We start from the raw sequence: 50,717 nt of genomic DNA, 5'->3' as shown, positions 1-50,717 counted from the left end.
AACATGCCCTCCTTCGCCCATCTGAAGGAGGACGAGCGCCGCGCCATCGCCGCCTATGTGCTCGCCACATACCGCTAGGCGGATTAGACTTGAGCCCGGCTTGGGCATGCTCTTGAGCGAGGTCCGGCGCCTTTGTCGCACATCGAAACGCATATCGAAGAGCTGCCCTGGGCTCTGCCGCATGAGCTGTTTCAGGCTTTCGCGGACGAGCCCTTCGCGCTGCTGCTCGACAGCGCGACGGCGGCGCCGGGGCGCGATCCGGCGCTTCATGGCCGCTGGAGCTTCATCGCGCGCGACCCTTACGACACGCTCGTCCTTCGCGCGGGCGAGAAGGACGACCCCTTCGGAGCGCTGAAGGAGCGCCTCGCGCAGGCGCAACCGGCCCAATCGCCGTCGCTGCCGCCCTTCGCGGGCGGCGCGGCCGGCTTCTTCGGCTACGACCTCGCCCACGCGCTCGAAAACCTGCCGCCGCGCGACAGGCCCTTTGCCATCGACGACCGGAAGCTCCCCGACATGGCGGTGGGCTTCTACGACACGGTTCTCGCCTTCGATCATCTGGAAGGCCGCGCGCTCATCGTCTCGACGGGCCTTCCCGAAGAAGGCACCCGGACGCGCATGGCGCGGGCGGCAAGCCGCGCCGCGGAGTGGCGCGAAAGGATCAGCGCGGCGCGGAACGAAATGCTATCCGAAGCGGCACCGGGCGCGACCGCGATTGCCGCGAATTTCACACGCGATGAATATGGACGCGCCGTCGCCCGCGTCATCGACCTGATCCGCGCCGGCGACATCTTCCAGGCCAATCTCGCCCAGCGTTTCGATGCGCCGCTCGCCGAAGGCGATACGCCCTACGCGCTCTATCTCCGCCTGCGCCGACGGAGCCCGGCGCCTTTCGCATCTTTCTTCAACTTCGGCGGCGGCGCGCTCGTCTCGTCATCGCCCGAGCGCTTTCTCGCCTGCCGGGAAGGCGCGGTCGAAACGAAACCGATCAAGGGCACGCGGCCGCGCGGGTCGACGCCTGCGGAAGATGCACGGCTCGCCGCCGAACTTCTCGCCTCGGCGAAGGACCGCGCGGAAAATGTGATGATCGTCGATCTTCTCCGCAACGACATCTCGCGCGTCTGCGCCGATGGCACGGTGACGGTGGAAAAGCTCTGCGCGCTCGAAAGCTTCTCGCATGTCCACCATCTCGTCTCGACCGTGAAGGGACGCCTCGCGCCGGGCAAGACGAGCGTCGACCTCCTCACCGCCGCCTTTCCCGGCGGCTCGATCACGGGCGCGCCGAAGATCCGCGCCATGGAGATCATCGCCGAACTAGAACCGACGACGCGCGGCCCCTATTGCGGCGCCATCGGATATATCGGCTTCGACGGCGGCATGGACACCTCGATCGCCATCCGCACCATGATCGTGGAGGGCGGGCGCGTGAGCTTTCAGGCCGGAGGCGGCATCACCGCCGACAGCGACCCGGCGGCGGAATATGACGAAACGCTCGCCAAGGCGCGCGCCATGATGGACGCGCTCGGCGCCGCTTGCGAAAGCGCGGACGCCACCGACGCAGAGCGGCCGCGCCTTGCGGAGGCAGGCGCATGATCCTCCTCATCGACAATTACGACAGCTTCGTTCACAACCTCGCGCGCTATGTCGGCGAGCTTGGATTTGCCCGCCGCGTCATCCGCAACGACGCGATCTCCGTCGCGGAAGCGCTGGCGCTCCGCCCGCAGGCGATCATCCTCTCGCCGGGCCCCTGCGGACCGGACGAGGCGGGAATCTCGGTTCCGCTGGTGAAGGCGGCGGCCGGGACGCGCGTGCCGCTCCTCGGCGTCTGCCTCGGCCATCAGGCGATCGCGGCGGCCTTTGGCGGCCGCATCCACCGCACGGCGCCCGTTCACGGAAAGCCCGCGCTCATCGCGCATGACGGCACGGGGATCTTCGCCGATGTGCCGAGCCCATTTACCGCCGCGCGCTATCACTCGCTCGCAGCAGAGCTTGCCGAGGGCGGCCCCTTGCGCGCGACGGCGCAGAGCGAGGACGGCGTGCTGATGGCGCTCGCCCATGAAAGCCTGCCGATCTTCGGCGTGCAGTTTCATCCCGAATCCGTGCTGACCGAACACGGCCATTTGCTGCTTTCGAATTTTCTGGCGCTTGGCGGCGCCTCGAAGCTGAAGGAGAGCGCATGATCGTCTGGCTCAACGGCGAACTCATGGACGAGCGCGCGGCGCGCATCGACCCGCGCGACCGCGGCTTTCTTCTGGGCGACGCGCTCTTTGAAACGCTGCTGGCGCGGAACGGCAACATCGCCTTTCTCGAAGAGCATCTGGTGAGGCTCTGGGCGGGCGCGAACATTCTCGGCATACCGCTGCCCGTCTCGACCGGCCATCTCGCCGTCGCCTGCGAAATGGTGCTGGAGGCGAACGGCCTCATCGACGCGCCGCGCGTGGCGCTTCGCGTGACGCTCACCCGGGGACCGGGCCCGCGCGGCCTCGTGCCGCCCGAAAATCCCGCGCCGACACTCCTCATCTCCGCCGCCGAAAGCGCAAGCCCCCCCGCCTCGCAAAGCGCCATCATCGCCACGCCGCGGCGAAACGCGCTCTCGCCCACATCGCGCCTCAAGGCGGCCCCCTATCTCGACAACCTCCTCGCCCGCGAGGAGGCGCGCGCCCGCGGCGCGGACGAGGCGCTGATGCTCGACACATCGGGCTATGTCGCCTGCGCGAGCGTCGCCAATGTGTTTCTCTGGGAGGGCGAAAGGCTCGTCACCCCGGCCGAGGAATGCGGCATTCTGCCGGGGATCACGCGCGCCGCCGTGCTGGAGCTTGCCGGGCGGCTCGGCATCGACGCCGCCGAGGAAATGATCATGCCGCAGCGCCTGCCGCGCGCCGACGGCGTGTTCCTGACGAACAGCCTCATCGGCATCGTGCCGCTCTCGCGCATCGAGACGCACGAGTTCGAGCCCCATCGCATGACGGCGCGGCTCAAGGCGGCTTACGAACTTCTGCTCGAGGCCGACGAGGACGAGGAAGGCCGGAGCTAGTGCACTTCCGTCGAAAGTGGCGACGCTCTAATTGTCCGAGACGCTGAAGTCGCGCCGTGCCGAGGTGATTGTCACCGTGAAGCCCGCGATGACATCGAGAATGCAGAGCAGCACGAGCAGGAAGAAGATCGACGTGCCGAACTGCGGCAGCACGATGAACTGGACGAGCGCGACGAGCATCACGAGAAGCGAGAGCGCGTGATTGATGATGGTGGGCGCGCCGGTCCTGGTCGAATTGACGAGCTCGAGGAACAGCAGCAGCAGGCCGAGAACGAGGAGCGTGTCGCCGACGGTGAGCGTCCAGATCGTGCCCGATACGAGAGAGATGGGCACCAGAGCCGTTTCCATCGTGGCGCCGGTCAGAAAGACGATGATGTTGTAGGCGATGACGACGAGCGCCAGAAGCGGCAGCGAACCAAGCATGTCTGTTTCCCCCGTTTATACGCCGGACGCCCCCGAAGCCCGGCTCCCGGCTGCCGGACCGAAGACCCGACAAGCAGGCCCTTGGGCAGCCTGAATGTGTCAATATAGCACGGATATGCGCCGCTGCGCCTCGCCATAATCTGGCGGCGCGGAAGGTCCCATGCTTGGATGGGACCAAGGCCACTCATGAAAGGAAAACTGCGGATATGAAGGACGCGGCACGACATTTCTCGGCCAGTTACGCGGAGGCCCGCGGGCGCTTTCTCGCCGCCGCGACCGAGGCGGGCGCCGCCCTGAGCGCGCACCAGCACCCGCTCAAGGGGCCGGAAGGCGAGCCCCTCGCAGTCGATGTCGCGCGGATAGGCCCGGCCGAGGCCGGCCGGGTGATCGGGCTCGGCTCCGGCACTCATGGCGTCGAGGGCTATTGCGGCTCGGGCATCCAGACGGCGCTTCTTGCCTCGGGGCTCGCCCGCGCGCTCCCGGCCGATACGGCCATCGTCTTCATTCACGCGATCAACCCCTGGGGCTTTGCCTGGGGGCGGCGGGTCAACGAGGACAATGTCGACCTCAACCGCAACTTTCTCGACCATGAGCGCCCCTACCCGGAAAATCCGGGCTATGAGGAAATCTATGCGGCGCTGAACCCGCCCGATCTCGCCGCGGCCACGCTCGACGCGGGCCGCGCGCTTCTCAAGGCCTATGCGGAGAAGAACGGCGCGGCGGCGCTGCAACATGCGCTGAGCGGCGGGCAATATGCCCACCCGGAGGGCGTGCAGTTCGGCGGACGCGGGCCGGTCTGGTCGAACCGCACGCTGCGCGCGATCATCCGCGCCGAATTCGCGGCCGCCCGGCGCATCGTCTATATCGACCTCCATTCGGGCCTCGGGCCGAGGGCGAAGGGCGAGGTCATTTCGACGGCGCCGGAGACGAGTGACGAATTCCGCCGCATGAAGGACTGGTGGGGCGGGATTGTCCATTCGACGCAAGGGCCGGGATCGGTATCGGCCAATGTGCCAGGGTCGATAACGGAAGTCTTCTCCGAGGAGCTTCAGGGGCGCGAGGTGAGCCCCTGCGGGCTCGAATTCGGCACCATCCCCATGAATGCGGTCGCATCCGCCCTCATCGCAGACAACTGGCTCCACCGGAGCGGCGGGCTCGACAATCCGCTCGCGCCCGCGATCAAGAAACAGATACGCGACGCCTTCTATGTCGATGAGGATGACTGGAAGGAAGCAGTCACGCGCCAGACGGACGACATGATCCGCCGCCTGCTCTGACACCAGCCAGCGAAAACGAAAACGCCGGCCCCCGCGCAAATGCAGGGACCGGCGTTCGGATATCTCGCCGTGATGCGAAGTCTCAGATCTCGGACTTCGGCTTCAGGATCTGACGGCCGCGATACATGCCGCTCTTCAGGTCAACATGGTGCGGACGATGAAGCTCGCCCGAATCCACATTCTCCACATAGGCCGGCTGCTTCAGCGCATCGGCCGAGCGGCGCATGCCACGCCTCGACGGGGAAGTCTTCCTCTTGGGGACGGCCATTTCTCTAAGGTCTCCGGTCTGGCAAAGCCTCGGGCCTCGGGGTCGCGACCCCTGAGGGACCGGCGCTGGGCAAAGGCTTCTGAAAATCCAATCGGGCCGGCACCCTGGCGGGGCGCAGCTCTTGGCGGGCCTTATACAGGCAAAACCCGCCTCAAGTCCACAGGCTTGCGGTCAGGAAACGCCGCTTATCGAACCTCGACGACGGGACAACGGGCGGGCGTGAGCCCCGCGCGGCGGCAGGCGGCCCTCGCCTCGCCGGTCGTGCCGAAATCGCCCATGCGGACACGATGGAAGCGGCCGCCATCGAGCGCGACGGTCTCGATCCTGAGTTTGCGGCCGTCCTCGATGCGGGGTTCGCGGTGAACGATGTCGAGATAGCGCCGGGTCGCATCCTCGATGGAATCATAGGAGCCGAGCGGCACGTAGTAGCGGGCCTTGCGGGCGCGCTTTGCGGGCTTCGAGATCGACCCGGTGATGAGATCGTCGTCGGGATGGGCCAACGGCGTCGCCATGGTCTGGCGCACGAGATCGTTGAGCCCGCTCCTGTCATAAGCCGCGACGGCCGGCCCCTGATGGGCGCGCTCGCGATGCGCGACGAAGAGCGCCACGCAGCCGCCGATAAGGATGAGCCAGATGAGTTCCTGGCGTCTGGTTCTGAACATGGCCCCGGCCCCTGCTTGCCGTGAAAAGCAGGCAGAGTCTGGGCCGGGATGGTTAATTTGTGTTTAATTCTGGCACACACGCGCCGGATACGAGGCCTCCACGGGCCTCAGGCCACGAGCACCCCGGCCGCCGGATGGTAGGCGACGCCAAGCGCATCGGCGACGGCCTGATGGGTGATGCGGCCCCGATAGACGTTGAGCCCCGCAAGCAGATGCGGATTGTCGCTGAGCGCCCGCGCATAGCCCTTGTCGGCAAGCGCCAGGATGAAGGGCAGCGTCGCATTGTTGAGCGCGAAGGTCGAGGTGCGCGCCACCGCCGCCGGCATGTTGGCGACGCAGTAATGAACGACGCCATGCTTGATATAGGTGGGCTCGGCATGGGTGGTCGTGCGCGAGGTGGCAAAGCAGCCGCCCTGATCGATGGCGATGTCGACGAGCACGGAGCCCTTCTTCATGCGCTTCACCATCTCCTCCGAAACGAGCTTCGGCGAGGCCCCGCCCGGAACGAGGACGGCGCCGATGACGAGATCGGCGCCGAGCACATGCTCCTCGATCGCATCGACCGTCGAATAGATGGTGTTGAGGCTCGCCCCGAACTGGAGATCGAGCTCATAGAGGCGGCGCAGATTGACGTCGATGACGGTCACATGCGCCTCGAGCCCCATCGCCATGCGCGCCGCATTGGTGCCCGAGACACCGCCGCCGAGAATGACGACCTTGGCGGCAGGCACGCCCGGCACGCCGCCAAGCAGCATGCCCCGCCCGCCTTGCGCGATTTCGAGGCAATGGGCGCCCGCCTGTATCGACATGCGCCCCGCGACCTCGGACATGGGCGCAAGAAGCGGCAGGCCGCCGCGCGCATCCGTCACCGTTTCATAGGCGATCGCGATGACGCCGGACTGGATGAGCGCGCGCGCCTGCTCGGGATCGGGCGCGAGATGCAGATAGGTGAAAAGCAACTGCCCCTCGCGCAGCATCTTCAATTCAGAAGGCTGCGGCTCCTTCACCTTCACGATCATCTCGGCCTGGGCGAAGATCTCTTCCGCCGTATCGACGACCCGCGCCCCGGCTGCCGCATACTGCTCGTCCAGAAGGCCGGTGGCGAAGCCCGCCCCCTTTTCCACCAGCACCTCATGGCCCTGATGCACCGCCTCGCGCACGCTCGAAGGCGTCATGCCGACGCGATATTCATGAACCTTGATTTCCTTCGGAACGCCGATGCGCATGAGCAACCTCTCGTCTTTGGCCGGATGGTTCGCGGCCGGCAGGGGAATGCTATTCCCCGGCGGCAAGCCTTCCAATAAGGGCGCGCGGAAAATGCCGGACGGTCTTTGACACGAGGCCCGCCCGGAGTCGATAGTGCCGTTATGCCCATGGCCAATGTCTTTGACGACGCGCTGCGACGCCTGCTTGCCGAACGGCTTTCCGCCTTCGAGCGCAGGCAGCTTGCCGATGCCGGGCTGAAGCGGGCCGCCGTCGCCATCACCGTCGTTCCGCAGGCCGGGGAGGCCGCCTTTCTGCTCACGCGCCGCGCGCCCCGTCTCAACGCCCACGGCGGACAATGGGCGCTTCCAGGCGGCAGGCTCGACGGCAACGAAAATGCGATGGAAGCGGCGCTGCGCGAGCTGGAGGAGGAAGTGTCGCTGCGGACAGGCGCATCCTCCGTCCTCGGCACCCTCGACGACTACCCGACGCGCTCGGGCTATCTCATCACCCCCGTCGTGGTCTGGGCCGAAAGCATCGACGGCATGAAGCCCAATCCGGGCGAGGTGGCCTCGATCCACCCCTTTCCTCTGGCGGAATTGCAGCGCCCTGATTCGCCCGTCCTCGTCACCATCGCCGAAAGCGAGCGGCCGGTGATCCGCCTGCCGCTTGGCGAAAGTCATGTTCACGCGCCGACTGCGGCCGTGCTCTACCAGTTCGGCGAGGTCGCGCTTCGGGGCCGCGCAACCCGCGTCGCCCATTTCGAGCAGCCCGTCTGGGCGTGGAAATAGTCTGCCTCAGGCCGCGAGAGGCCGCCCCCCGCCCGCATGCGCCTCGTGCCAGCGGTCGTGGAAATAATGGACGACGCCGCTCACCAGAGGCTCGACCAGCGCCACGCCGGCGGCGATGACGAACTGGCCGGTCAGCGCATAGGCAACCGCAAGCCCCACCAGGAAATGGATGAAGGTGAAGGAAACCGCCTTTTTCGCCGCACGCATGGTGAACCTCGTTCGCCTTAATTGCGAATGATTATCATTTAAATCTTTGCGGTTGCCGCGTCAAGGGCCGGAACGCGCGAAATCAGCCCGAAAGCCGCCTGCGCCAGAGCGGCTTGAGCAACTCGAGGACGATGAGGGTCAGAAGCCCTCCGGCGGCGCAAAGCGCGAGATCGTCCACATGAAGCGGCCCGAAGCGGAAGATCGCCCGCATGGCCGGAATGGCGAGCACGAGAGCGAGCAACAGGCTCGTCGCGCCGAGCACGGACCACAGCGCGAGATTGCGCGCGCCAAGCGCGGTCAGCAGCGAGGCGCTGAAGGACCGGTTGGCGAAGATGAGCGCCACATTCGTCAGCACCAGCGAAACGAAGGCGAGCGCCCGCACCTCGGGCTCGCTCATGCCGCGCGACATGGCAAGCCACGTCATGCCCGCCACGACGCCGAGCGAAAACGCGCCCTGAACCAGGCTCCAGGCGATGAGCGCGCCGGAAAAGAGCGGGCTTTCCGGATCGCGCGGCGGGCGGCGCATGATGTTGCCCTCCTCCTCCTCGGCCTCGAACACGATCGAGCAAACCGGGTCGATCACCATTTCGAGAAAGGCGATGTGAACGGGGGTGAGGATGAGCGGCCAGCCCGCGAGCAGCGGAATGATCGAGATGCCCGCGATCGGCACATGCACGGCGAGGATATAGCCCATCGCCTTGCGCAGATTGTCGTAGATGCGCCGCCCGAGCCGCACCGTCTTCACCATCGAGGCGAAATCATCGTCCAGCAACACGATCGAGGACGCCTCGCGCGCGACATCCGTGCCGCGCCCGCCCATGGCGATGCCTATATGCGCGGCCTTGAGCGCGGGCGCGTCGTTCACGCCATCGCCCGTCATGGCGACGATCTCGCCATCGGCCTTGAGCGCATCGACGATGCGGAGTTTCTGCTCCGGCAGGATGCGCGCGAAGACGGTGACGCGGCGCGCCTGCGCGCGAAGCGCCTCGTCGTCGAGCCTGTCGATCTCCGCCCCCGTCAGCACCTCTCCGACATCGAGCCCCGCCGCGAGCGCTATGGCGCGCGCCGTGGCCGGATAATCGCCGGTGATCATCGCGACGCGGATGCCCGCCGCCCGGCATTCGGCGACGGCGGCGGGCACGGCGGGGCGCAACGGATCGGCAATCCCCACAAGCCCCGCATAACGCAAGGTGAGATCGCCGAGAGACGCGGGCATCTCGCCTTCATGCGTTCCCTCGGCGATGCCGAGAACGCGCATGCCCCGCCCCGCCATGTCCTCCACCTGGCGGCGCATCGCGGCCGTCTCCGCCGGCCCGAGCTGCGCCAGCCGCGCGATCGCTTCGGGCGCACCCTTGGCCGCGACGATGCGATCCTTCCGCTCCGGCGCGCTCCATATCTGCGTGACGGCGAGAAGCTCGGGTTTCAGACCGAAGCCATGCACAAGCTCCATCCCGTCATCTATCCGCGCCAGCGCGTGAAAAGCCTTCTCCATCGGGTCGAACGGGTCGGGCGCGCTCGCAAGCACGCCGAGCTCGACAATCGCGCGCATGGGCTCGGGGATCGGCCCCGCCGGCGCCTCGTCGAACCGATAGGCGAAATCGCCGACCCGCAGCTCGACGATCGACATGCGGTTCTGCGTCAGCGTTCCGGTCTTATCCGTACACAGAACGGTTGTCGCGCCGAGGGTTTCGATGGCCGCCGAACGCCGCGTGAGTACGCGGGCGCGCGAGATGCGCCAGGACCCCATCACCATGAAGACGGTCAGCACGAGCGGAATTTCTTCCGGCAGCATCGACATGCTGACGGCGATGCCTGCAAGGAGGCCGCCAAGCCAGTCATGCCGCGTCAGCGCGTAGAGAATGACGACGAGCGCCGCCGTGACGCCGCCAAACGCCGCGAAGCCGCGCACGAGCCGCCGCGTCTGCCGGCGCAGCGGCGGCGGCTCCGTGTCTATGCCGCCAAGCGCCGCGCCGATCCTGCCGATCTCGCTGCGCGCGCCGGTCGCCATGACTTCCGCAAGCCCCTGCCCGCGCACGACGAGCGTACCCGAAAAGACGAAGGGAAGATCCTCGCCGCCCGGGCGCGAGGCCGCGGGAGCCGCCACCAGAGCCGCCGCCCCGCCGGCAGCCTTCCTCACCGGCGCCGCTTCGCCCGTCAGCAGGGATTCATCCACCTGGAGTTCATGCGCGGTGAGGAGGCGCGCATCGGCTGGCACGCGATCGCCTTCGGCAAGAAGCAGGAGATCGCCGCGCACGACTTCGCGCCCCGCGATGCGCTTGCGGACACCCTCGCGGATGACGAGCGCGCGCGGGCTCGTCAGATCGCGCAGCGCATCGAGCACGCGCTCGCTTCGCGTCTCCTGAACGACGGCGATGGAAACCGAGAAGGTGGCGAAGGCAAGGAGGATGAGCGCTTCCTCGTGATCGCCGAGAAACAGATAGATGAGCCCCGCCCCGATGAGCAGCGCGAACATCGGCTCGCGCATGACATCGGCCAGGATGCGAAACGCGCTTCGGCGCTCCGCCGCCGGCAGGAGATTGGGCCCCTCCGCCCGCAGGCGCGCGGCCGCTTCCTCTTCGCTCAATCCTTGAGGGGCCGCCACATCCGGATTCTGCATCGGCGCTCCTGACGGGATCACGTGATGCGACTGGCTCTCGGCGCCGGATCGCTATCGGCGCCGTCATGCGCGTGTGCCCACGCGCCGGGCGGACGCCACCTCGCGCCCCCGGCCGCACCGGAGAATCGCGATTTCCCGTCATGCGTCATCGAAGCGCCATGGAGATCGGTCATGTCCTCGCGCGCCCGCTTTTACCTTGATCGAGTATATCCTCCCCGGCGCGGATCGGCAGGGGAACCATTCTTCGGCAGGCGCCACCTTGCCATCATTCAAAAAGACATGAACACTGTGCGCCCCTGAACGCGCAGGCTCCTTCGCGCGGTAACCTGAAACTGGACCGCATAGCGGCAGACTGGCATGAGCACGCAGGAACAAACCCGGGCCGCCCCGGCCGGAGAAACGAAGACCGGACAGGAAAGCCCGATCATCGAGATCAGGAACGTCACCAAGATCTATGGCAGCTCGGTCAAGGCCGTCGACAATGTGAACCTGACGGTGGGCCGGGGCGAATTCTTCGCGCTTCTCGGGCCGTCCGGCTGCGGCAAGACGACGCTTCTGCGCATGCTCGCGGGCTTCGAGACGCCGACTTCGGGCGAGGTCGTCATTGACGGGCACAATATGGCGACCGTCGCGCCGAACAAGCGGCCGGTGAACATGGTGTTCCAGTCCTATGCCGTGTTTCCGCACATGTCGGTCGAGAAGAATGTCGGCTATGGCCTGCGCATGGACGGACGGCCGCGCAGCGAAATCAGGACGCGCACCGAGGAAGCGCTCGAACTGGTGAAGCTCGGCGGCTATGGCAAGCGGATGCCGAACGAACTTTCGGGCGGCCAGCGCCAGCGCGTCGCGCTCGCCCGCGCGCTCGTCAAGCGTCCCTCGGTGCTGCTTCTCGACGAGCCGCTCTCCGCGCTCGACGCCAAGCTCCGCGAGGCGATGCAGCTCGAGCTCGTGCGCCTTCAGCAGACCGTCGGCATCACCTTCGTGATCGTGACCCACGATCAGTCCGAAGCGCTCTCCATGGCCAATCGCATCGCGGTGATGAACCAGGGCCAGGTGCGGCAGATCGCGACGCCGGCTGAACTCTACGAATATCCGAATTGCCGCTTCGTCGCCGACTTCATCGGCAAGATCAATCTCATCGGCGCGAAATCCGTGCGCACGGGCGAAGGCAAGGTGAACGTCACCGTGCCCGTGCTCGGCGACATCGAGCTTCAGGGACAGGCGACGGGCGACGTCGCCCTTGCTGTGAGGCCCGAAAAGATCTTCGTGTCGGAAACGAAGCCGAACGATCCCGACATCATCACGGCGAAGGGCCGTGTCGGCGAAGTCGCCTATTACGGCAGCTTCAGCAACGTCTTCTTCGACATCGGCGTCGGCTCGCCCATTCTCGCCGACATTGGAAACGTCTCGCGCGACATCGAGGCGTTCACCTTCAAGAAGGGCGAGGAATACTGGCTCTATTGGCGCAAGGGCGACACGCTAGTCCTCTCCGACTGAGAACGAAGACGCAGGCGCGTCCGCTTCAGTCGTCTTCGCTGTCGGGCGTGCCGCCGCGCACGCTCGCGCGTTCCATCTCGCCGATGATCTTTTCCGTCCGCAGCAGCGCCATGATCTCGTTGACGATCTGCACGCCACGCGCGGCAAGCCTCGCCGCGTCCTCCGAATTGATCCGGCGGCCGAGATTCCGGTAGAACTGCGTCACCTCGTGATGTGCGAGCACGCTCGCCATCTGGGCGTAGATGCGGAAATCCTCGATCGTGTAGCCGGCATCCTCCTCGGTGAAACCGGAGGCGCGCGATTCGCCGATCAGCTCGATGAGCCGCACATTGCGCGGGCTCAGCCATTCGCCATGGTCATTCTTCTCGATATGGACGAAGCCGAAGCTGGCGAACTGGCGAATGTCCTCGACGCTGACTTTCGTTTTCTCCGCGACGTCGGCGAGCCGCATGGGCTCGGGATTTCGCGGCTCCGACACGAGCGGCCCGAGCCGGCTTTCCAGACCGATGAACGCCTCGAAGCCCGCCGCCGGATCGCTCGCCTCCGCCTTCACGATCGTCTTGATGACGCTCAGCGGAAGGAACCGCTCCTGCTGCAGCCGCCTGATGAGCTTCAGCCGCGCGACATGCTGCGGCCCGTAATCCGCCACATTGCGCTTGGGACGGACGGGTTCCGGCAGCAGACCTTCGCGAATGTAGAATCGGATGGTCTCCCGCCCGATGCCCGTTTCGCGCTCAAGTTCCTTCATCTTCATGGCAGGGGAGACGCCTCGACTTTCACCGGTCCTCTTTCTATCCCCTTGTCCGGCCGACGGCTCGAAAAATCTTCGGCCGGCCATCAGCGATGCGCGCCATAGCCCTTGAGAAAGAGCCAAACCGCCCGCTCGATGACATGCGCGATGCGCTGCGGCGTGGCTGTCTCGATGACATTCACATTCCGCATCAGCACGAGATCGGCCTGACAGAGATTGAGAAATTGCGTTGCCGCGAGGGAAAGGTCGTCAATGTCGAGTTCGCCCGTCTCGACACGCCGTTTCAGAAATTCCTTCAGCCGGTTGGTAGCGACGCGCGGCCCTGCGTCGTAATAGGCGCGGCCAAGCTCGGGAAATTTTTTCGATTCGCCGATGACGAGACGGCGGACCGACTGCACGTGATCGCCGAGCAGGAACCTCAGAAATTCGTGTCCGAAGGCGCTCAGCACCCGATCTACCGGTTCCGGACGATTGAGAACCTCGAACGCCCTGCCCGACTGGAGCCTGCACGCCGATTCCATGAAGGCGGCGAAGAGCGCCTCCTTGTTGTCGAAATAGACATAGAGCGTGCCCTTGGAGACGCCCGCCTCACGCGCGATGAGCGACATGCTCGCCCCCTCATAGCCCCGGGCGAGAAACACCGCCTGCGCGCCCAGCAGGATCTGCTCCCTCTTGGCCGGGTTCAGGGAGGTTCCAGCCTCATCGATCGCAAGATTGCTCATGGCACTGACCGAACGGTTCGGTTAAAAACATCCTTGAATATGACCAAATATCGGCCATATTTCAACGCGATTGACCGTCCGGTTCGACGAGCGGGTGCAAGATGGCTCAGCGTCAAAGGCTTTTCCTCGGTATAGGCGGTGTGTTTCTGCTGGCCGGACTGGCCTATGCGTTCCTCTGGTTCACGCACTACCGCCACATCCAGACGACCGACAACGCCTATGTGCAGAGCGACATCTCGGTCATATCGCCCAAGGTTTCCGGCTATCTGGCCAGCGTGAGCGTCACCGACAACGCCTATGTGCGCAAGGGCGACCTGCTGGCGAGAATCGATCCGCGCGACCTCGAGATCGCGCGCGATCAGGCGCTGGCGAAACTCCGTACCCAGCGCGCCGCCATCGCGACATTCGGCGAGCAGATTGCCGCCGCCGAGGCCCAGGCCGACAGTGCGCGGGCGAACATCTCATCCGCCGAGGCGCAGGCGTCGCGCGCACGCGCCGACTATGCGCGCTATGCAGCGCTTGCCCGCTCCGAATTCGCAAGCCGGCAAAAGCTTGAAGCGGCCCGCGCCGACACGCAGTCGAGCGACGCGCGGCTCCATGCGATGAAGGCCACGCTCAATTCGGCGCTCGCCCGGATCGCAGTCCTCAAGGCGCAGAAGTCCGAACAGGAAGAAAGGCTGAGGCAATTCGAGGCCGATCTCGCACAGGCCGAGCAGAACCTTTCCTACACGGAAATTCGCGCGCCCATCGACGGTGTCGTCGGCAACCGGCACATGGATGTCGGCCAGCTCGTCCAGCCGGGCGCACAGCTCGCCTCGCTCGTCGCGCTTCCCCACGTCTATATCGAGGCCAATTTCAAGGAAACGCAGATCGAGAACATCCGCATCGGCCAGACGGCGAGGATCGTGAGCGATGCCTATCCCGGCGTCGAGATCGAAGGCCGGGTGGAAAGCTTCTCGCCTGCAAGCGGACAGATCTTCAGCCTCCTGCCCGCCGAGAACGCGACCGGCAATTTCACCAAGATCGTGCAGCGCGTGCCCGTGCGCATCGCGATCGCCGACGACAACGCGCTTCGCGGCCTGCTGCGGCCGGGGCTCTCCGTTACCGTATCCATCGATACGAGAAGCGCGGGCGCGGCCGACGCGCTCGCCTCCGGCGGCGTCTTCGGCGCGGCGCGGACGCAGAGCCACAGCATGGCGAGCGGCAACTAGCCTTCAGGGCGCGGAAGGGACGATGCGATGACGAGCCTCGATGCATCGGCCGCGGACATCACGCCCTCCTTCTCGGCGCGCCGCGTCGTCGGCTTCTTCTTCATGGTCGTCGGCATGTTCATGGCGATCCTCGACATCCAGATCGTGGCGAGTTCGATCACCAAGATTCAGGCCGGCCTCTCGGCGAGCGCCGACGAGATAAGCTGGGTCCAGACTTCCTATCTCATCGCCGAAGTCGTGATGATCCCGATGACGGGCTGGCTGTCTCGCGTCATGTCCACGCGCTATCTCTTCGTCGCATCATCCGCGGGCTTCACCATCATGAGCGCGATGTGCGCGACCGCGACCTCCATCGAGCAGATGATCGTCTATCGCGCGCTGCAGGGCTTCATCGGCGGCGCGATGATCCCCGCCGTCTTCGCCTCGGCCTATGGCAATGTCTTTCCGCCCGAGCGCCGCGCCACGATCTCCATGCTCATCGGCCTTGTCGTCACGCTCGCGCCGACCGTCGGCCCGACGCTTGGCGGCTATCTGACCGACACCTTCTCCTGGCACTGGCTCTTCCTCATCAACATCATTCCCGGCATCATCGTGACCGCCGCCGTGTGGCTGCTGATCGATCTCGACGAGCCGGACTGGTCGCTCCTTCGCGGCTTCGATGGCTGGGGCATCGCGCTCATGGCCGTCTTTCTCGGCACGCTCGAATATGTGCTCGAGGAAGGCCCGCGCAGCGGCTGGCTCGAGGACAACACGATCTGGTGGATGACGGCTACATGCGTCGTCTCCGGCGCCTTCTTCTTCGCCCGCGTGCTCACCTTCGAGGAGCCCATCGTCGAACTCAGGGCCTATCGCGACCGCAACTTCGCGATCGGCTCGCTGCTGAGCCTCTTCCTCGGCGTCGGCCTTTATGGCCTCACCTATCTCTACCCGCTCTTCCTCGCCCAGGTGCGGCAACTGAGCGCCGTGCAGATCGGCGAGATCATGGCAGTGACCGGCATCTTCCAGTTCCTGTCCGCGCCGCTCGCGGGCATCCTCTCCCAGAAGCTCGACGTGCGCTATCTCATCGCCTTCGGCTTCGGGATGCTCGGCATCTCGAACTACATGCTGCTCGGCCTCACCTGGGAATGGGATTTCGGCCAGTTCTTCCTGCCGCAGATCATGCGCGGCATCGGCCTCATGTTCTGCATCGTGCCGATCAACACACTCGCCCTCGGCACGATCCCGCCCGAGCAGCTCAAGAATGCGAGCGGCCTTTACAATCTGATGCGGAACCTCGGCGGCGCGCTCGGCCTTGCGATCATCAATACGGTGCTGATCCAGCGCCTCGACTTCCACAAGAGCACGTTGCGCGAATCGATTTCGGCAGGCCGGCCCGTCGTCGAACAGACCATGGCCGGACTTGGCGAGATGATCGCAAGAACGCCCGGCATCGAATCGGGGCATCTCGCGGCGGTGAAGACGATCTACGGCCTGATGCTGCGCGAGGCGACCGTGATGGCCTTTGCCGATGCCTTCTTCGTGCTGACGATCTGCTTCTTCGCCATGCTCCTCACCCTGCCAGTGGTGAACAAGCCGGAGCCGGTCGCGGCATCAGCCGACGCGCACTGACGGGCAAAAGAAAAGGGGCGGAGCATCACTGCTCCGCCCCCGATCCATGAACTTCGCCGAGCTCAGAGACGCTCGATGATCGTCACGTTGGCGAGGCCGCCGCCTTCGCACATGGTCTGGAGACCATAGCGCTTGCCGCGGGCATGCAGCGCATGAACGAGCGTCGCCATGAGCTTCGCGCCCGAGCCGCCGAGCGGGTGGCCGAGCGCGATCGCGCCGCCATTGACGTTGAGGCGCTCCGGATCGCCGCCCGTCTGCTGGAGCCAGGCGACCGGCACCGAGGCGAACGCCTCGTTGACCTCATAGATGTCGATGTCGTCGATCTTCATGCCGGCCTTCTTCAGCGCCTGCAGCGTGCCGGGGATCGGCGCTTCGAGCATGATGACCGGATCGCCGCCAACCACCGTCATGTGGTGGATGCGCGCGAGCGGCTTCACGCCGAGAGCCTTGAGGCCGTTCTCGTTGACGATCATGACGCCCGAGGCGCCGTCGCAGATCTGGCTCGAGGTCGCCGCCGTCAGCGCGCCGCCTTCGACGAGGAGCTTCACGCCCTTGATGGCGTCGAGGCTGGCGTCGAAACGGATACCTTCATCGACCTTGTGGATTTCCTTGTTGCCTTCGGCGGTCGTGATCTCCAGCGGCACGATTTCCGCGTCGAACGCGCCGGCCTGCGTGGCGGCGATTGCCTTCTGATGGCTGTTGAAGCCGAACTCGTCGAGCACGTCCTTGGTGAGGCCGTACTTCTTCGCCATCATTTCGGCGCCGGTGAACTGGCTGAACTGGATGCCCGGATACTTCTTCTGAAGCTCGGGGCTCATATAGGTGCCGAAACCGTTCTTCGCCGGAAGAGCGGCCGAAAGGCCCATGGGCACGCGCGTCATGCTCTCGACGCCGCCCGCGATGACGACGTCCATCGCGCCCGACATGACGGCCTGCGCGGCGAAGTGGATCGCCTGCTGCGAGGAACCGCACTGACGGTCGACCGACGTGCCCGGAACGCTTTCCGGCAGCTTCGATGCCATGACCGTGTTGCGCGCGACGTTGATGCCCTGCTCGCCAACCTGGCCGACGCAGCCCCAGATCGCGTCTTCGACGAGCTTCGGATCGGCGCCGGTGCGGTCGATGAGCGCGTTGACGACCTGCGCGCCGAGATCGACGGGGTGCCAATCCTTGAGCTTGCCGCCCTTGCGGCCGCCGGCGGTGCGAGCCGCCGCTACGATATAGGCCTCAGCCATGATGCATCTCCTTGCCTTGCGGCCCCTGGGCCCAGACGGGCGGGTGCCGGTTGCTCGATAAGAGGTTTCGTCCGGGCGTCATCTTGAGCATGGTGCGCCGCTTGTCCAGCGCCAGGCCACGTCTTTCTGCCCGTCCCTTCCACTCCCATATCGGGCGGAAATGCCCGATTTCCAAGGCTTTTTTGCATGCCGGCAAATTGACGTAGGGGAACGGCCAGCCGCATCGGCCACGCCGCGCCTCTTCCTCGACCGGGGGAACCGCTCCCCCGTCAGTCGCGCCTGAAGATGCGCGCCGCCATGGCGCGCACGCGCACGGTCTGCCCGGCCCTGATCTCGCCGACCTCGAAAAGCTCGCGCGGAATTTCCGCCTCGATCGGCTCAGCGCGGCCCTCGACGATGAGCTCGACCGAGACGGACGCGCCGAAGGGCCTGATCGCCCCGACCGTGGCGGGGACGCCTGCCTGCTGGTCGCGGCCGACGATCTCGATCTCATGCGAGCGCACATAGGCGACCGCCGGACCGTCAGGCACCTCCTCGCCTTCCGCGACCGGCAGGACGCTGCCGAGCACATGGGCCTCGCCGCCCGATACGACCGTATCGAAGCGCGTGACATTGCCGAGAAACTCGCACACGAAGGGCGTCGCCGGATCGTCATAGATTTCGCCCGGCGTTCCGATCTGCTCGATACTTCCGCCGCGCATGATGACGACGCGGTCGGCAAGCTCCAGCGCCTCTTCCTGATCATGCGTGACGAAGATCGTGGTCAGGCCGGTCTCGCGGTGAATCTCGCGCAGCCAGCGGCGGAGATCCTTGCGCACCTTCGCGTCGAGCGCGCCGAAGGGTTCGTCGAGCAGCAGAACCGTCGGCTCGATCGCAAGCGCGCGCGCAAGCGCGACGCGCTGACGCTGGCCGCCGGAGAGCTGGCTCGGAAACCGCTTCTCGAGCCCTTCGAGCTGCACGAGTTCGAGCAGCCGGTGCACGCGCCGCGCGATCTCGCGCTCGCGCGGACGCTCCGCACGCGGACGGACCCGCAAGCCGAAAGCGATGTTCTCGAACACCGTCTTGTGGCGGAAAAGCGCATATTGCTGAAACACGAAGCCGACGCGCCGCTCGCGCAGGCTCAGAGATGTCGCATCGACGCCCTGAAAGCGGATGAGGCCCTCATCGGGCGTCGAAAGCCCGGCAATGGCGCGCAGAAGCGTGGTCTTTCCCGATCCCGAGGGGCCGAGAAGCGCCAGCAGCTCACCAGGCTCGACGACGAGCGAAACGCCATTCAGCGCCGCGAAATCGCCGAAGCTCTTGCGCAGATCCTCGACATCGATGCGCACCGGCGTCTGGTTCGAGCGCGCGGCATCCCGGTCGCCGCCCCCTCCCACCACTCTCTCAGCGCCTTGCCGATGCGGCAAGCTCACCACCGTAGCGCCATTCGAGGAATGTCTTGAGGACGAGGGTGACAAGCGCGAGGAGAGCCAGAAGCGAGGCAACCGCGAAGGCTGCAACGAAATTGTACTCATTGTAGAGAATCTCCACATGAAGCGGCATGGTGTTGGTCAAACCGCGGATATGCCCGGAAACAACCGAGACCGCGCCGAATTCGCCCATCGCGCGGGCGTTGCACAATAGCACGCCGTAGAGGAGCGCCCATTTTACATTGGGAAGCGTGACGCTCCAAAAGGTGCGAAAACCACCCGCGCCAAGCGACAGCGCGGCTTCCTCGTCCTCATTTCCCTGCGCCTGCATGATCGGAATGAGCTGGCGCGCCACGAAAGGAAACGTGACGAAGATTGTCGCGAGCACGATCCCCGGCACCGCGAAGATGATCTGGAGGTTGTGCGCGGCAAGCCACGCGCCGAAGAACCCTTGCGCGCCGAAGAGCAGCACATAGACGAGACCGGAAATGACCGGCGAAACGGAGAAGGGAAGATCTATGAGCGTGATGAGAAAGCTCTTCGCCGGAAACTCGAATTTCGCGATCGCCCATGAGGCGGCAAGGCCGAAGACGACATTGGCCGGCACCGCTATGGCCGACACGAGAAGCGTGAGCCTGATCGCCGATCGCGCATCGGGGTCGATGAGCGCCGAAAGATAGGCACCGAGCCCCTGCCGCAACGCCTCGGCGAAGACGACGATGAGCGGCAGCACGAGAAACGCGCCGAGATAGGAAATGGCGAGCCCGATCAGCAGCCATTTGGTGAGCGGCTTTTCGCTGATGGGCGAGCCTTCTTCGCGTCTGGTCCATTTGCTCATGATGCGTCCTCAGCTCGCATAGCCGGTGCGCCGCCGGCTCCAGGCTTGCAGCAGATTGACGATGAGCAGAACGCCGAACGAGAGAAGAAGCATGATGGCCGCGATCGCCGTGGCGCCCGCATAGTTGAACTCTTCGAGGCGAATGATGATGAGGAGCGGCGCGATCTCGGATTTGTAGGGAAGATTTCCGGCGATGAAGATGATGGAGCCGTATTCGCCCACCGCGCGCGCGAAGGCGAGCGCGAAGCCGGTGAGAAGCGGCGGAAGAAGTGCTGGAAAGATCACCCGCGTCGCGATCTGAAGCCGCGTCGCGCCGAGCGTCGCGGCCGCCTCTTCAAGCTCGGGCTCGAGATCGGATAGCACGGGCTGGAGCGTGCGCACGACGAAGGGAAGCCCGATGAAGACGCAGGCGATGACGACGCCGAGCGGCGTGAAGGCGGCCTTGATGCCCGCCTCGCCAAGTATCGACCCGATCCAGCCGTTCGGCGCGTAGAGCGCGGCGAGAGCAAGTCCCGACACCGCCGTCGGCAAGGCGAAGGGAAGATCGATCGCGGCATCGACGATGCGCCGGCCGGGAAAATCGTAGCGCACGAGAATCCAGGCAACGAGGAGCCCCGCGCCCGCATTGACCGCCGCGCCTATCAGCGCCGCGCCGAAGCTGAGCTTCAATGCGGCAAGCGTTCGCCCATCGGTGGCGAGCGCGACGAACGCATCCCAGCCGAGCCCGGCCGAGCGGATGAAGACCCCGGCCAGCGGAATGAGAACGATGAGCCCGAGATAGGCCATCGAAAAGCCGAAGGTGATGCCGAAGCCCGGAAGCACGGACGGGCTCCGGCTCGGCAAACGATCGGTGAGGGCGGCAACGCTCATATTTCTATGGCTCTCCTGCAAGGCGGGCCCTCTGGAGCGCGACCCGGGAAAGTGTAAACAATTTCACGGCAAGAATCCGCATCGGATTTAAATGCGCACCATTAAATGTGAATTATGGAATGAGAAGCGCGGGCGCCCCGCTGGGTTCACGCGCTCAGGGTCTGTAGACCTGATCGAAGAGCCCGCCATCGGCGAAGAATTTCTTCTGCGCCTCGCGCCAGCCGCCGAACTTGCCGTCGATCGTCACAAGCTCGATCTGCGGAAAGCGCTCGAGATCCTTGGGGTCGGCCGCCTGCGGATCGCGCGGGCGATAGAAATTCGCGGCGATGATCTTCTGCGCCGCCGGCGTGTAGAGATATTCGAGATAAGCCTCCGCGACCTTGCGCGTTCCGTTCGCCTCGGCATTGGCGTCGATAACGGCCACGGGCGGCTCGGTCAGGATGGAGATCGTCGGATAGACGATTTCGAACTGGCCGGGAAACTGCTTCAGGATGAGATAGGACTCGTTTTCCCAGTTGATGAGCACATCGCCGAGCCCGCGCTGGGCGAAGGTCGTGGTCGAACCGCGGGCGCCGGTATCGAGCACGGGAACGTTCCTGTAGAGGGCGCCGACGAATTCGCGCGCCTTCGCCTCGTCGCCGGCGAATTTCTTGTCCGCATAGGCCCAGGCGGCAAGGAAGTTCCAGCGCGCGCCGCCCGAAGTCTTGGGGTTGGGCGTGATGACGGCGACACCCGGCTTCACGAGGTCGTCCCAATCCTTGATGCCCTTGGGATTGCCCTTGCGAACCACGAAATTGATCGTCGAGGTATAGGGCGCGCTGTTGTCCGGCAGACGCGTCTGCCAGTTGTCCGGCAGCTTGCCGGTCAGCGCCGCGATCTGGTCGATATCGGAGGCGAGCGCGAGCGTCACCACATCGGCGGCAAGCCCGTCCACGACCGAGCGCGCCTGCTTGCCCGAGCCGCCATGCGACTGGCGGATGGCGACCGTTTCGCCGGTCTTCGCCTTCCAGTCGGCGGCGAAGGACTTGTTGATCGCTTCGTAAAGCTCGCGCGTCGGATCGTAGGAAACATTGAGCAGCGTCGTATCGGCCCTGACTTCCAGGGTCGAGGCGATCAACAGCAGCAAGGCGCCGACAAGCAGCGTCGCGCGCGCGGTCAGACTTGCCAGTCTCATGGTCGGTTTCCTTCGGTCATACTCGATCAAATTACTAGTGATAAATGTCAAAATTTTTTCAGGACGCCGGCTCAGTCGGAAAGAACGGCCTGGGCCCGGGAGGCGCTGGCGCCGCAAGCCTCTTCCAGCGTCAGCCCGTCGAGGATCGCCGCCGCCGCGTCGCGCACCTCGCGCATGGCCCGGCGGATGGCGCATCCCTTCTCGTCCACGCAGTCCACGCAGCGGCGGTAGCCCGTGAGGCTCGCACAGGGGATCGGCGCGAGCGGCCCATCCATGATCCTGATGATCTCGCCGAAGGTGATCGCATCGGCGGGCTTTGCGAGCGCATAGCCGCCATGCTTGCCGCGCTGGCTCTGCACAAGGCCCTGCCGGCGCAGATCGAGGAGGATCAGTTCCAGAAACTTGCGCGGCACATTCTGCCCCTCGGCGATATCGCCTGCCTGAAGCAGTTCTCCGCTCTTCTGTTCAGCGAGTGCGAGCATGGCCTTGAGTGCGTATTTGGCTTTTTGCGAGAGCATGTTTGTCTATCTGTTTTGTAGGGTAGGTGCCGGAATATCTTCGCGTCAACTATTTTTACGAAAAAAGTTTCACTACGAATTTAATAACGACTTCTGTATGTATAATTAGGATCGCTGCTATAGCCAGTAATCCGATCGGAATTGGGGGCATTATGACAGAGAGGCCCCTGCACCGAAACGGGCTGAAGCCAGGGCGCGGGGGAAACCGGGCCGTGCTCAGGCCGAGGCCGAGCCTGTGGCGAGATAGCGCTGCCAGGCGGCGATGAGGGCCGCGGCGCTCCCCCGGCCGAACACATAGCGGTCAGGCCGGACGAGGACCGCCTCATGGCCATCTAGAAGCGCGGCGACGGTCCCTTCCGGGTCGAGAAGCGCCCCGCCTGCAAGAGAGGCGACATACCCCCCGCTTGCTTCGAAGACGGCGGCTTCGTCCGTTCGCGCGCCGCCAAGGATGAGCAACGGGACGAGGCCCGCTTCATCGTCGAGCCGCCTGCGGCCGTCGCCCGACCTCAGCCACGGCTCGGGGAAAACCGTGCCCGCCGCCTGGTCATGCTCGATCCCGCCGCTCGTCATCCGCGGCAGACCTGGCATGATCGCAAAACGCTCCGCCTCGGGCCTCGCCGTCATGTCGCGGTCGCGCGCCGCGGCAACCTCTTCGTTCTGTGTGCAGACGACCTTGCCCATGAAGACCGCCATTTCGGTGATCGCGCGGACATGCGGGTCGCGCTCGCGCTGATAACTATCGAGGAGAGCGTCCGACGCCCGGCCGTTGAGACAGGCCGCGAGCTTCCAGGCGAGATTGGCCGCGTCGCGCGTGCCCGAACAAAGCCCCTGCCCCATGAAAGGCGGCATCTGATGGGCGGCATCGCCCGCGAGCAGCACCCGCCCCTTGCGCCACATGCGGGCATGGACCGCATGGAAGCGATAGACCGCGCGCCGGTCGATCTCGACTGCGGACGGATCGACGACTTCCGAGACGAGCGCATTGAGGAAATTGTCCTCCGTGACCTCTTCGGGCTTCTCGCCGGGACGCAGCATGAATTCCCAGCGATGACGCCCCGGCGCCATCGGCATCGAGGTCACGGGCCGTTTCGGATCGCAATGCTGAAGGCCGATGGTGCCAAGCCGCTCGCGCCCGTCCTTGAGCCGCGCATCGATGACGAGCCAGGGCTCATCGAAGCCCATATCGTCGAGTTCGATGCCGAGACGGCGGCGGACGAGACTCTGCCCGCCATCGCAGCCGACGAGATAGCGCGCCCGAAGCTCATAGGCGCCATCGGGCCCCGCGACCTCGGCGCGAACGCCCTCGCCATCCGCATCGAAACCCGTGAGCGCATGGCCGAGCCGCGTCGAAACGGATGGAAGCGCCGCCAGGCCCTCCCTGAGCGCGTGTTCGAGCGTCGGCTGGTGAAACATCGAACTCATGGGAAAGCCGGTCGGGGCAAGCCCCGCGCCGGGCCTGAAGCCCATGAGCAACTCGCCGCCGCCGGTCCGAAACTCATAGGCCGAGAGAGGCTGGCTCGCACGCGACACGGCCTCGGCCGCGCCTGCGAGATGCAGAAGCCGCATCGTCTCGTGATCGAGATGCGCCGCGCGCGGCAGCGGATAGACCGCTGTGTCGCGGTCGATCGCGACGACCTCGACGCCGAGCCGGCCGAGATAGACCGCAAGCGCCGCGCCGACGGGCCCGAGCCCCGAAATCAGAACCTCTGTCTTCGCGCCCGGCATGCGTCCTCCCCGGATTTTTCAGCCGATGACGGTTTCGGCCTTTTCAGGCACGACACGATTTTCGATGGCGCCGAGCTTCTCGATCTCGACCTTCACGACATCGCCCGCCTTGAGGAAGACCGGCGGCTTCATGGCAACGCCGACGCCGCCCGACGTGCCGGTGAAGATGATGTCGCCCGCCTCCAGCGTGAAGGCTTGCGTCAGATGCGCGATCTCGTCGAAACAGTTGAAGATGAGATGCCGCGTGTTCGAGTTCTGCCGAAGCTCGCCATTGACCCAGCATCTGATGTCGAGCGCGTGCGGATCGCCGACCTCGTCCGGCGTCACGATCCACGGGCCGATTGGCCCATGCGTATCGAAGCTCTTGCCGATCTGCCAGGTGTTCGTCCTGAGCTGCCAGTCGCGCACGCTGACATCGTTGCCGACGAAATAGCCCGCGATCACCTCATGCGCGCGCTCCTTCGGCACATGCTTGCAGCGCTTGCCGATGACGAAGCACATCTCGGCCTCGTAATCGAGCATGGTCGAGACGAAGGGCAGATTGATCGTGCCGTAAGGATCCTGCACGCAGGTGCGCTGCTTGTTGAACCATGTCTGGTGCTCCGGCAGCGCCATGCCGCTTTCCTCGACATGGTCGCGATAGTTGAGACCGATGGCGAGGATCTTGCCGGGCCTGAGCACCGGCGCGCGAAGCTGAACCTCGCCGAGCGGGATCGCGGCGGCGCCGGCCGAAGCCTCGCGCGCCTGCGCCATCGCGCCATCGCCCGCCTCGAGAAAGCCGACCATGTCGCGCGGGAGCCCGGGCGCCGCGGCGGCGAGATCGACAATGCCGTCGCCGCGCACGACGCCGATGCGCGTTTCGCCATTATGGGTGAAGGTTGCAAGCTTCATCTTCTGTCCTTTTCGTATTCGTTGATGCGCGATCAGCTTCCCATGCTGGGCGGAGCAGGCGGGCCCCATTGATTGCCGACGAGATCGTCGAGGCCGACGACATTGGGCGGCGTTCCATTGTTGAAGAGATCGCCATCGGTCCAGTGCTCGACCGTATGGCCCCACGGGTCGCGCCAGTAATCGAAGATCTGGCTGCCGAGTATGTGCCGCCCGACGCCCCATTCATGCCGCCTTCCGGCCTTTTGCAGATGATCGTGCCCGGCCATCAGATCGTCGAGATTGGCGACCTCGAAAGCGGCGTGATTGAAACCGCGCGCGCCCGTACCGACGAGAAAGAGCGTGTGGTGATCGACATGGACGGAGCCGCGATCGCAGCGCAGGAAGGCGCCGAGCGGCGCGCCCGGCGCAAGCTCGATTTCATCGGAGGTCACGAGGCCGAGGCGGCTCTTGTACCAGCTCTCGCTCCTGCGGAAATCGGTGACATTGAGAACGCAATGGCCGAGGCGCTTGACCTGCGACGGCGAAACGCCGATGCGGAGCGCCGCGCCGACCCTGTTCTTCGTCTCGCCGTCATTGTGGCGGAGGCGGCGGAGAACCGGCAGCGCCTCGGGCGGCGTCTGGCCCGCGATCACATCGACGGGAACGCCGTCCGGATCGGTGAGACGAAGGATCTTGCCGCCGCCCGGCATCGGGCTGTCCTCGACGGTCGCGCCTTCGGACGAGGCGAGGCGCGCGAGATCGTCGGTCGTTTCGGCATGGAAGCCGATACCGGCAAATCCCGCCTCTCCCTTTTCCGTCACATGGCAGAAGGGCCTCGGATCGCTGCCGCGCATATAGAGCGTGTCGCCCTCCCGCGCCGCGCGGCTCAGGCCGAACTCGATGAGAAAAGCCTCCATCTGATCGAGATCGGGCGCACGAAAGCGCACATAGGCGATATCAGTCACACGGATCATCGGATGGTCCCTCCTTGTGCCATGGCCGGTGCGAGCCTCACTTCCAGACCGCGAGGTGATCGACATCGAACGGTCGCGCCAGAATGCGCGAAATATGCGCGGGCCTGACGCCGAGCCCCTGAAGCAGCACGGTCGCAAGCTCCTGCGCGTAGCCGCCTCCCGTCAGCACGTCCCTCGTCGCGCCGGTATCGAGCAGATGCCTCATCCCCGTCGTCGCGACGCCCAGAACGAGATGAAGCGCCGCCTCGATCGAGGGCACGCGCAGCACGCCCCTGGCGATCCCGTCAGCGAGGTCTTCCAGAAGATGCTGGTTCGCGTCCTTGAGGGCCTCCGCCCCGCCCTCATAGATGCGGGCAAGAATACGCGCATGGACCGGGTTGCGGACGGCGAAGGCGAGGTAGAGCTTCACGCCGCGCGACACGCGCTCGGCCGGATCCCCGATCCCTTCATTGATTTCCGCCACCGCCGCATTCATTTCGTGCCGCACGCTCGAGGCGACGGCGCGCGCGATCTCCGCCCGGTCGGTGAAGTAGTTGTAGAAGGTGCCCTTGGCGACGCCGGCGACATCGACGATCTCGTCGATGGTCGTGGCATCGACCCCCTGCCGCGCGAAAAGGCGCATCGCCGCCTCGATGAGGAGGCGGCGCATCCGCTCCCGGCGGCGCTGTCCGGCTTCCGTGAGCTTTTCCACCTGCATCGTCTTTCCGGCCATGAGGCTCCTCCTTTCCAATATGACTAAACGGTCATAAAATGACTGTACAGTCAAAAAATCAGCGAGGGGCGAAAATTGGAGTGGCGCGGTCCTGCAACACTCAGTTGCATGGCTCGCGCTTTCAAGCCGGGCGGCGGCGCATTATGTCAGCAGCGACGGGACCACCCCCTCGCCTGAAGGAGATGCCCATGCCGCGTATGCCGAGCCTTTTCATTTCTCATGGATCGCCCATGCTCGCCTTCGAGGACGGGCCCGCCCGGCGCTTCCTGCTCGGCCTTGCCCCGCTTCTCCCCGAGCCGCGGGCGATCCTCGTTATCTCGGCGCATTTTGAAACCGGCCTGCCGACCGTGACGACGAATCCGGCGCCGGACACGATCCACGATTTCTACGGCTTCCCGCAGGCGCTCTACCGGCTGCGCTACCCCGCCCCCGGCGCGCCCGAGCTTGGCCAGCGCATCGCGGATCTCCTCTCATCGCAAGGCTTCGAGACGGCGACGGACCCCGATCGCGGCTTCGATCATGGCGCCTGGGTGCCGATGATACTTATCAATCCCCATGCGGATATCCCCGTCATCCAGCTTTCGATCACCCCGCAGCACGATGCCGCCTGGCACTACCGCCTCGGCGAGGCGCTGCGTCCCTTGCGCGATGAGGGCGTGATGATCCTCGCCACGGGCTCGATCACGCATAATCTGCGCGACCTGACGCGCACCTCGCCCGATGCACCGCCGGCCGCCTGGGCCTCGGCCTTCACCGAATGGATCGACGAAAAGGTCGAGGCCCGCGCCATCGACGATCTTCTGCACTATCGCGAAAGGGCGCCGAATGCGGCGCATGCCCATCCGACGGAAGATCACATCCTGCCCTTCTTCGTGGCGCTCGGCGCGGGCGGCGAAGGCGAGCCCACAGCCCGGCTGCACCACAGCTTCACCTATGGCGCGCTCGGAATGGATGCCTACGCCTTCGGCGCCTTGCCCGGCTGAAGCCCCGGCCGCAGGGAGCTTCCCTCCGGCAGCAATCCGCCGAGCAGAATGCCGATCTGCGTCTCGATCAGCGCCTCGCGGGACCAGGGAAAATCCACATGCGTGATCATGAGCGAGACGAGCCCGTGGCCCGCCGCCCAGATGGCTTCCGCGACGAGTTCCGGGTCGCCCGGACGGATGTGCCCCCTCGCGATGAGGTCGCGCACCTGATCCTGAAGATAGCCGAAGGCGATGGCCCCCTTCGACGGCTGGATGGGCAGGGGCTGCCCCGGAACCTGACGATGCATGCCCCGCCGCTCGAAGCCCGGCACATTCGTCATGAACACGAGGCGGTATTCGTCGGGATGTGAAAGCCCGACTTCGACATAGCTCCGCATGGCGCGGGTGAGCCAGTCCACCGGATCGACGGCCTCGGCCGCCATTTTCTCGCTGTCGGCGATGAGGTCGGAGAAGAAATCCTCGGCGATCGCGAAAAGGATCGCCTCCTTGTCCTCGAAATGCTGGTAGATCGCCGCCTGCGTGATGCCGACCCGCCGGGCGATGTTGCGCATCGTCACCCGCTCGATCCCGCCCGCCGCGAAGAGCGCCTTGGCCGCTGCGATGATCTGGATGCGCCGTTCCGCCGGCGGGAGCCGCCGTCGCGGCGCGCGTTTGGGAAGACGTCGCGCTTTGGGCTTCGGCTGGGTTTTCGATGTCCGGGCGGCTGGAGACATTCTTTTAATTAACACCGTTCAGTTACTCTTGACCAGACCGCCGGACATACTAAATAAACACCGTTCGGTACTTGGCTCGAACCTGGGGCGCGCGCATGGCGGATTCACGCAAATCACTGGCGGCCATGGCCGTCCTTCTCGTGGCTCTTTCAGGCTGCGGCGAAGGCAGATCGGACGAAGCTGCCGAGGCGCCCTCCGCCACGCCCGTGCTCGTCGCGGCCGCCCGCCCCGCCTCCGGCAGCCATGATGTCGTCGCCTATGGCATGGTCCGCTCGGACAAGGAGGCCCTGCTCTCCTTCAAGATCGGCGGCCTCATCAAGTCGCTCAAGGTCGATACCGGCGACAAGGTCGCGAAAGGCCAGCTTCTCGCCGAGCTCGACCAGCGCGAAATCGATGCGCAGCTGAAACGCGCCGTCGCCGCCGCCGAAAAGGCCCGCCGCGATCTCGCCCGCATCGAGCCCCTCGTCAAGAAGGGCTTCGTCAGCATCCAGAAGGAGCAGGACGCAAGAAGCGCCCTCGACATGGCGCTTGCCGACCGTCAGGCCGTCGAATTCAACCGCAGCCTCGCCCGGATCGTGGCTCCCGCCGACGGCGTGGTGCTCTCCCGCCATGCGGACATCAACGAGATCGTCGGGATCGGCGCGCCGGTGCTCACCGTCAGCCAGGGCTCGGAAGGGTACATCCTCAAGGCCGGGCTCAGCGACCGCGATGTCGCCCGCCTCACCGTCGGCGACAGTGCGAAGGTGACGCTCGACGCCTTCCCCGGCACGGTGATCGACGGCATCGTCCGCCGCAAATCGGCGACGAGCGACGCCCGCACCGGCACGTTCGAAGTCGAGATCGCGCTCTCCTCCGCGCCGTCCGGCGTCGAAAGCGGCTTCATGGGCGAGGCGCGCATCACTCCGAAAGCGGACGAGAAGGCGCCGAGGCTCGCCATTCCTGCCTCCGCCATTCTCGAAGGCCATGGCTCGACCGCGACCGTCTATATGCTTGACCCCGCAACATCGACCGTCCGCCTGACGCGCATCGGCATCGCCGCCATCCGCGGCGATGAGGTCATCATCGCCGATGGCTTGCAGCCGGGAACGGAGGTGGTGAGCGCGGGCGCGCCCTATCTGCGCGACGGCGCGACAGTCAAGGTCGTGACCGACCTCGCCGATTTGCAGCCCAAGGCCGGGCCGCGCACATGATCCTCGGAAAAATCAGCGGCTTCTTCGTCCGCAACTGGCAGTTCACGCTCGTGCTGTTCGGCCTTCTGGTGATGATGGGCGTCAACTCCTTCAAGAGCATCCCGCGCGCCGAGGACCCCGATTTCCCGATCCCCTTCGCCGTCGTCACCGCCGTGATGCCGGGCGCCGATCCCGCCGACATGGAAAAGCTCGTCGTCCGCCCGATCGAGGATGCGGTGAACGGCCTCGACGATCTGGAGAACATCGCCAGCCGCGCGGAGGATGGCGTTGCGAGCATCTCCATCGAGTTCAGCTGGTCGACGCCCGATCCCGACAAGCGCTATGACGACGTGGTACGCGAGATCAACGCGCTGCGCGGCAGCCTGCCCTCCGGTCTTCAGGTGCTGCAGGTCGACAAGTTCCGCCCCTCCCTCACCAACATGGTGCAGGTGGCGCTGGTGAGCGAGACCGCGCCCGCCCGCGAACTCGAGGATGTGGCGAGGGACCTCCGCGACGAGATCGACCGCGCGCCGGGCGTGCATGAAACCAAGGTTTGGGGACTGCCGCCTTCGGAAGTGCGCGTGGCGGTCAATTTCGGCCGCCTGGCGAGCCTCGGCATCCCCGTCACCGCGGTGGCGAACGCCATCGGCGCCGAAAGCAGGGACATTCCCGGCGGCCCCATTCATTCCGGAACGCGCCGCTTCAACATCAAGACGACCGGCGGCTTCAAGGATCTCGACCAGATCCGCAACACCGTCATCGGTTCCTATCAGGGCCGCGTGGTGAAGGTCGGCGATGTCGCCGACGTCACCTGGTCGCAACCGGAAGCCGGCCACCTCGCCTGGTACAATGGCAAGCGCGCCGTCTTCATCACCGCCAACCAGAAGGCGGACCAGAACATCTTCGAGGTCCGAAACGGCATCTACAAGGCGCTCGACCGCTTCGAGAGCAGGCTGCCGAAGGATATCGAACTCGAGCGCGCCTTCGACCAGTCCGTCTCCGTGCATGAGCGGCTGAGCCATCTCTATCGTGACTTCGCCATCGCGCTCGGCCTCGTGCTCATCACCCTCCTGCCGCTCGGCCCGCGCGCCTCCGTCGTCGTCATGATGTCGATCCCGCTGTCGCTGGCGATTGGCCTCTCCATGATGCAGTTCGCGGGCTTCTCGCTCAATCAGCTCTCGATTGCGGGCTTCGTCATCGCTCTCGGTCTTCTCGTCGACGATTCGATCGTCGTGGTGGAGAACATCGAGCGGCATCTGCGCGAGGGCAAACGCCGGATCGAGGCCGCCATCGCCGCAACCTCTCAGATCTCGATCGCCGTGGTGGGATGCACCGCGGCGCTGCTCTTCGCGTTCCTGCCGCTGCTCTCGCTGCCCGAAGGCGCGGGCAAGTTCACCCGCTCGCTTCCCGTCGCCGTCACACTCACCATCATGGCCTCGCTGGTCGTCTCCCTGACCATCATCCCGTTCCTGTCGAGCAGGCTGCTGAGCAAGAACTCGCACCCCGAAGGCAATATCTTTCTGCGCGCGGTAATGAGCGGCATCCAGCGCGTCTATCGCCCGCTGCTGCATCATGCCCTGACGCGCCCGCGCCAGACGGTCATCGGCGCGCTCGCCGTCTGCTTCGCGAGCCTCGCCCTCATTCCGGTCATCGGCTTCAGCCTGTTCCCGCCCGCCGACAGCAAGCAGTTCCTCGTTCACATCGAGACGCCGCAGGGCACCGGACAGCAGGAAACGAAACGCGCGCTCGAATTCGTGGAGCACACGCTCGCGAAGTATCCCGAGATCGTCTGGCGCATGTCCAACCTCGGACACGCCAACCCGCAGATCTATTACAACATCCGCTCCATGGAGACGCGCGCCAACATGGCCGAGGTCTTTGTCGAGCTGACGGAATTCAACGAGAAACGCACGCCGCGCCTCTTCGACGAGCTACGCGCGGAATTCGCCCGCTATCCGGGAGCGCAGATCATCCTGCGCGTCTTCCAGAACGGCCCGCCCATCGAGGCGCCGGTCGCCGTCCGCATCGTCGGCCCGGACCTTGCCGTGCTGAAACAGCTGGCCGCGCAAACCGCCCATATCATCGAGGAAACACCCGGCACGCGCGACGTCTTCAACCCGGCGCAGCTCGACCGCACCGACCTCGACCTCGGCGTCAACACGGAGAAGGCGGCGCTGATGAACGTGCTGCCGGGTGAGATCGACCGGACCGTGCGCCTCGCCATCGTCGGCGAGACGGCAGGGTATTATCGCGAGGCGAATGGAGAGCAATACAACATCACCGTGCGCCTGCCGCTCGACGATCATCACTCGGTCGACGCGCTGCAGAAGGTCTATGTGCCGACGGCGGACGGCAACTCCGTGCCGCTCGGCCTCCTGACCGCACCGCGCCTAGAATCGAATCCCGGCCGCATCGACCGCTACAACCGCGAGCGCCTGGTCACGATCACCGCCTATACGAAGACCGGCTACAACACATCGAAGGTGACGGACGCGATCTTCGCCAAGCTCTCAGCCCTGCCCCTGCCGCCCGGCTACGAACTCCGCAAGGGCGGCGAGGCCGAAGCCGCCAGCAAGAGCTTCGCCGGCCTGTGGAACGCGGTGCTGATCGCCATTTGCGGCATTCTCGCGGTACTCATTCTCGAGTTCCGCTCCTTCCGCGCCATGCTTGTCGTCGCGGGCGTCATTCCGCTCGGCATATTCGGCGGCGTCGCCTCGCTCTATCTCTCTGGCTATTCGCTCTCCTTTACGGCCGTCATAGGCTTCATCGCGCTCATCGGCATCGAAGTTAAGAACTCGATCCTGCTGGTCGACTTCACCAACCAGCTTCGCCGGCTCGGAACGCCGCTGATGGAAGCGATCGAGCAGGCAGGCGAAATCCGCTTCCTGCCAGTCCTTCTCACTTCGGCGACCGCCATTGGCGGCCTGCTGCCCCTCGCGCTGCAGGGCTCGGGTCTTTATTCGCCGCTTGCATGGGTGATCATCGGCGGGCTTCTGTCATCGACCTTCCTGTCGCGACTGGTGACGCCTGCCATGTATCTCCTCCTCGCACCGAAGACCCTTGTCGATCCGGGCGCGGAAGAAGCGGGCGCGCTTGCAGGCGCACCCGCCGACTGAAACTGGATGGCTGAGAGGCTGAGAGGCCGGGAGGCTGAGGGCCTTAGACGCTGAGAGGCCGCAGGGCTTACAGGCTGGAAGGCTGGAGCCACCGGACCGGCGACTGCGCTTCAGGAGTTCCCGTCCCGCATATTCAACCGGACAAAGAAAAAGGGCGGCCATCTGGCCGCCCTTTTCCTTTTCCGTTTCCGTTTTGCCTCGCCCGATCAGTGAGCGTGGCGGATGGCGCGTGCTTCTTCTTCCGTGAGCGGCTTGCGCTTCAGCGGCCAGATATATTCGAGCGCCGCCACGAGTGCCGGCAGGAGCGTCACCGCACCGATCATGTTCACGATGAACATGAAGGTGAGCAGGAGGCCCATATCGGCCTGGAACTTCAGTGCCGAGAAGCTCCAGGTCGAGACGCCGATCGCCAGCGTGCCGCCCGTGAACATCGTCGCCGAGCCCACGTCATTGAGCGCCTGGAGATAGGCCTGATGCGGTGAGACGCCCATGCGCATGTAGCGCTGGATACGGTTGTACTCGTAGATGCCGTAGTCGACACCGATACCGACGGCGATCGCGAGCACCGGCAGTGTCGAGATCTTGAGGCCGATACCGGCGGCCGTCAGGAACCAGTTGCCGATGATCGTCGCAAGCACCAGCGGGATGACGCAGCAGAGCGCGCCTCGCCACTCGCGATAGACGAAGATGACCAGCGTCATGACGACGGCATAGACGTAGAGCAGCATCGGCAGCTCGGCATGCTCGACCACGGTGTTGGTCGCCGAGGTGATGGTGACGTTGCCCGTGCCGATGCGGAGCTTGAGGTCATCGCGCTTGTGCGCCGGATCGTTGATCCAGGCTTCAGTCGCGTCGACGACGCGCTTCACCGTCTCGGCCTTGGTGTCGGTGATGTAGATCTGGACACCGAGCGTCTTGCACTCCGTATCGACAAGCATGGTCGAGCTTGCGACGCTGGACGTCGCCTGGGCGAGAGCGGTCGGGTCACGCGGAAGCGCCGCCCATTTCGGGTTGCCTTCCTGCCACATGCTGTTGATGGACTTCGCCACGAAGGGAAGGCTCACCACCGTCTGCACGCCGGGCACGTTGCGCATGTCCCACGTGAACGTGTCGATGTAGCGCATCTTGTCATAGTCGACGCAAGCGACGTCATTGGACTCGACGATTACGTTCATGACGTTGAGGCCGAGGCGGAAGTGGTCAGCGATATATTCGCTGTCGAGGTTGTAGCGCGCATTCGGCCACAGCTCGCCCGCGCCCGCATGGACGTCACCGATCTGGCGCTCGCGGCTTTCATAGAGGCCGACCGCACCGAGAATGAGGCAGAACACGATGAAGATGAACGCCTGCTTCGGCTTGGCAATGGCGGAGAGGAACGGCCAGAACTTGGCGCGCACCTCCATCGCGTGCCGCACCTTGTCGCCATATTCCGCGCCCGGCGCGACATAGGAGACGATGAGCGGCAGCATCACGAGGTTCGAGATGATCTTGAACGCAACACCGATCGAGGCGGTGACGGAGAGTTCACGGATCATGCCGATCGGGATGATGTAGAGCGTCGCAAAACCGGCGAGACAGGTCAGCAGCGCCACGGCGCCCGGACGCAGCAGGAAGGTAAAGGTCGCGCGCGCGGCGGCATCCTTGTCGAGGCCGGCGGCGATTTCGGCGCCGACCATGTTGATCTGCTGCACGCCGTGGCTGACGCCGATGGCGAAGACGAGGAACGGCACGAGCACGGCGAGAGGATCGAGGCCGTATCCCATGAGGTGCAGAACGCCGAATTGCCAGATGAGCGAACAGAGCGAACAGCTCACCGTGACGATCGTCAGCAGCCATGACCGGCAATAGAGCCAGAGCATGAGACAGGTGAGCACGAAGGCGACGGCGAAGAACACGACGACCGACTTGGCGCCATCGGCAATGTCGCCGATGAGCTTGGCGAAGCCGACGATCTTCACGTCGGTGTCGGCATTCGTGTATTTGGCGCGGATGTTCTTTTCGAGGAGGTTCGCGACCTTGAAGTAGTCGAGCTTCTGGTGCGTTTCAGGATCGACCTCGAGCAGCTCGGCCGCGATCATGGCGGAGCGGAAGTCCGTGGAGACGAGGCGGCCGACGAGATTGGCGCGCAGCACGTTCTGCATCACGGTCTTGATGCCTTCGGGCGTTGGTCTGAAATTCGCCGGTATGACGTCGCCCGCTTCGAGACCTTGTTCGGTCACGGCGATGTAGCGCGTGTTCGGCGTCCACAGCGAGGTCACGCGGTGGCGGGCAATGCCCGGAATGTAGAAGACGTCCTGCGTCGCATCGTTGAGCGTCTTGAGGAAGTCGGCCGAGAAGATATCGCCCTTCTTGTTCTCGAGAACCACGATGATGCGGTTGCCGCCGCCAAAACCATCCACATATTTGAAGTAGGTTTCGATGTACGAGTTGCCGACCGGAAGCATCTTCAGGAATCCGGCGTCCATGCGGAGCTGGATGGCGAAATAGAACATAACGATCGTGATGACGGCCAGGATCGCTAGGATCACGGCGCGAAGGCCAAACACGATGTTTTCGATACGCTGCAAGGTAACCTCCCCTAGGGACGCGCAGTCCTCACGCCGGCGACTGCATCGGAATACTCTGGTTTCTGGAGCTCTCGCTCTTCTTTGTTTTCGCTGGCCATGAATGACGGTTTTTTCAGCCGCACCTCTATACCTGCGAGAAGCGGGCCACCACAAGTTTGTCGTTCAAATCTTCGACGCTGACTACAAATTGCCATTAACGGGCGGCGCCCGTGCCGGGGCCCTCGCCCCGTGTGCCTCAAGGATACCGGCCAGGGTAAAAGACCGAGTCAGGGACGGGGAATTGAGTGCAGGCCCCGCCTCAACCGGCGCCAGCGCCAGCGGCATATTCATGGCCCGCATGGCGATGGCGGGCGATGTCCGTGAGATTGTCTCGATGGTCGCGCTCGGGGAATAATTTCCACCTGCGGCGAGCCCTGCGACGATTTGGCTCAGCGTCCCGGTCTGCGGCCCGGTCTGGGCGGACGCGACCCGGCTGGCCTGCGAGGGCGCGGATATCGCGAGGCCGCCGGCAAACACCAGAAGGCCGAGAAGGAACAGCAGGGCAGCCGAGTGGGCGCGGCAGAAGCCGCCGATCCGGGCCGACGACGACGCGATCCGGCAAATTGCCGGCGAAACGCCGCCCTGGATGGTCCAACCCAAATCCACTCCAGACTCCCTGTGCGCAGAGGCCCGCCCCGGGCTCACACAAGCCGCAATTCTTATCATGATGAGCGAGATTGGCACAGTTCAATATGGACGGGCGATCCGGCCCGGCCGCCGATCATGGTTAACGCTCAGCCGCGCGGAGCGTAGGGGCCGAGAGCCTCGAACAAGGGCCCCAGATGCTTTTCGTATCGGCGCCAGCGCTCGAGCGAACTCGTGAAGATCGGCTGGCGCACCTGGGCGATGCTCGCGGTGCGGACCGGGCGCCGGGTCGCATAGAAGCGCAGGCAGGCATCGTCCCATTTGAGGCGGCACGCTTCTTCGACCAGCCAGCGGATCCTGCTGTCCGGATCGCTCACCAGCGCCTCATGGCTCACATGGACGACACGACCCGGCAGCGCCTCGTCCCAATGCGCCATCATCTCCCGATAACGGACATATTGCGCGCCGATCTCGGCGAGATCGTAGGTCGTCTCATTGCCCGAGCGGAAAAGCTTGCGGAAGCCGGCCAGACAGGTATCGACCGGATCGCGCATGGCGTGGAGGATCGTCGCGCGCGGGAACATCAGATGAATGACGCCGACATGCATGTAGTTGCCGAGCATCTTGTCGATGACGAAGGGCTCCTTGCGCCAGCCGCGCGCCCGCAACCGCTCGAGATAGGCATCGGCGAGGCGGCCAAAATGATCCGGCGCGATCGTCTCCTCCGTCTCCGAATTACCGTAGGGAAAGCGTCCGGCCAGCATTTCGCCCAGCGCGGTGGTTTCTCCCATGCCCTGAACCTTGGGGTGGCTCGAAAGAATCTGCTCGAGCAGCGTCGAGCCCGAGCGCGGCATGCCGACGATGAAGATGGGGGCCGCCGAGGCCGAACCTCCACCTTCATGACGCGCGATGAAGGGCGCGGTCAGCTTCCCGCGGATAGTGGAGACCGCCGTTTGATGCCTTCTCGCCGCCGCCTCGGGCGTATCATGCACGATCCGCGCGCCGGGCGGCGCGATCACCCCCTCTTCCTCAACGGGCTCGGAGATATTCTCGCGCCGCAGCCGGTTGCCCTCCGCGAAGGCGGCGAAGGCTTCGTCATAGCGGCCCTGCTTCTCGAGAATTTCGCCCATCGCGAACAGGGATGAAATCCGGATACCCACCGGCGCATCCGGATTTTCGGCCGTTCGCGTCAGATCGGCGAAGTCCTCCGGCGTGATTGACGCGGGCTTGAGTTGCGCAATGCGGATGATTGCCCGCTGGCGCGCATGTCTCTGATCGGCGAGTTCACGGAGAACCGCTATCGCTTCGTCGAGACGACCCATGACTTCGAGCGCGGCGGCCAGATTGAGACGCGACAAGGCGACATTCGGCTTGAGGGCGACGGCGCGCCGATAGGCATCTATCGCCTGCGGCCAGCGCCCGAGCTCCTGCAGCACATAGGCAAGGCTGTATTGCGCCTCGAAAGACTTCGGATCGTGCCTGGTGACGTGGCGCAAGCGATCGAGCGCGCTTTCCAGCCGTCCGCATTCGACATCCATGAGCGCGAGAAAATAGGGCGCGGCCAGAGCATCTGGATTTCTGGCCTGCACATGCTCGTAAAGACGAGCGGCCTCGTCGAAACGCCCGGCGCTGTGATGCTCCGTTGCGCGCGTGAGAAAGAGCTTCAGCGCCTCTTCGTCGAGCGGCGACTGATTCGCGCTGCCCTTGCGCGACCTCACATTGTTCCTCATCGGCACGTCCGCTTCGCCTTCATCTCGCCCCGTACCGCATCCCTTTTCGTCGCCATGTGGCGCGACGACAACAAATCATTTCCAAAGCACCTGAATCCGGGCCAACGACATAATTTCACGCGGAAAATTCAGAAGCGAATTGTTATCAGACCACCCAGCCAATGAGGCAATGGTCCAAATCTTCTGTATCACAGGATTAAATGTTCAAACCTGCGTTGCGGCGCCGCTCGGCGCTGCTTTTTTGTGCGTCCGCTCTTGCCATCGCAAGTGTGAGTACACCCTCCAAGGCCGAGCAGCAGCTCTTCTATTTCTACGTCAACGGCCTCGATGAAGTCGGTCAATACGGGTTAGGCGTTTCCGGCAGCTATGTCGGCAAGGGCTTCGACACCAACTTTTCGACTGGCCCCGGCGACGAGATCGACAACAACACGCTGCCCGGCGGCTTGAACAGCTCGTCGTCGGCGCCCGGCGCACTGTCCGAAGCGAGTGGCAATGGCTTCGGCACGGCGGGAAATTCCGTCACCGGGCACACGGCCAACGATGCCTATGACGGCTATGGCGGCATTGGCCTTGAAGGCATGACCCAGTTCGGCGGGCTCACCGTCACCCGCAACGTGCAGGCCACGCGTGGGCCCGGCGGAGCGACCACACTCATCACCACCCCTTTCAGGGATGGCGGCATCGCCAACGCCGTGCGCTGGGTCGACACTTTCACCAACGAAACCAATTCGACCGTTTCAGGCACGCTCGCCTGGGCGAACAATCTCGGTTCGGACAGCAGCACGACATGGGTTGCCGTCGGACCGGACAACACCTATCTCGTCTCGACCCAGCCGAATAGCGCCGACCCCGTCATCACGCATATCTTCGGCAACAACGCCTATACCGCGACAGAAGTCGTGCTGGACTATAGCGCCGGCGACGACAATCCGATCTGGAAGTTCCCGATCTCCGTCGCGCCGGGCGAAACGGTCCGTCTCGTCGTCTTCAACGTGCTGACAGCCGACATCGCAAGCTTCGGCAACACGCTCGACTCGAAACAGGGCGACATCGAGCTTGGGCAGGAGCTTGCGCGGCTCATCACAAACAATGGCAATCCGCTATCGATCAATTCGCCCTTCTTCACCGGGCTCACGGCCGAGGAAATCCTGACGATCAGGAACTTCAGCTTCGCCACCGGCATGCCCGAGGCGAACGCGGAAAGCCTGTCGGCCATCGGCAACGCCGTACCGGCGCAGATCACGACCGACATTCTGACCGAACTGTCGAACCTGCGCCTCGGCGTCGGTGACGCGCCCGCGGGTGTCGCCTCGGCGTCGATGACCGGCGCGGCGGGGATCAGGATTGCCGATGCCTATTCCGGCAACACCATGTCGGATGCCGGCCGCTCGCTCATCCGCCTTGCCTCCGCCAGTGGCGATGGCGCGCCCATGCGGCGTAACTGGTCGGGGAACGGCTGGCGCGCATTCGGCCTTGTGTCGGGCTTCACCGGCCGGCGGGGTGCCGCTGGCAGCATTGCGGGCGTGAGCTATGACGGCTTCAGCGCAACCTTTGGCGGCGACTACCTGTTCACGCCGAAGACGCGCATCGGTGGCGCCCTGAGCTATGCCGAGGCGAATTCCGACGTGAAAGGCAACCTCGGCAATTCCGATGTCACCGCCTACACGGCCTCGCTCTACATGTCGCACAGCTTCACGCCCGCGCTCTATCTCGACGCGGTCGGCCTCGTCGGCTGGAACGACTACGACTATCGCCGCGCCCAGGGCCCGGCGATGGCGAATGGCGAAACGGGCGGCCTCACCTATGGCGTCAATGTCGTGACCGGCTTCGACGTGCCCGTCACCTCCGCGCTCAAGGCCGGCCCCTATCTGAGCGCCTCCTACACCGACACCCGCATCAACGGCTATACGGAAACCGGCGCGGGCATCGGCAATCTCCAGGTCGACGAGGCGCATATCCGCGCGGGCGCAATCGAAGCCGGCGCGAAGGCGAGCTACAGCATCGCCCGCAGCTGGGGCACGCTCGTTCCGGAAGCCCGCCTCGGCGTCAGGGGCGCGCTCGGCTCCGACAAGACGAGCCTAACGGCGCAGTTCGTCGGCACGCCGTCCTCGCTCACCGGCACGCCGTTCCGCAAGGGCAACGGAACGGCCCTCGTCGCGGGCCTCGGCGTCGCGGCGAACATGTCGGACAGCCTCGAACTCAAGCTCGCCTATACGGGCACCTATGGGCGCGGGACCGAGCACAACACGCTGTCGCTGCGCGCGATCCTGTCCTTCTGATGCAAGCCTGTTCCCGGCGGCGCTGCCTGAGCGTCGCCGGGAACGGATCTTCCCTCACCACGTATCGATGAAGTTGCGCCGCTTGCCCGTCCCCGGCACGGGCTTCGGCAGAGAGGCGAGGCCGCGAAGAACCCAGCGCCGCGTCTCGATCGGATCGATCACCTCGTCGATCTCGAGGAATGAGGCCATGTTGATCGCCTTGCCGTGCTCATAGGAGCGGGCGACCATCTGATCGAAGAACTTCTTCTGCTCCTGCGGGTCCTTGATCGCTTCCATTTCCTTGCGATAGCCGAGACGCACCGCGCCTTCGAGCCCCATGCCGCCGAATTCGCCCGTCGGCCATGAGACGATGAAGAAGGGCGCGTGGAAGCTGCCGCCCGCCATGGCCTGCGCGCCAAGCCCGTATCCCTTGCGAAGCACGATGGTCATGACGGGAACGGAGAGGCTCGCCGCCGTCACGAACATGCGCGACATGCGCCGCACCTGCGCGGTCTTCTCGGCCTCGGGCCCGACCATGAAGCCCGGCGTGTCGCAGAGCGACAGGATGGGCAGCGCGAAGGCATCGCAAAGCTGCATGAAGCGCGACGCCTTGTCCGCGCCATCGGCGTCGATCGCGCCGGCCAGATGCGCCGGATTGTTGGCGATGAGCCCCATCGGGCGGCCCTCGATGCGGACGAGCGCGGTGATCATGCCATGCGCGAAGTCGCGCCGGAGTTCGAGCACCGAGCCCGTGTCGCAAAGCGCGTCGATGACGGCGCGAATGTCGTAGATGCGCAGGCGGTTCTCGGGAATGAGATGCCGGAGAAGGCGCTGATCGGCGCAGGACCAGTCGCCAAGCGACCCCTGGAAATAGGCGAGATATTTCTTCGCCGCCGCGACCGCTTCCGCCTCGTCCTCCACCAGCACGTCGATGACGCCGTTCGGCGCCTGCACATCGACGGGCCCGACCTCGTCCGGCGTGAAGACGCCGAGGCCGCCGCCCTCGATCATCGCCGGGCCACCCATGCCGATATTGGAATTCTTCGTCGCGATGATAACGTCGGACGAGCCGAGCAGCGCCGCATTGCCTGCAAAGCAGCGGCCGGAATTGATGCCGACGCGGGGCACGAGGCCGGAAAGCCGCGCATAGGCGAGGAAACTCGGCGTATCGAGCCCGGCGACGCCGAGCGCATCCGTATCGCCCGGCCGCCCGCCGCCGCCTTCGGTGAAGAAGACGATCGGCAGACGCCATTGCTCGGCAAGGCCGAGCATGCGGTCGGTCTTCTTGTGGTTCATCGCGCCCTGCGTTCCGGCAAGCACGGTGTAGTCATAGGCGAGGATCGCGGCACGCGCCTTTTCCTCGTCGAAATGCGCGCCATTGACCGAGCCGACGCCCGTCACCATGCCATCGGCGGGCGTCGAGCGGATGAGATCGTCGATCGGCCGCCGCCGCCGCTGCGCCGCGACGGCGAGCGCGCCATATTCGATGAAGCTCCCCTCGTCGCAGAGATCGGCGATGTTCTCGCGCGCCGTGCGCTGATTGGTCTTGCGCCGCCGCGCCACCGCGTCGGGCCGCGCCTCGTCCTGACCGAAGAAAAGCCGCTCGCGCACGGCCTGAAGATCGGGCCGGATGCGATCGAGATCGAACGCCTCCTCCTCGGCCGCCGCCGAGGCGCCGACATCGGCCGGCTCGACGAAAATGAGCGGCTGCCCATCGAAGAGAACCTCGCCCGGCTCGGCGGCCAGGAGACGCACGATGCCGCTGCGATCGGCCTTGACGAGATGCTCCATCTTCATCGCCTCGAGCACGGCGATCTGCTGTCCGGCATGAACCGCATCGCCGACGAGAACGTCTATGCTGACGACCTTGCCCTGCATGGGCGCCGCGACAGGCAGGCTGTTTTCAGGGCCGCGGATCGTCTCCGTCGCCGCCTTTGCGTGTCCGTGGCCCGCGCCGCTGAAGAAGCGCTCGGCCGCGGGCGCCCCATCCTTCGCGAGTTCCCGCGCATGCTCCTCGATGAAGCGCGTCGTCACCCGGTTGGCGGCAAAATCCTCATGACCGAGAAGATTGCGAAGGAAGGGGATGTTGGTCGCCACGCCCTCGATGCGGAATTCGCCGAGGCTCCGGCTCGCGCGGCGCACCAGATCGGCATAGTCATCCGTACGCGAATGGACGATGAGCTTTGCCAGAAGCGAATCGAAGCTCGGGCTGGTGCGATAGCCCGCATAGCCGAACGTGTCGACGCGGATGCCGGGGCCGGAAGGCGGCTCGAAGGCCGAGATGACGCCGCCCGCGGGCTTCGCATTTCCCTCCTCGTCCATCGTCTCCATGTTGACGCGAAGCTGGATCGCATAGCCGCGCGGATCGGCGATCCTCTCCTGCGTGAGGCCGAGCCCGGCAAGCGTCGCGCCGCCTGCGATCCTGAGCTGCGTCTGCACGAGATCGACGCCGGTCACCTCCTCCGTCACAGTATGCTCGACCTGAAGCCGGGGATTGGCCTCGATGAAGGCGAAGCTCGTCATGTCGGCGCCATCGACCAGGAACTCGAAGGTGCCGAGATTGTCGTAATGAGCCGCCTTCGCCAGACGCACCGCGGCCGATGTGAGCGCATCGCGCAGCGTCTTGCTGATCGAAGGGCTCGGCGCGATCTCGACGAGCTTCTGGTTGCGCCGCTGCAGGCTGCATTCGCGCTCGAAGAGATGCGCGACCTCGCCGGTCTTGTCGCCGACGATCTGCACCTCGATGTGGCGCGCCTGCTCGATCAGCTTTTCGACATAGACATCGCCATTGCCGAAGGCCGCCCGCGCTTCCGACTGGCAGCGCGCATGCGCATCCGCGATCTCGTCGAGGTTCCGCACGACCCGCATGCCGCGCCCGCCGCCGCCCGCCACCGCCTTTATCATCATCGCGCCATGCGCCTCGAAGAACGCGCGCGCCTCATCGACGCTGGTCGGCCCGCTGGTGCCGGGCAGAAGCGGAACGTCCGAGGCCTGCGCCAGCGCCCGCGCCTTGACCTTGTCGCCGAAAAGATCGAGCGCCTCTGCATGCGGCCCGACGAAGATGAGCCCCGCCTCCGCGCAGGCCCGCGCGAATTCCACATTCTCGGAGAGAAAGCCATAGCCCGGATGCACGGCATCGCATTTCGCCTCGCGCGCGGCCGCGATGATGCCCGCAATATCGAGATAGGCGGCAGCCCCCTGTCCGCTCAGCGCGCGGACGTCATCGGCCATGCGCGTATGAAGCGAATGCGCATCATCCGTCGAGAAGACGGCCGTCGTGCGGATGCCGAGATCGGCAGCGGCCCGCGCGATGCGGATTGCGATTTCGCCCCTGTTGGCGATCAGCAAATGGGTGATAGTCATAAGGCGTTCCTGGAAATATCTGGGGTGCGGGATTCCGATCGCGCTAGGTTAGCCGACTATGCGCATGGCACCACCCCCGATCGACGCCGCGGATGAAACGGAAGTGACAAGAATGAAGCGCGTGGCCGTGATCGGCGGCGGCCCTGCGGGCCTCATGGCCGCCGAGGCCCTGATGCGGCGGAACGCCGAGGTGCATCTCTTCGAGGCCAAGCCCTCGCTCGGCCGCAAGTTCCTGATGGCCGGGAAAAGCGGGCTCAACATCACCCATTCGGAACCCTTCGCGGCTTTCACCGGCCGCTTCGGCGCGGCCACGCCCTGGCTTCTCCCCGCGCTCGAAGCCTTCACGCCGGACAACATTCGCCGATGGGCATCCGACCTCGGCATCGAGACCTTCATCGGCTCGTCGGGCCGGGTCTTCCCGGCCGACTTCAAGGCGGCGCCCCTGCTGCGCGCCTGGCTGAAGCGTCTGCGCGCGCAGGGCCTTGCCATTCATGCCCGCCATCGCTGGCAGGGCTGGGCGGAAGACGGCGCCCTCCTCTTCGAGACGCCCACGGGCCCAGTGACCTATAGCGCCGACGCCACCGTGCTCGCGCTTGGCGGCGCGAGCTGGCCCGAACTCGGCGCGGATGCGGCCTGGGTTCCCCTGCTGCGGGCGAAGGGCGTGGAGGTTCATCCCTTCCGCCCGGCCAATTGCGGTTTCGACATTCCCTGGACGGCGCATTTCCGCGAACGCTTCGCGGGCGCGCCGGTGAAGTCCGTCATCCTCACCTTCGGGCAGGAAAGCCACCAGGGCGAGTTCGTGATTTCCGAACATGGCATCGAGGGAAGCGGCATCTATGCGCTTTCTGCGCGGCTGCGCGATGCGATCGAAGCGTCGGGCGAGGCAACGCTTCTCCTCGACCTCGCGCCGGGGCGAAGCCGCGAACGCCTCATACGCGACCTCGCCCGGCCGCGCGGACGCCAGAGCATGGCGAGCCATCTGCGAAAGGCGGCCCATATCGAAGGCGTGAAGGCGGGGCTGCTGCGCGAGTGCACCGGCCCGGAAACCTTCGCCGATGCGGAGCGCCTCGCCGCCGCGATCAAGTCCCTGCCGCTGAAGCTCACCGCCGCGCGGCCCATCGCCGAGGCGATCTCGAGCGCGGGCGGCATCCCCGCCGCATCTTTCGACCGGCACTTCATGCTGAGCGGCTTCCCCGGCACCTTCTGCGCGGGCGAGATGCTCGACTGGGAAGCGCCGACCGGCGGCTATCTCCTCAGCGCCTGCATGGCGATGGGGCGCGCGGCCGGAGCGGGAGCGGCGGAATGGCTTGGCCTGAAGCCGCAGGCTTAGGCTAGCATCACCGGGATTCGGGGAACATTCGGGGGGAACGATGCTCGATCAGGCTCTGACATTCGGCGACGGGCTCGATACCTTGCGCTGGGCACTCGCCGCGCTGTCGCTGCTCGCGTCGCTCGCCTATCTCGCCATCGTCGATCGCAGCCCCTCCCTGTGGCGGACGGGGTTCAAGACCGCCTCCATCGCGCTTTGGGTTCCGCTTCCCCTGCTCGGCCTTCATGTGGAAGGCGCGAGCACGCTGGCGCTCGTTGCACTTGCTGCCGCGTTCCTCTTCTCGAGCCTTGGCGACTATTTCCTCGCGCTCAAGGGCGATGCGAGGAATTTTCCGCGCGGCCTCGCCTCGTTCCTTGTCGCGCATATCTTCTATCTGATCGTCCTCGCGCCGCTCGTCTCCGCGTCGGCCGGATGGCAGCTCTGGGGCATCGCCGCCGTCGCGATCCTCGCTATCGCCTCGCTCGCCTGGCTCTGGCCGAAGCTCGGAGCGTTCCGCGCGCCCGTGATCCTTTATATGGCGGTCATATCGCTGATGGCGGTCGCCGCATTCTCTGTCCCGCTGCCCTGGCTCGGGATCGGCGCCTTGTTCTTCGTCTTCTCGGACGTCGTCATCGCCGTGGACAAGTTCCGCATGCCCGTGCCGCGCCGCGGGCATGTGGTCTGGATCACCTATTATGGCGGTCAGGCGCTGATCGCGGCGAGCCTCATTGGCCTTCTTCGCTGAGGCGCGGGCCGCGCCTCACTCGACATAGGCGTATTTGCCGTCCTTCCACTGGTAGAAGACATAGCCGGGCGCATCCATATCGCCCTTGGCATCGAAGCCGATCTTGCCGAGCACCGTATCGAAACGCTCGGACTTGAGCACCGCCTCGACCTTGGCGGCGTCCGTCGTTCCGGCCTTTTCGACGGCCTGCGCCCAGACCTGAATCGCTGCGTAGGTATAGAGCGTATAGGCCTCGGGCTCATACTTCTCTGCCCGGAACGCGGCCACCAGTTCGGCATTGGCGGGATTGAGACGCGGATCGGGGCCGAAGGTCATCAGCGTGCCCGACCCTGCTGGCCCGGTGATCGACCAGAATTCGTCCGTCACCAGAGAATCTCCACCGACGAGCACGGTATCGAGACCCTGCTCGCGCATCTGCCGGACGATGAGGCCACCTTCGGTCTTGTAGCCGCCGAAATAGAGGATGTCGGCATCGGTCTGCTTCAGCTTGGAGACGAGGGGGCTGTAATCCTTCTCGCCGGCCGTGATCGATTCATGCAGGACTTCCTTGACGCCCTTCGCATTGAGCGCCTTGCGGAATTCATCGGCGAGCCCTTTGCCATAGGTCGACTTGTCATCGACGACGGCGATCTTCTTGCCGGGGAAATGCTTGTTGATGTAGTCGGCCGCCGTCGGCCCCTGCGCATCGTCGCGGCCGCAGACGCGGAAGACGTTGGCAAGACCGCGCTCGGTGAATTCAGGATTGGTCGAGGCGGGCGAAATCTGCACGATCCCGGATTCGGCATAGACATCGGAGGCCGGGAGCGAGGAGCCGGAGCAATAATGCCCGGCGACGAACACCGCACCCTTCGAGGCCATGTCATTGGCGACGCTCACCGCCTGCTTGGGATCGCAGGCATCGTCGCCGATGACGAGATTGAGCTTCTGCCCGAGAACGCCGCCCTTCGCATTGATGTCGGCGACCGCCTTCTCCGCGCCATGAATGAACTGCTCGCCGAACACGGCCTCGCTGCCGCTGACCGGCCCCGCAACCCCGATGGTGATGCCGCTTTTTTCCTTGGAGCAGGCGAAAAGCCCAAGCGAGAGAGCTGCGACGAGGACGAGAAGATAGCGCGTCATGACCTGTTTCCCCCGGAGTTGCATGCGCAACAATAGCCGCTGGCGGGGAAAAACATGAAGAGGAAGTTGAAAAAATTCAGCGTTGCCTTCGCTCGCGCCAGCCCGCAAACCCTGCGCGCTCATAGGCCCAGGGGTACTGCCGGACCATCTGGCGCGCCCGGGTGAGCCTGAACGCCGCCCCCGCGATGAGAAGCAGAACCGCAAAATCGACGGCATAGCCGCTAAAGGAAACGAGATCGCCTTCAAAGAGCGCGAAGATGAGGAAACGGTCCGCAATGGCGAGCAGCAGGCAATAGAGGATGATCTGCCAGTCCGGCCGCCAGTTGAGCGCAAGCGCCCGGCCGGTCATGACGGCGCAGCTTCCGGCGAGGATGAGCGTGATCCCGATCGAAACGGGAAGCGTCGTCCCGGATATGAGGGCATAGTCCGCCGCGCTCATGGCATGACCTCCGCCTGCGGACGGATGCCTTCGAGATAGGCCGCGCGAACCGCCGGGTCGTTGAGCAGCGCGGCGCCCGGCCCGCTGATCTCGATGCGGCCATTGACGATGATATGCGCGTGATCCGCGAGCCGCAGCGCCTGGAACGCATTCTGCTCCACGAGCAGGATGGTCATCTTCCGCTCGCGGTTGATGCGCAGGATGTTCCCGAAAAGCTGCTTCGTGACGAGAGGCGCAAGACCAAGCGACGGCTCGTCGAGAAGAAGAAGTCTCGGCCGGCTCATCAGCGCCCGGGCGATGGCGAGCATTTGCTGTTCGCCGCCCGAAAGCGTGCCGCCGCGCTGGGATATGCGCTCCCTGAGCCGCGGAAAGAGCGTCAGCACATCGTCGAGATCCTCCGCGAAATGGGAGGGATCGCATAGGATCGCACCCATCTGAAGATTCTCGAGCACACTCATGCGCGGGAAGATGCGCCGCCCTTCCGGTGCGTGCGCAATGCCAAGCGCGGCGATCTCATGCGTGCGCAGGCGCGTGATGTCGCGACCGTTGAAACGGATGCTCCCGCGCGTTGCGGCGGGCCGCCCGCAAATCGTCATGAGAAGCGTCGTCTTGCCCGCGCCATTGGCACCGATGAGCGACACGATCTCGCCTTCCGGCACATCGAGGTCGATGCCATGCAACGCCTCGATCTTGCCATAGCCGGAATGAAGGCCGCGGATTTCGAGCATCAGACATGCCCTCCCTGCGGACCGCCATGCAGCACGGCTTCGGCAGTTTCCTCATCCTCGACGCCGAGATAGGCGCGGATGACCTCCGGGTCCGCCCGGACCTCGGCGGGCGCGCCATCCGCGATCCTGCGCCCCTGCTCCAGCACGACGATATGATCGGAGATCTGCATGACCACGCTCATATCGTGCTCGATGAGCAGGATGCTCGTGCCGTGCCCGTCGCGTATTTCGACGAGGAGTTCGTTCAGCTCCTGGGATTCGCGCGGATTGAGACCGGCCGCGGGCTCGTCGAGGCAGAGAAGCACGGGCCCGGCGCACATGGCGCGCGCGATCTCCAGACGGCGCTGCGAGCCATAGGGAAGGCTTGAGGCGGGAATGTCCGCATCGGCGAGAAGCCTCGTCTTGTCGAGCCAGTAGCGCGCGCGCTCGAGCGCCTCCGCCTCGGCCCGCATGTAGGACGGCAGACGAAGAAAGCCCGCGACCGAAAAGGACGAGGCCCGCATGAGCGCGACATGCTGCGCCACCATGAGGTTCTCGATGACGCTCATGCCGGGAAAGAGGCGGATGTTCTGGAAGGTGCGCACGATGCCCGCGTCGCGCGCGATGCGGTGGCCGTCCATGCGCTCGAGCAGAAATTCCCGCCCGTCCTCGCGGCGAAGCGTAAGCCTGCCGATATCGGGTTTGTAGAAGCCGGTGATGCAGTTGAACGCCGTCGTCTTGCCCGCGCCGTTCGGGCCGATGATGGCCGTGATATCGCCCCGCGCGGCGGAGAAGCTGAGATCGTCGATCGCCACGAGGCCGCCGAAGCGGATCGTCAGATGCTCGACCGTGAGGATCGCTTCTCTCGCGCTGCCGTTCACGCTTCTGCCCTCGTTGCGGAGGCGGCGGGGCCGTCGCCGCCGAGACGGAGCGTCGGCTCGCGATGGGCGAGCAGGCCCTGCGGCCGCCACAGCATGATGAGCACCATCGCGGCGCCGAAGGCGAGCATGCGGAATTGTTGCAGCTCGCGGAACCATTCGGGAAGGCCGACGAGAAGGAACGCGGCGAGCACGATGCCGATCTGGCTGCCCATGCCGCCCAGCACGACGATGGCGAGAATGATCGCCGATTCGATGAAGGTGAAGCTCTCGGGGCTGATGAAGCCCTGCCGCGTGGCGAAGAACGAACCGGCGAAGCCTGCAAAGCACGCGCCGATGGCGAAGGCGGAAAGTTTCACCGTCGTCGGATTGATGCCGAGGCTGCGGCAGGCGATCTCGTCCTCGCGCAGCGCCTCCCAGGCACGTCCGATGGGAAGCCGCCTGATGCGAAGCGTGAAGAAGTTGGTCACGAGCGCCAGGGCGAGAATGAGATAGTAGAGAAAGATGATGCGCTGGTCCGGCGAGAAGGCGATGCCGAAGAAATCGGCGAAGGTCGTGACGCCGGGCGTGCTCGGCTGCATCGGCAGGCCAAAAAAGGACGGGCGCTGAATGCCCGAAATTCCGTTCGGCCCGCCCGTCATCTCGTCCCAATTGATGAGCACCTCGCGCACGATCTCGCCGAAGCCGAGCGTGACGATGGCGAGATAGTCGCCCCGGAGCCTGAGCACCGGAAAGCCGAGCGCGACGCCGAAGGAAGCGGCGAAAAGACCCGCAAGCGGTAGGCAGAGCCAGAAGGAAAGGCCGAAATATTGCGAGAGCAGCGCATAGGAATAGGCGCCGACGGCATAGAAGGCCACATAGCCGAGATCGAGAAGCCCTGCGAGGCCGACGACGATGTTGAGCCCCCAGCCGAGCATCACATAGATGAGGATGAGGGTCGCCTTGTCGATGATGTTGCGGTCGGCGAAAGGCAGCATGGGCAGCACGAGCGCGACTACCACCATCGCGATACCGATGACGAGCCGCGACCTGCCCGCGGGCGCAGCCACCGCCCCGGTGCGCCCGAAGCGCTGGCCGAGGCGCGGGCCGAGCACGATGCCGCCGAGCGAGAGGGCGAGGCGCCCCAGAAAGACGGCGCCCGACGCATAGACCACCCAGATGAGCCGCATGTCGAGGGAGAGCCCTTGCGCCGTCGCGTTGAGCTTGAAGCCGAGAAGCGGAAAAGCGAGCAGCGCCGCAACGAGGGCCGCCATGCCGGCGTCCCGCAGAAGGGCGGTGATGGAGATCTCCGGGCGCGCCGACGTCATCAATCAGACCTTCTCGATTTCGGGTCTGCCGAGAAGGCCCGTCGGCCTGAAGATCAGCACCAGAACGAGGATGGAGAAGGCCGCGACATCCTTGTATTCGATGCTGAAATAGCCGGACCAGAAGGCTTCGATGAGGCCGATGAGCATTCCGCCGAGCATGGCGCCAGGCAGCGAGCCGATGCCGCCGAGCACCGCCGCCGTGAACGCCTTGATGCCGACGATGAAGCCTATATAGAAGTCGATGACGCCGTAATAGAGCGTGACCATGAGCCCGGCGACGGCGGCGAGCGCCGCGCCGATGATGAAGGTCATGGAGATCGTCCGGTCGACATCGACGCCGAGAAGCGCCGCCATGGTCTTGTCCTGCTCGGCGGCGCGCTGCGCCCGGCCGAGAGACGTATAGCGCAGCATGAAGGTGAAGCCCGCCATCAGCGCGATCGTGACGAGGATGATGCCGATCTGCAGATAGCTGATCGTCACGGCGAAATCGCCTTCGGAGGAAAGGGTGAAGGAACCGCCAATCATGGGCGGCAGGGGCTTCACCCGCGCACCCTGCGAAAGCTGGACGAAATTCTGCAGCACGATCGAGACGCCGATGGCCGAGATGAGGGGCGCGAGCCGCTGCGAGCCGCGCAAGGGGCGGTAGGCGACGCGCTCCACCGTCCAGCCGTAAACGGCCGTGAAGGCCATGGCGAAGATGAGCACCAGAAAGCAGGCGAGCGGCACATTGGTCACGCCGAAAAGGGCAAGCAGAAGGAAGCCCACGAGCGAGATGAAGGCTCCGACCATATAAATGTCGCCATGGGCGAAATTGATCATGCCGATGATGCCGTAAACCATCGTGTAGCCGATGGCGATGAGCCCGTAAGTGGCTCCAAGCGTCACACCATTGATCAATTGCTGCAGAAAATAAGCCATCCGCCCCGTTCCGGCCCCCCTCCGATCACCCTCGCACCCCCCGGCGCGATGATGCCCGAACACTGCCATTCAATTAACGGAGGGACAAGCGCGGCGAGGCGCGATACCGGCAGGGACGCCGGCGCGGGAAAGGCTCCCTCAGCGCTGGCCGGACACTGCCGCGAGCGGCGGAACCGGGG

Annotated in this window: 42 protein-coding genes and 1 pseudogene; 14 read left to right on the top strand and 29 right to left on the bottom strand. The window is 65.1% G+C overall.

The window, feature by feature from the left end; translation table 11 throughout:
* Nucleotides 1-132 precede the first annotated feature (132 nt).
* Genes pabB through WBG82_RS04465 form a run of 3 tightly spaced genes read left to right on the top strand, consistent with a single transcriptional unit; the run spans nucleotide 133 to nucleotide 3,031 of the window.
* Nucleotides 133-1,590: an aminodeoxychorismate synthase component I gene (pabB, locus tag WBG82_RS04475; protein ID WP_424421904.1), complete on the top strand. Its 1,458-nt coding sequence runs from the start codon at nucleotides 133-135 to the stop codon at nucleotides 1,588-1,590.
* Nucleotides 1,587-2,177 (top strand): anthranilate synthase component II, encoded by a 591-nt coding sequence (locus WBG82_RS04470; RefSeq protein ID WP_424421901.1) that lies wholly within the window; start codon nucleotides 1,587-1,589, stop codon nucleotides 2,175-2,177. Before pabB ends, WBG82_RS04470 begins: the two co-directional genes overlap by 4 nt.
* The gene (locus WBG82_RS04465) at nucleotides 2,174-3,031 is read left to right on the top strand and encodes an aminotransferase class IV (protein WP_424421898.1); all 858 of its coding nucleotides are present in this window, start codon (nucleotides 2,174-2,176) and stop codon (nucleotides 3,029-3,031) included. The genes WBG82_RS04470 and WBG82_RS04465 overlap by 4 nt, the downstream gene beginning before the upstream one ends.
* Nucleotides 3,032-3,058: 27 nt before the next feature.
* Here WBG82_RS04465 and WBG82_RS04460 read toward each other — a convergent pair whose 3' ends face one another.
* Nucleotides 3,059-3,454: a hypothetical protein gene (locus tag WBG82_RS04460; protein WP_424421896.1), complete on the bottom strand. Its 396-nt coding sequence runs from the start codon at nucleotides 3,452-3,454 to the stop codon at nucleotides 3,059-3,061.
* A 206-nt stretch (nucleotides 3,455-3,660) separates the two neighbouring features.
* Between WBG82_RS04460 and WBG82_RS04455 the strand changes: the two genes are divergently transcribed.
* The gene (locus tag WBG82_RS04455; RefSeq protein WP_424421895.1) at nucleotides 3,661-4,731 is read left to right on the top strand and encodes a M14 family metallopeptidase; all 1,071 of its coding nucleotides are present in this window, start codon (nucleotides 3,661-3,663) and stop codon (nucleotides 4,729-4,731) included.
* 82 nt (nucleotides 4,732-4,813) lie between these two features.
* Here the strand turns inward: WBG82_RS04455 and rpmF are convergent, their stop codons facing one another.
* The 3 genes from rpmF to ald form a co-directional block, all read right to left on the bottom strand.
* Nucleotides 4,814-4,999 carry a 50S ribosomal protein L32 gene (gene rpmF, locus WBG82_RS04450; RefSeq protein WP_424421893.1) on the bottom strand — a complete coding sequence of 62 codons (186 nt, stop codon included), beginning with the start codon at nucleotides 4,997-4,999 and terminating at the stop codon, nucleotides 4,814-4,816.
* A 185-nt stretch (nucleotides 5,000-5,184) separates the two neighbouring features.
* Entirely contained in the window at nucleotides 5,185-5,661 is a 477-nt protein-coding gene (locus WBG82_RS04445) for an SPOR domain-containing protein (protein WP_424421890.1), read from the bottom strand.
* 107 nt (nucleotides 5,662-5,768) lie between these two features.
* Nucleotides 5,769-6,887, bottom strand: coding sequence for an alanine dehydrogenase (gene ald / locus WBG82_RS04440; RefSeq protein ID WP_424421887.1), 1,119 nt, complete (start codon nucleotides 6,885-6,887; stop codon nucleotides 5,769-5,771).
* A gap of 147 nt (nucleotides 6,888-7,034) precedes the next feature.
* On the opposite strand from ald, the gene WBG82_RS04435 reads away from it, so the two are divergent.
* The gene (locus tag WBG82_RS04435) at nucleotides 7,035-7,655 is read left to right on the top strand and encodes an NUDIX hydrolase (protein ID WP_424421884.1); all 621 of its coding nucleotides are present in this window, start codon (nucleotides 7,035-7,037) and stop codon (nucleotides 7,653-7,655) included.
* Between the two features lie 6 nt (nucleotides 7,656-7,661).
* On the opposite strand, the gene WBG82_RS04430 is transcribed toward WBG82_RS04435, so the two are convergent.
* Together WBG82_RS04430 and WBG82_RS04425 are read right to left on the bottom strand one after the other, a co-directional pair.
* Nucleotides 7,662-7,862, bottom strand: coding sequence for a DUF2061 domain-containing protein (locus WBG82_RS04430; protein ID WP_424421882.1), 201 nt, complete (start codon nucleotides 7,860-7,862; stop codon nucleotides 7,662-7,664).
* A gap of 82 nt (nucleotides 7,863-7,944) precedes the next feature.
* On the bottom strand, nucleotides 7,945-10,479 hold the full coding sequence (locus WBG82_RS04425; protein ID WP_424421880.1) for a cation-translocating P-type ATPase: 2,535 nt from the start codon (nucleotides 10,477-10,479) through the stop codon (nucleotides 7,945-7,947).
* A 357-nt stretch (nucleotides 10,480-10,836) separates the two neighbouring features.
* On the opposite strand from WBG82_RS04425, the gene WBG82_RS04420 reads away from it, so the two are divergent.
* Nucleotides 10,837-11,976, top strand: coding sequence for an ABC transporter ATP-binding protein (locus WBG82_RS04420; protein WP_424421877.1), 1,140 nt, complete (start codon nucleotides 10,837-10,839; stop codon nucleotides 11,974-11,976).
* Nucleotides 11,977-12,001: 25 nt separating this feature from the next.
* Here WBG82_RS04420 and WBG82_RS04415 read toward each other — a convergent pair whose 3' ends face one another.
* Both WBG82_RS04415 and WBG82_RS04410 read right to left on the bottom strand, forming a co-directional pair.
* Nucleotides 12,002-12,730 carry a MerR family transcriptional regulator gene (locus tag WBG82_RS04415; protein ID WP_424421874.1) on the bottom strand — a complete coding sequence of 243 codons (729 nt, stop codon included), beginning with the start codon at nucleotides 12,728-12,730 and terminating at the stop codon, nucleotides 12,002-12,004.
* 83 nt (nucleotides 12,731-12,813) lie between these two features.
* On the bottom strand, nucleotides 12,814-13,449 hold the full coding sequence (locus tag WBG82_RS04410) for a TetR/AcrR family transcriptional regulator C-terminal domain-containing protein (RefSeq protein WP_424421871.1): 636 nt from the start codon (nucleotides 13,447-13,449) through the stop codon (nucleotides 12,814-12,816).
* 101 nt (nucleotides 13,450-13,550) lie between these two features.
* Between WBG82_RS04410 and WBG82_RS04405 the strand changes: the two genes are divergently transcribed.
* Nucleotides 13,551-14,660: an HlyD family secretion protein gene (locus tag WBG82_RS04405; RefSeq protein ID WP_424421868.1), complete on the top strand. Its 1,110-nt coding sequence runs from the start codon at nucleotides 13,551-13,553 to the stop codon at nucleotides 14,658-14,660.
* A gap of 27 nt (nucleotides 14,661-14,687) precedes the next feature.
* Nucleotides 14,688-16,268, top strand: coding sequence for a DHA2 family efflux MFS transporter permease subunit (locus WBG82_RS04400; protein WP_424421865.1), 1,581 nt, complete (start codon nucleotides 14,688-14,690; stop codon nucleotides 16,266-16,268).
* A gap of 62 nt (nucleotides 16,269-16,330) precedes the next feature.
* Here WBG82_RS04400 and WBG82_RS04395 read toward each other — a convergent pair whose 3' ends face one another.
* The 10 genes from WBG82_RS04395 to WBG82_RS04350 all read right to left on the bottom strand — a co-directional run bounded on the left by WBG82_RS04395 (nucleotide 16,331) and on the right by WBG82_RS04350 (nucleotide 26,593).
* Complete coding sequence (locus tag WBG82_RS04395) at nucleotides 16,331-17,503, bottom strand: acetyl-CoA C-acetyltransferase (protein ID WP_424421863.1); 1,173 nt, start codon at nucleotides 17,501-17,503, stop codon at nucleotides 16,331-16,333.
* A gap of 269 nt (nucleotides 17,504-17,772) precedes the next feature.
* A complete protein-coding gene (locus WBG82_RS04390) occupies nucleotides 17,773-18,831 on the bottom strand; it encodes a sulfate/molybdate ABC transporter ATP-binding protein (protein ID WP_424421908.1) in 1,059 nt (352 codons plus the stop codon).
* A 55-nt stretch (nucleotides 18,832-18,886) separates the two neighbouring features.
* The gene (gene cysW, locus WBG82_RS04385; protein WP_424421860.1) at nucleotides 18,887-19,750 is read right to left on the bottom strand and encodes a sulfate ABC transporter permease subunit CysW; all 864 of its coding nucleotides are present in this window, start codon (nucleotides 19,748-19,750) and stop codon (nucleotides 18,887-18,889) included.
* A 9-nt stretch (nucleotides 19,751-19,759) separates the two neighbouring features.
* Nucleotides 19,760-20,620 (bottom strand): sulfate ABC transporter permease subunit CysT, encoded by an 861-nt coding sequence (cysT, locus tag WBG82_RS04380; protein WP_424421858.1) that lies wholly within the window; start codon nucleotides 20,618-20,620, stop codon nucleotides 19,760-19,762.
* Between the two features lie 154 nt (nucleotides 20,621-20,774).
* Nucleotides 20,775-21,794 (bottom strand): sulfate ABC transporter substrate-binding protein, encoded by a 1,020-nt coding sequence (locus WBG82_RS04375; protein ID WP_424421855.1) that lies wholly within the window; start codon nucleotides 21,792-21,794, stop codon nucleotides 20,775-20,777.
* Between the two features lie 71 nt (nucleotides 21,795-21,865).
* On the bottom strand, nucleotides 21,866-22,312 hold the full coding sequence (locus WBG82_RS04370; RefSeq protein ID WP_424421852.1) for an RrF2 family transcriptional regulator: 447 nt from the start codon (nucleotides 22,310-22,312) through the stop codon (nucleotides 21,866-21,868).
* Nucleotides 22,313-22,528: 216 nt separating this feature from the next.
* A complete protein-coding gene (locus tag WBG82_RS04365) occupies nucleotides 22,529-24,037 on the bottom strand; it encodes a bifunctional 3-(3-hydroxy-phenyl)propionate/3-hydroxycinnamic acid hydroxylase (RefSeq protein WP_424421849.1) in 1,509 nt (502 codons plus the stop codon).
* Between the two features lie 18 nt (nucleotides 24,038-24,055).
* Nucleotides 24,056-24,928: a fumarylacetoacetate hydrolase family protein gene (locus tag WBG82_RS04360; RefSeq protein ID WP_424421846.1), complete on the bottom strand. Its 873-nt coding sequence runs from the start codon at nucleotides 24,926-24,928 to the stop codon at nucleotides 24,056-24,058.
* A 32-nt stretch (nucleotides 24,929-24,960) separates the two neighbouring features.
* Nucleotides 24,961-25,881 carry a VOC family protein gene (locus WBG82_RS04355; RefSeq protein ID WP_424421844.1) on the bottom strand — a complete coding sequence of 307 codons (921 nt, stop codon included), beginning with the start codon at nucleotides 25,879-25,881 and terminating at the stop codon, nucleotides 24,961-24,963.
* Nucleotides 25,882-25,918: 37 nt separating this feature from the next.
* Nucleotides 25,919-26,593, bottom strand: coding sequence for a TetR/AcrR family transcriptional regulator (locus tag WBG82_RS04350; RefSeq protein ID WP_424421842.1), 675 nt, complete (start codon nucleotides 26,591-26,593; stop codon nucleotides 25,919-25,921).
* 188 nt (nucleotides 26,594-26,781) lie between these two features.
* Between WBG82_RS04350 and WBG82_RS04345 the strand changes: the two genes are divergently transcribed.
* On the top strand, nucleotides 26,782-27,576 hold the full coding sequence (locus WBG82_RS04345; RefSeq protein WP_424421840.1) for a dioxygenase: 795 nt from the start codon (nucleotides 26,782-26,784) through the stop codon (nucleotides 27,574-27,576).
* Here the strand turns inward: WBG82_RS04345 and WBG82_RS04340 are convergent.
* Nucleotides 27,549-28,289, bottom strand: coding sequence for a TetR/AcrR family transcriptional regulator (locus WBG82_RS04340; RefSeq protein WP_424421837.1), 741 nt, complete (start codon nucleotides 28,287-28,289; stop codon nucleotides 27,549-27,551). The genes WBG82_RS04345 and WBG82_RS04340 overlap by 28 nt on opposite strands.
* 95 nt (nucleotides 28,290-28,384) lie before the next feature.
* On the opposite strand from WBG82_RS04340, the gene WBG82_RS04335 reads away from it, so the two are divergent.
* Both WBG82_RS04335 and WBG82_RS04330 read left to right on the top strand, forming a co-directional pair.
* Complete coding sequence (locus WBG82_RS04335) at nucleotides 28,385-29,479, top strand: efflux RND transporter periplasmic adaptor subunit (RefSeq protein WP_424421835.1); 1,095 nt, start codon at nucleotides 28,385-28,387, stop codon at nucleotides 29,477-29,479.
* On the top strand, nucleotides 29,476-32,574 hold the full coding sequence (locus WBG82_RS04330) for an efflux RND transporter permease subunit (RefSeq protein WP_424421832.1): 3,099 nt from the start codon (nucleotides 29,476-29,478) through the stop codon (nucleotides 32,572-32,574). Before WBG82_RS04335 ends, WBG82_RS04330 begins: the two co-directional genes overlap by 4 nt.
* Nucleotides 32,575-32,780: 206 nt before the next feature.
* Here WBG82_RS04330 and WBG82_RS04325 read toward each other — a convergent pair whose 3' ends face one another.
* The 3 genes from WBG82_RS04325 to WBG82_RS04315 form a co-directional block, all read right to left on the bottom strand.
* A complete protein-coding gene (locus WBG82_RS04325; RefSeq protein ID WP_424421829.1) occupies nucleotides 32,781-35,141 on the bottom strand; it encodes an efflux RND transporter permease subunit in 2,361 nt (786 codons plus the stop codon).
* A 180-nt stretch (nucleotides 35,142-35,321) separates the two neighbouring features.
* The gene (locus WBG82_RS04320) at nucleotides 35,322-35,786 is read right to left on the bottom strand and encodes a hypothetical protein (RefSeq protein WP_424421826.1); all 465 of its coding nucleotides are present in this window, start codon (nucleotides 35,784-35,786) and stop codon (nucleotides 35,322-35,324) included.
* A gap of 128 nt (nucleotides 35,787-35,914) precedes the next feature.
* On the bottom strand, nucleotides 35,915-37,495 hold the full coding sequence (locus WBG82_RS04315; RefSeq protein ID WP_424421906.1) for a tetratricopeptide repeat-containing sulfotransferase family protein: 1,581 nt from the start codon (nucleotides 37,493-37,495) through the stop codon (nucleotides 35,915-35,917).
* Between the two features lie 200 nt (nucleotides 37,496-37,695).
* Here WBG82_RS04315 and WBG82_RS04310 point away from each other — a divergent pair, with 200 nt between their 5' ends.
* Complete coding sequence (locus tag WBG82_RS04310) at nucleotides 37,696-39,774, top strand: autotransporter outer membrane beta-barrel domain-containing protein (protein ID WP_424421823.1); 2,079 nt, start codon at nucleotides 37,696-37,698, stop codon at nucleotides 39,772-39,774.
* A gap of 54 nt (nucleotides 39,775-39,828) precedes the next feature.
* Here the strand turns inward: WBG82_RS04310 and WBG82_RS04305 are convergent, their stop codons facing one another.
* Nucleotides 39,829-43,116, bottom strand: coding sequence for a carboxyl transferase domain-containing protein (locus tag WBG82_RS04305; RefSeq protein ID WP_424421821.1), 3,288 nt, complete (start codon nucleotides 43,114-43,116; stop codon nucleotides 39,829-39,831).
* Nucleotides 43,117-43,228: 112 nt separating this feature from the next.
* Between WBG82_RS04305 and WBG82_RS04300 the strand changes: the two genes are divergently transcribed.
* Together WBG82_RS04300 and WBG82_RS04295 are read left to right on the top strand one after the other, a co-directional pair.
* The gene (locus WBG82_RS04300; RefSeq protein WP_424421818.1) at nucleotides 43,229-44,446 is read left to right on the top strand and encodes a TIGR03862 family flavoprotein; all 1,218 of its coding nucleotides are present in this window, start codon (nucleotides 43,229-43,231) and stop codon (nucleotides 44,444-44,446) included.
* Between the two features lie 40 nt (nucleotides 44,447-44,486).
* On the top strand, nucleotides 44,487-45,170 hold the full coding sequence (locus WBG82_RS04295; protein ID WP_424421815.1) for a lysoplasmalogenase: 684 nt from the start codon (nucleotides 44,487-44,489) through the stop codon (nucleotides 45,168-45,170).
* Nucleotides 45,171-45,185: 15 nt separating this feature from the next.
* Here WBG82_RS04295 and WBG82_RS04290 read toward each other — a convergent pair whose 3' ends face one another.
* The 6 genes and pseudogenes from WBG82_RS04290 to WBG82_RS04265 form a co-directional block, all read right to left on the bottom strand.
* Complete coding sequence (locus WBG82_RS04290) at nucleotides 45,186-46,289, bottom strand: branched-chain amino acid ABC transporter substrate-binding protein (protein WP_424421812.1); 1,104 nt, start codon at nucleotides 46,287-46,289, stop codon at nucleotides 45,186-45,188.
* A 76-nt stretch (nucleotides 46,290-46,365) separates the two neighbouring features.
* Nucleotides 46,366-46,728 carry a DUF6867 family protein gene (locus tag WBG82_RS04285; RefSeq protein WP_424421810.1) on the bottom strand — a complete coding sequence of 121 codons (363 nt, stop codon included), beginning with the start codon at nucleotides 46,726-46,728 and terminating at the stop codon, nucleotides 46,366-46,368.
* Entirely contained in the window at nucleotides 46,725-47,456 is a 732-nt protein-coding gene (locus WBG82_RS04280) for an ABC transporter ATP-binding protein (RefSeq protein ID WP_424421805.1), read from the bottom strand. The genes WBG82_RS04285 and WBG82_RS04280 overlap by 4 nt, the downstream gene beginning before the upstream one ends.
* A 32-nt stretch (nucleotides 47,457-47,488) precedes the next feature.
* Nucleotides 47,489-48,316, bottom strand: a pseudogene (locus tag WBG82_RS04275) (ABC transporter ATP-binding protein); the annotation flags it as partial.
* On the bottom strand, nucleotides 48,313-49,620 hold the full coding sequence (gene livM / locus WBG82_RS04270) for a high-affinity branched-chain amino acid ABC transporter permease LivM (RefSeq protein WP_424421802.1): 1,308 nt from the start codon (nucleotides 49,618-49,620) through the stop codon (nucleotides 48,313-48,315). The gene livM and the pseudogene WBG82_RS04275, both read right to left, overlap by 4 nt.
* Before the next feature lie 3 nt (nucleotides 49,621-49,623).
* On the bottom strand, nucleotides 49,624-50,538 hold the full coding sequence (locus WBG82_RS04265) for an ABC transporter permease subunit (RefSeq protein WP_424421799.1): 915 nt from the start codon (nucleotides 50,536-50,538) through the stop codon (nucleotides 49,624-49,626).
* Nucleotides 50,539-50,717 lie beyond the last annotated feature (179 nt).

It is taken from the genome of Parvibaculum sp. (assembly GCF_049671045.1).
Classification (GTDB): Bacteria; Pseudomonadota; Alphaproteobacteria; order Parvibaculales; family Parvibaculaceae; genus Parvibaculum.
This window is presented reverse-complemented; position numbering and strand designations above follow the sequence as displayed.

Coding starts and splice junctions, on each gene's coding strand:
- WBG82_RS04470 (WP_424421901.1), top strand. CDS start 1,587: ATGATCCTCCTCATCGACAATTACGACAGCTTCGTTCACAACCTCGCG.
- WBG82_RS04465 (WP_424421898.1), top strand. CDS start 2,174: ATGATCGTCTGGCTCAACGGCGAACTCATGGACGAGCGCGCGGCGCGC.
- WBG82_RS04460 (WP_424421896.1), bottom strand. CDS start 3,454: ATGCTTGGTTCGCTGCCGCTTCTGGCGCTCGTCGTCATCGCCTACAAC.
- WBG82_RS04455 (WP_424421895.1), top strand. CDS start 3,661: ATGAAGGACGCGGCACGACATTTCTCGGCCAGTTACGCGGAGGCCCGC.
- rpmF (WP_424421893.1), bottom strand. CDS start 4,999: ATGGCCGTCCCCAAGAGGAAGACTTCCCCGTCGAGGCGTGGCATGCGC.
- WBG82_RS04445 (WP_424421890.1), bottom strand. CDS start 5,661: ATGTTCAGAACCAGACGCCAGGAACTCATCTGGCTCATCCTTATCGGC.
- ald (WP_424421887.1), bottom strand. CDS start 6,887: ATGCGCATCGGCGTTCCGAAGGAAATCAAGGTTCATGAATATCGCGTC.
- WBG82_RS04435 (WP_424421884.1), top strand. CDS start 7,035: ATGGCCAATGTCTTTGACGACGCGCTGCGACGCCTGCTTGCCGAACGG.
- WBG82_RS04430 (WP_424421882.1), bottom strand. CDS start 7,862: ATGCGTGCGGCGAAAAAGGCGGTTTCCTTCACCTTCATCCATTTCCTG.
- WBG82_RS04425 (WP_424421880.1), bottom strand. CDS start 10,479: ATGCAGAATCCGGATGTGGCGGCCCCTCAAGGATTGAGCGAAGAGGAA.
- WBG82_RS04420 (WP_424421877.1), top strand. CDS start 10,837: ATGAGCACGCAGGAACAAACCCGGGCCGCCCCGGCCGGAGAAACGAAG.
- WBG82_RS04415 (WP_424421874.1), bottom strand. CDS start 12,730: ATGAAGATGAAGGAACTTGAGCGCGAAACGGGCATCGGGCGGGAGACC.
- WBG82_RS04410 (WP_424421871.1), bottom strand. CDS start 13,449: ATGAGCAATCTTGCGATCGATGAGGCTGGAACCTCCCTGAACCCGGCC.
- WBG82_RS04405 (WP_424421868.1), top strand. CDS start 13,551: ATGGCTCAGCGTCAAAGGCTTTTCCTCGGTATAGGCGGTGTGTTTCTG.
- WBG82_RS04400 (WP_424421865.1), top strand. CDS start 14,688: ATGACGAGCCTCGATGCATCGGCCGCGGACATCACGCCCTCCTTCTCG.
- WBG82_RS04395 (WP_424421863.1), bottom strand. CDS start 17,503: ATGGCTGAGGCCTATATCGTAGCGGCGGCTCGCACCGCCGGCGGCCGC.
- cysW (WP_424421860.1), bottom strand. CDS start 19,750: ATGAGCAAATGGACCAGACGCGAAGAAGGCTCGCCCATCAGCGAAAAG.
- cysT (WP_424421858.1), bottom strand. CDS start 20,620: ATGAGCGTTGCCGCCCTCACCGATCGTTTGCCGAGCCGGAGCCCGTCC.
- WBG82_RS04375 (WP_424421855.1), bottom strand. CDS start 21,794: ATGAGACTGGCAAGTCTGACCGCGCGCGCGACGCTGCTTGTCGGCGCC.
- WBG82_RS04370 (WP_424421852.1), bottom strand. CDS start 22,312: ATGCTCTCGCAAAAAGCCAAATACGCACTCAAGGCCATGCTCGCACTC.
- WBG82_RS04365 (WP_424421849.1), bottom strand. CDS start 24,037: ATGCCGGGCGCGAAGACAGAGGTTCTGATTTCGGGGCTCGGGCCCGTC.
- WBG82_RS04360 (WP_424421846.1), bottom strand. CDS start 24,928: ATGAAGCTTGCAACCTTCACCCATAATGGCGAAACGCGCATCGGCGTC.
- WBG82_RS04355 (WP_424421844.1), bottom strand. CDS start 25,881: ATGATCCGTGTGACTGATATCGCCTATGTGCGCTTTCGTGCGCCCGAT.
- WBG82_RS04350 (WP_424421842.1), bottom strand. CDS start 26,593: ATGGCCGGAAAGACGATGCAGGTGGAAAAGCTCACGGAAGCCGGACAG.
- WBG82_RS04345 (WP_424421840.1), top strand. CDS start 26,782: ATGCCGCGTATGCCGAGCCTTTTCATTTCTCATGGATCGCCCATGCTC.
- WBG82_RS04340 (WP_424421837.1), bottom strand. CDS start 28,289: ATGTCTCCAGCCGCCCGGACATCGAAAACCCAGCCGAAGCCCAAAGCG.
- WBG82_RS04335 (WP_424421835.1), top strand. CDS start 28,385: ATGGCGGATTCACGCAAATCACTGGCGGCCATGGCCGTCCTTCTCGTG.
- WBG82_RS04330 (WP_424421832.1), top strand. CDS start 29,476: ATGATCCTCGGAAAAATCAGCGGCTTCTTCGTCCGCAACTGGCAGTTC.
- WBG82_RS04315 (WP_424421906.1), bottom strand. CDS start 37,495: ATGAGGAACAATGTGAGGTCGCGCAAGGGCAGCGCGAATCAGTCGCCG.
- WBG82_RS04310 (WP_424421823.1), top strand. CDS start 37,696: ATGTTCAAACCTGCGTTGCGGCGCCGCTCGGCGCTGCTTTTTTGTGCG.
- WBG82_RS04305 (WP_424421821.1), bottom strand. CDS start 43,116: ATGACTATCACCCATTTGCTGATCGCCAACAGGGGCGAAATCGCAATC.
- WBG82_RS04300 (WP_424421818.1), top strand. CDS start 43,229: ATGAAGCGCGTGGCCGTGATCGGCGGCGGCCCTGCGGGCCTCATGGCC.
- WBG82_RS04295 (WP_424421815.1), top strand. CDS start 44,487: ATGCTCGATCAGGCTCTGACATTCGGCGACGGGCTCGATACCTTGCGC.
- WBG82_RS04290 (WP_424421812.1), bottom strand. CDS start 46,289: ATGACGCGCTATCTTCTCGTCCTCGTCGCAGCTCTCTCGCTTGGGCTT.
- WBG82_RS04285 (WP_424421810.1), bottom strand. CDS start 46,728: ATGAGCGCGGCGGACTATGCCCTCATATCCGGGACGACGCTTCCCGTT.
- WBG82_RS04280 (WP_424421805.1), bottom strand. CDS start 47,456: ATGCTCGAAATCCGCGGCCTTCATTCCGGCTATGGCAAGATCGAGGCG.
- livM (WP_424421802.1), bottom strand. CDS start 49,620: ATGACGTCGGCGCGCCCGGAGATCTCCATCACCGCCCTTCTGCGGGAC.
- WBG82_RS04265 (WP_424421799.1), bottom strand. CDS start 50,538: ATGGCTTATTTTCTGCAGCAATTGATCAATGGTGTGACGCTTGGAGCC.